Below are 44,713 nucleotides of genomic sequence, written 5' to 3' on the forward strand. Positions count from 1 at the left end.
AGGATGCCTCCATTGCTGGCTGACTTCTCTCATGCCAGGGCCTGCAAACCATTTTGCGAAAAATACTTGACACTACCTCATACGGCGAACTATGATGAATTGCGTGACCTCGCTGAGCGAGATCCACGCAAAGAGAAAGAGCACGGTCGTGAATAACCGTGCTCAATTAGCGTCGGAACGATGCGTAGCCACAGATGAAATCTGTGTTAAAGGGGTTCGGGGATGTTTCCCAGACAAGCGATTTATAGGCTCCTGCTTCGGCAGGAGCTTATAAATTTTGCACGAGTGGGTACCGCCGTGCCCTGCTTGCCAAGTATGTTTCCCACTATCGTCTATCTACAAGACATCTCGTAATACATTGCCTTAAACGCCAACTCAGATGATGAGTAAATGTCTCACTATCCTGCAGGAAATTGAAGCCATCTACACCTTTCTCTAAACTGCGAACACAGCTATATATCGTTTCCAATGTTTGAAGCTCTTTCGGAGAACGTCTGATATACGATGCAACCACAGGAAGATAACTATTCAATATAGCTTGACGAGCTTCCGCATCGCCATCTTTCATTTTCAAAGCGAGGTCCTTCTCGTCGGCTATGGATAATCGAGTTACGCTACGAACCTTTTGAAAAAAATCATCTACGCTTATGAATAGATTACTATGCTCCATTGCACATTAACAAGATATTACAGAAACAGAACCATTAGAGCTGATAGCTCGGCAACAATCTACATACACTTCAATAAAGTCGTAACCACCACGCATAGCAATAGAACGAGCTTTTTCAAGTCCGCCAGGAAGCATTTGCCCACCCTTATAATGTTCAATTATCTGACCAGTTATATCCAGAGTGTGAACCTCGTAGGGCTTACCCAAATAGCAGACAGAAACGATACCAAGCATAATTCCTGTAATTTCAACTTCGGGAAACTCATTTCTTATGGTATCTACGATTTCATTTACTTTATGCTGATTATGAACGTGACCACCGGCATCAAGCTTGTGCATTGCCTGCATATATTCTTTTGAACGTGTTTTGCGAAGCAGTCTGTCCAACTTCATTTTATCCATTTGCTGAGTCTGTTGTGTTTGCTGCTGTGTTTGAGTCGCACTCAAAATAGTATTCGTCTGTTGCTGCGTTTGGGGTTGTCTTAACATTGGTTTCGGCATTTAATTATTCCTCCTGTTTATCTAATTTCTATAATAGCACCAATACTCTCAAAGGTTCGCTTAATCTGTTGTGCTTCATCTTCGGTAACATTGTCTTTCAATGTTGAAGGAGTACGTTCAGACATAGTCTTTGCCTCTGCTAAACCTGCACCTGTCAACATTCTGATTTCTTTAATTACGTTCAGTTTGTTTCTTCCGCAGTCCATCAAAATAACTTTTTTATAAAGGCTACTTGCAATAGAATCATTTTTCAGCTGCGTTCCACAAGCTCTGCAAAAACGAGCAATGTCTTCGTTTTGAGTTCCGCACTTATGGCAAAACATTCTATCAACCTCCCTTAATCGCCTTACCGCACTTTCCGCAGAACTTGGCGTTTGTCTCTAATTCAGCACCACAGGAGGGACAAATACATTCACTTCCGTCTGTTTCACCCGTGAGTTCAAACAAGTGTAATTCACAGGTTTCTATTTCATACTGTAACTGAGCGACATCTTCTGGACTCAAAGAATATGTTGGAATCTGCTTTAATTTTTCGAGCTGCTCCCGTGTTTTTTCAGCAGAGAAGGTAGCAACCTTTTGTTGAATCATCTGTGCAAGCTCGTAATCTACAGTAACTATATCTTCGTCAACGTCTTGACTAATTTCGCAAGCATCATCTGTATCATCAAACATATCTGTGTCATCAAATATATTTGATGAATGACTCTCAATTTGGGAATTACCATTTCTACGACGATACGTTTGCTCAGTTTCAAGCAATTCTTTATAGACCCTTGCCCAGTCAAAAATGTCTTTTAGTTGACATTCTATTTCTTGGTCTGTCAGAGAGGAAACAAAGCGTTCCATCTTTTTTATCACAACAATCCCTCCATTCTTTAGGATTTTACACTTTTCAAAATAAACACAATGCCGATAATCATTACCACTACAGGACCGAACGCAATCAATATTGCAGACAACTGCGACAATCCGTTTGCGATGGAGCCGAAGTGTTTTTCAAGCATCCAGATACCACAAACATAGACGATTGCTTTTAAGAAAGCAGCTCTCAATATTCCAACTACCTTGCTTTGCGAGAAAAGCAAAAGTGTTCCAATAAGTCCGATGCCTGCAGAACTGTTTTTCTTAAGTAAAGAAACTATCAGCATTGGTATGCTTCCTACCGAAAGCAAAGCAATAGCACTACCAATCACTGAAACTATCCATTGATACACAGAGGAATCTTTTATGACATAGTTCAGTAGCAAAAGTGAAGCAATCGCTACGACAATTCCGGTAAAAAGATTAACCATAAACTTTCCAGTCGCACTTCCTTGTGTTAAGGGAAGGAGCATTATTATTTCTATTGTGGCAGAAAGAATAACGGTATCCAAAAATGCTACTGCAGCAGACAAAGGGCTTTCTGAAAGAACTTTCTGCAAAGAACCGTAGTCAGCTATTTCATTCAGAAATGGGATGCCGCCGCAAATACCTTCAAAGAAAGTAGCAAGTTCTGAAAAAGAACCTAAACTCAAAATCAAGAAAGCATAAGTAACAAGTAAACCAATTGCTGCGGCGACATTCTCACTTACATCTGATATACCGTCCGTTCCAACTCTACCGAGAAACCCTGCAACTACCAGGAATACTCCGATTACAAACAGGGTGGACAATACTGAGTACATAGTTAATACCTCGGCAGTCCTTTTCGCAAAGCTTCAAGTGCCTCACTGGGTGATTCTCGAAGAAAAATAAGATAGTTATATGCTCCGAGTAACGATAAGGGGTAACTTGAATTTAATTGCTCGGCGGTGAAGCCCTCTACAGAAATTGCTGTGTGTTTGCTCATCCATTTCCCGCATTTAATTACATCTGTAAATTCAGAGTAAATATCAGTATATTTTGATAGTTTCAGCAAAGCCTTTATTGCAGCTTTTACTTTTGGTTCAAACCTTTCCATTACGCATCTTACAATCTGTTTATCGAAAGTATGGTACTCATACGACTTTTCCTCAACGGAATAGAGCAGAGGTATGAGATTTGATTTACTTGTTGCAGAGTATGATATGCCCACAATAGTAGACCAAATTCGTCCCGTCGCAACGATTTCTTGATTTTGATAAAGAAATTTTAGTTCCCACTCGCTAATATTTGCGGAAGTCATATTGCGCATAAAAGATTCTATAGTTTGAAATTGTTTGAAAAAATCAGAACCTTCACCTGTGATAACTTGTCGTTGACCACCAATTTCCGTTTCCTCAGAAAAATAAAAACTAAGAAGTTTTACATTTCGAGCAGAAGATAGCAAATAAACAATGAGTGACCCTGGCATAAAATCAGAACGGGCAAGTAGCATATCGTTTAATTCGTATTGCTCTACAAAGGAATCATATACTTTTTGTGTTGTCTTTACTATTTTCATTATCTCACCTTCACTTCAATATTATATTTTTGCGCCATTTTTGCTGCAAAGTTCTTATATGACTTTAACGTAGTGTCGGACGCATTTGGTAAGTCAATAATAATTTGCGAGTCGATTTTGGCTGTTTGGTTAGCACAATCGGTTCTTAATTTCTTGTAATCCTCATCACTCATACCAGGAAGTCTTTCTGGCACATAGTCATCGTCAATCTTTGCCGTGTTAATTTCTCGGATTCGTTCTTCAATGCAAAATTGTGTAGACAGGGGATAAGCATCACAATTTTCTAATTGAACGATTTCGCTGGGTTTCCCTTCAACAACCGCAAAAGATAATTCCTTAAAGTTTCCCTCACCAAGAGAAAATGCTCTTGATATTCCCGATTCGTCATCTTTGTTTGTGAGTAGCTTATCACCAACATAAACATCTGAATGTTCTACTTCGGATAACAGCCCGCTTCTGTCGGCTTCCTCAATCTTTTTTATTGTTTCTGCCGAGTATTCGCAGTTTTGTACCTCACAATTTCTCAAATCAAACTTAATGTCTTTACCACTTTGCGAAACATCTGATTTAGAGTCGTGTCCATTAGCATCACCGATTCGTAAAGCGAGGCTTTCAGAACGTAATTGTGCTAACATCTCCGGCTTGAGTGAACCATCCTCATTCATAATGAAAGAAGTATCGAATGTGATTCGTTCCGACGGATTAGCTTTATTAAAGTCATCGACACCTTGTTTCAATCTTGAAATGGCAGTTTCCCATTGCTCAGCACTTGAAAGATTTGAAACCCCGGAATTAGATTTGCTGTGAAGCAAACACCCAAGAGCCACTTCATCGGCGTTTACCGATTTAGATTCGATAAAATCTCTATCTCTCAATGCGTGAATAGCTGATTGCAAGGAATGGGCATCACGTATCTGTTTCGCAGATAATTCACCGTTGAATTTCTCTGTATCAATATTTGCATCCATTCCGGTATCGTGATATATAGCCATCATCTCTACGGTTTTGTAATCTATATTGGAAGAGTACAGCCCATTGTAATTATTTTCGGTGAAGTGCTCTGACAATATATCTGCTGCTTCAATAGATTTCTCTCTGACCTTCTCAATATGACCGCTTTCTAAATCATTGTGTTCCTTATATGTGTCAAAACCTCCATCTTCGATTTTTTTAGCTACCTCAACTCCGTTCTCATAGGCGGGAGCAACCTGTTCCTTAATTTCAGCTATTTCTTGTGTCTCAAAAACTTCCTTAGAATTTCGTAATTCCTTAAAGTTTTTTACCTCACTATCTCTATTATCAATTTCTCTCGGTATTTCGTTAATAGCAACCTTATCAAAAACTGCTCCTTTTTTCGGATTGTTTTCACTAAAATCTGCACTTACGCTTTCATAATGCTCAGATAAAGCGATAGTTTCATTCGAGCCTTCACTGGAGCCAATTTTATCTCTTATTACTTGTCCATATGCTCGTGCATCAACCTCAACAAGCTGGTTACGATACGCCATATAACTGGCATAGTCGTTTCCAGGCGAAAGATAATTATCAAAGTTTTCTCTAAATGCCAAATCTCGTTCGTTTTCCAACTTATCTGCTCGCTGATGTTGATATTTATGACGATATTCGTGAGAAACCGTATCAGCAATATTTGCGGAATCATTCAGACAATATTCGTTTATAAAAATAGAATTATTGTTTTGGTCATAGTAGCCACGTTCAACCATTCCATCTTTCGGTGGTTTATTGAAGAACACTATCTGAGGTTTATCTTCAACGCCGAGGATTTCTGCATTATAGTCAGCCAGTTTTTCGATAGCTTGCTTTTTCTCTTGAACAGATAGCTGTTCCCACTTTTCTTGTCTGAAAGGAGACAGTACCTCAGAAGCTTTTGCCTCATCAACAAAGTAATTTGTCTCTCCAGGAATGTCTGTACCGGTATTCACTTCCGATATTCTTGAAGCAGGGGGCAACTCAACCATAGAAACGTATTCATCGCCAAGGTGTTCAGAAATCGCCTTATTATTCTCATCTAATTTTACAATAGAATAGCCAATTCTGTCATAGCTTTCTTTCATTGCATTATATTCTGCAGAAAGCTGCTGATAACGCAGGTCGTGAGCAGTATCATACCTGTCCATATTATTGGAAGTTACATATTCTGCAATCTCATCCATCTTGGCATCCATAGCTCGTCTGATGGAATCTTTCTCGTCTGTAAGCTCCTTAATAGTAGAACAACTTTCTTCTCTTATACTTGCAAGTTCTGCTTTATCGGGTTTCCTATCATAGTAAGTTTGGTCGTATCTCTCTTGAAGTACATCAACACCGGCAAGGGTAGCAGCAGATGCTGCCACAGCTTCAGCACCTTTCTGAATTTGGGCTTCACGAAGCTCAAGACTCTTTTTATCCAAACGGTCTTGTTGTTTTTCCATTGCTGAAATCTGTTCACTCAAATCTGCCTTTTGGTCTTGGAGAGCATTGTACTCTTGGAGAGCTTGTTTGTATTCTTCGCTTCCTTTTTCCTTAGAGAGAACTTCTTCAAACTTGCTTTTAAGTTCAGCGTCTGTGGCTTCCTTTTCTTCGATTTTAGATTGAAGCTCAGTAGCGTTTTCTTCTCTTAAATCGTTAATCTCATCAGCAGATACTTCGTCCTTGTCAAAGGCACCATCAATTCGTTCTTGTAAAGACTTTGCCTCTTTTTCGGAGCTTTGTTCAGCCTGGTCGTTCTCCAATTCTTCGGCGGTTTTCTCGACAGCCTCCACAGATTCTTTTTCGTCTTTCTTTTCCTCAACAGCCTCATCAATATCATCAGCTTTTTCTTCGGCTATCGCTTCGACTTCTTCATCCGAAAGATTTTCATTCGACGACTCCGTGATTTCATCAGAGATTTGCTCTTTTGCTTCCTCGTCGGTTAATTCCTCGTTTTCAACGATTTCATCGGCACGGTTGTCAATCTTTTCGTCAACAGCCGCTTTTTGCTCCTCAATATTATCGACATTTTCTTCTACATTGTCATCAATGATTTCTTTCGTTTCCTCAGCAGAAATCTTACCATCTTCCGCTTCATTGTCGATGGACTCGGAGATGTCATCCTGTATTTTTTCTTTGGTTTCATCGCTGAGTTCTGTATCAGTTTCTTCTTCTATTTTTTCAGAAATATCTTCTTCGACATTTTCCTCGTTGATATTAGAAGCCTCAATATCTGTGTCGTCATCCATCTGCTCCACATCATCGGCTTCAACATCCTCTACACCATCAGATGTTTCCTCTGCTTCTGAGGAAGTGCCGTTTTCATCCGCATCTTCGGAGCTTTCGTCCGATGGGTCTGCAGTTTCATCAACTTCTTCGCTATCGGCTTCCTCGGTGGTTTCTTCAACCTCGTCAGAGTCCTCGGCTTCCTCGGTGGTTTCTTCAATCTCATCGGAGTCCTCGGCTTCCTCGGTGGTTTCTTCAACCTCGTCGGAGTCCTCGGCTTCCTCGGTGGTTTCTTCAACCTCGTCAGAGTCCTCGGTTTCCTCGGTGGTTTCTTCAACCTCGTCGGAGTCCTCGATTTCCTCGGTGGTTTCTTCAACCTCGTCGGAGTCCTCGGTTTCTTCAGTAGTTTCTTCAACTTCGTCGGAGTCCTCGGTTTCCTCAGTATTCTCCGAAGTCTCGTTGTTTATATCTTCAGCTCCTTCGGGAGCTTTATCTTCTTGTTTATTGATTTGGTTCTCCAAATCTTCCTGGTATTCTTGAGCAGCATCCTGTTGGGCTTCAAGTGTTTCTTGAGCTTCTTCTAATTCCTCTTGAGCCTGCTCGTATTCTTCTTCGCTAACTTCGCCGTCAATGTCACCATTTTCCGGGCGTTCCACGACCTCTGCGTTATGTACCTCAATATGCTCATTCTCGTTTGCATTTTCTTTGAGCTGTTGCATATCTTCTGGGTCATCACATTCGTTATAAGCTTCTTGCAATTCTGCACTTGCTTCTTCTTGGCTAATTTCGCCATCGGTTGTATATGTTACTTCTGCTACATATTGACCATCAGTCTCTTTGCCACAATCATTAAAGTCATCATCTTCATCAGCCAATTCCGGATTTTCTTCTTCCATTTCCTCCATCTTGGCTTCACAGTCATCATAGTTTTCTTCGGCTTCTTCCAGAGACTCTGCGTTGACTTCGTTTCCTTTGCTATCTTGAACTTCATTCAGAGAGCAATCATCAAAATTTTCGGCAGTTTCTTCAGTTTCAGATAACTGTTCACTATCAACTTTTACTTCGGGTGGAGTTTCGTTGATTTCTCTATTTTTGCCGCTTTCTAAATTGAAGCTCATATTCTATCCTCCATATATAAAATAACGCATAACGCAGACACGGTATGGTTTGCACAAATCAAGCCACATCCGTGTCTGCGTAGAATTATCACACCAACACTTTGCGTGTCTTGGGACCGGATTTCTTTTGAGAGAGTTCCTCGCCGCCAATGGGCTTACCGGAAGCAGGAACAGCTCGCTCTTTACCCCAATCACGGATTGCTTCGATTTTTTCCGGGCTTGTCTGAGAAAGAGGCACAACATTGTTAAATGCTGTAATCATATTTTCTTCATTAAGCACGAAATTACTATTAGCAATAGAACGATACGCCAAATCTCTCACGGTAGATTCAAGGTCGGCACCTGTAAATCCGTCAGTAAGTTCTACGATTTTATCTGCAAACGGACCGATAAAATCAAGTTTCAAGTATTTACGCATATACAGCGAAAGAATGTCTCTACGCTCATCAGACGTCGGCAAATCGACGAAAAACAACTCGTCAAATCTACCTCTACGCAAAAGCTCAGAGGGGAGCATAGAAACATCATTTGCGGTTGCTACAACAAACACCTGCTTTTTGCACTCCTGGAGCCAGAACAAGAACTGTCCTACCATACGAGTAGATACTCCGCCATCGTTAGAACCACTTGCACCGGACAAGCCTTTTTCAATCTCGTCAATCCAAAGAATACAGGGTGAAACATTTTCTGCTGTAGTCAAAGCATCCTTTAACTGTTGCTCAGACTGACCAACATAACTGCCTTGAACCGTAGCAAAATCCAAGCGATATAACGGTAGCTTCCAGTTAGCGGAAATCGACTTTGCAGAAAGGGACTTACCACATCCAGGAACACCAACAAGCAAGATTCCTCTCGGCGGCTGCAAACCTTTTGCTCGTAGTTCATCACGCTTTTCGGGCGTGAGAAGCTCTTTCTTTTCGTTTAACCACTTTCTGAGACCAGCTAATCCACCAACATCTTTTACGCTTTCATCCACATCAATTTTTTCCAAACCGGAGATGTCAGAAAATAGTCTATCTTTTGCATATCTGATTTCATCCATATCGGATTTTTTGATGCTTTTATTTGCTATCAAAGCGGCAATTACGTTTTCGGCTTCGATGCGAGTCACGCCCGCCAAAGTAGAGGCAGCTTCACGAATATCGGTATTATCCCATTCAATGGGGATTTCAGACCGATAATCGTCTATGTATTCTTTGATGATGGAATACATTTCATCTTCGTTTGGCAGGTCAACTTTGATAACCATACCTAATCTTTGTAGTTGATTCCAAACGGCGTTGTTTGTCAAAACTATTACTACGCCACCGGACTCATTTGCCAATGTAACCAAGTCCAAAATCTGTCTTGCATCACTATTGTCGCTACTAATATCGGGAACTTCGGTCAGAATGAGCGTCATATACTGCTTGCGTTTCATCTGCTCACTCATAAAGTCGATAGCCCCATACACGGATTTGTCATCGTTAATTGACTTTTCCGTGCTCAAATCATAAATACCCTTTGATAGCGTATGCACATAGAAAGGTAGAGTCAGTTCCTCGGAAATCTCTTTCAAAATATCCAATGTTCTTGCTCTTTCGATTGTGTTTATTGCTATGAAAGGGATGCGAGCGATAGAGTATCTTTTCAAGAGTTCTTTGCTCTTTGCAACATCACTCATACATCAGCTCTCCTTTCAAAATGCGTTTACTTTATTATTTCTCACAATACTTGCGAGTTTACCGCTACGGTCTTTCTTCGCAGAATCCTCAAGAGAAGTCTGCATACTGTTCGCTTGACTAATTACCAACTGGTGATACTGCTGACGGTCCTTCTCCGGGATTGCGGGAAGATTGATTGCCTTCGACAAGAAGCACATCTCCTTGCGGAGGGCAAGGAGAGCCTGTACAATGGCTCTCTCTTGCCCATTGGAACGTGTCATTTCCTTTTGGAACTTATCTGAAGCAGCATTCATTCGATAGTTGATAGCATCAATCAGCTTTTTTGCAAACCGTTCGGCAACACCGGATTGCCATTCAATAGTGCCTTTCTGCATGGCAGACAAAACAGCTTCGTCATCAGACTTGGCTTTCAGCATATCCAAAACAGCAACCCAATCGGAATATGTCTTCGGAGGTGCAATAGCCGTTGTCAACATCGAATTAGCGCCTCCTTACCATTACCTGCGGAGGCTCAATACTCCAGTTAGGCAATCCCTGTGCGAATACGTTGTTAGGTTCCACATATTTTACTGCCTTAGCAGGAGCTTCCTGTGCAGGTGCAAATGCAGGAGCGCTGTTTTGTGCTTCCTGGGGGACAGTGATTTCCGCACCGCAAGAAATGCAGAATTTGCTATCAGACTTGTTGATTGCTCCGCATTTAGGGCAAGGAACATTAGCTCCGGAAGCTACAGAGTTTATAAAATTAGCTTTACTTTTAGCATCCATTTTCTTTTCCTCCTTTACTGAACCTTAATTCTACGGCTTGAATCAGAAAGCTTCTTTACATACTGCTCGGGAGTGATCTGGTCGAGGAAGTCAATAACCTTCTGGCTTTCAGCATCCTTTTCAGCGAACTCAGCTCTAAAATCAACAACTTCGGCGAGAGTAGCTCTGATAATCTGAGAACCATTTTTGCGTTTTTCCTCAAACTGAGTTTCGATGTTCTGCCGGTTCTGCTCAATTTTTTTCTTCTTAGAGAAGTGATTGATAACCATGCCGATACCTGCGATAATCGCAATCAAACCAAGGAAACCACTGCCTGCGATTAGCATAATCAAACCGATACCGCCAATAGCAGCACCACCCCAAAGGCAGAACTTTTCAAAGCCGGAGAGAACAACTTGGGCAAGAGCATTGGCTTTTTCCTGATCAACCAATGCGTTGAATTTGCCGATAAGTTCAGCCTCATTTTGACCATCGGTAGTCTTGTCGTTGAAGGTATCCACATTGATTTCGATTTCGTTCGGAATCTTCATACGATTCTGAGCAACAACATCGTTGTACGCATTGCTTACCCACTCTTTGGAAAGTGCAATAGCAAACTTCTGGGTAGAAACACTTGCATGGGAGCTTTCGGGTTTCATAGCCGCATCAGTAAGCAACTGAGTGAAATCCTTGTGTTCCTCAAAAGCAGTTTGTTCAACAGCCATATTCTGACGAGCACGGTCTTCATCGCCATCGAAATCAATGATGAACTGATTGTACTTTTCCTCTTTTTTAAGAGGAATTTCTTCATCATCGAACTCAGTAACAAGGCTGTTCAAGATTTCATCAAGTTGAGCTTTTAGAGAATCAGTAGAAGCTTCCTGCTCAAAAATAGCAGCGAAATATCCGAGAATTTCTGCGTGAAGCATCGCTCCTTCCATAATATCTTGAAGAACAGGCCATGTTTTACTGTATTTGCGAAGATATGTATATCCGTCAGATTCGAGAGGCTTTCTCTTGAGATTGATGGCATCAGACCACTGTTTTGTCTGTTGTTCCACAAAACCAGGCTTGTCTGCAAGATGTTCGAGCCATTCACCCATCTGCTTGGAAACAACACCTTCGGAGTCGGCACCCAACAGACCACTTGCAAAGGCATCAAGAATAATGACAGTTTTTCTGTCAAGGTTTTCTTCATCCTGGTTCGCAAGATAACGCTGTGTCCATTTAAGAGCAGCACTCTTGCGATCCGCACGACGGCAAATCAGAGCGAAGAACAAAGATGTCTTTTCATCATTCCTTTTGATGCCTTCTTTAAGGGCACGTTCAGCCAATTCAGGCTGGTCGTTAATCCAAGCTGCAAGTGCTACCAAGCAAGGTGCAAGCCAGTAACCAGGAGTGGAAATCATCAGTTCTTCCGTAGCGTTGCTGATGGTGTCTTTCTTGACAATACCAATGTCATCCGCCTGGAGAATACCGGTGGTAGTTCTTCTGACAATGTCATAATGACCGAACCGCTTCTCTATCTCCTGTCTAATTTGAATGACTCTCTGCTGTGCCTTGGACAGAGCGTTTGCTCTAACCTGGAGCTGCACAAAGTCGTGAAAATCACGTGCCAATGCACCAATTTCGTCGTAGACAACTTTAACGTTGTTGTTCACTGTGTCAACGTTGCGGTCGACTACTTCAATGTTGTTGTTCAACGTACCAAGATTGTTGTTGATAGCTCTTAAGCCATTCTCAATAGCACTTAGGTTTGCTGAACTAATTGCGTAATCTGCCATAATCTCTTTACCTCCGTTTTTTAGTTGGATTTTTTATATCTAAGATAGTCAGACAGGTATTTCTGTCTTTGACCATCATTTAAATCTTCTTTTTGAGCAAGGATATAACCCAACACACAAAGTCGCTCAAAATCACTTTGTACGTTTGCTTTCTTCATCAATTCAGAGTTTAGGAAAGTATCGAACGATTTTGGAGCGAATTTCTTTACTGCCCATTTCTCTAAAACCTTGTTGGTTGCAACATTGGCATTGATGTATTCGGAAATCTTTTTGTAATACTTACAGCGATGCTCGCAATACGAACAGCCTGCATGGTGGCATATAATCTCATCGTAACCACTTGCGATGTCATAAACCTTTTTCTTTACCTCAGTTATGACCTCGCTACGGTTCTTTTCGTAATATGATTTTACGAGTGGCAGTTTTACACATTTAGGTCTGTTATCTCCCTCAGCATAAACTGCTGCATAGCCACGTCTTAAAGAGCTTAAATATTCAATTTGTTCCGGACTCATGTTCATAGCTCTGCCTATAGTCTCTCTGTCTTCAAGAGCAACAGTGCGATGTACGATTTTCAAGTTCGTATTTTTTATCGTATCTGGAGCCAGTTTCGTAGGTATCTGGTCTGCAATCAAAATACCTTGTCCGAAAGTTCGGATTTCGGCAAGCAGATTGCAGAAGAACTCAACAGATTTAGCTCGTGTGTTGCCACCCTCGCCAGATTCAGAAACATTTTTCAGCAATCGGTGAGCTTCTTCGACCATGAGAATATGAGAGAGATGTTTACTACCTTTCGTCATTTGAGATTTTCGGTATTCATAGAGCTGAACAAGCAAAATACCGATAACAAAAGATTTTGTTTCATCGTCTCCCAAGTCCTCCAGTTCCATGACTACCGGACGTGAAAGTAATTCCTCAATAGGAACAGACTTGGGTGTGTTAAGCATCGCACCTTTTCCACCAATCATCAAAGAGTAAACTCGTGCCTGTAGCGCAGCCTTTACATTTGATTGAACTTCTTGGTGATACCCCATATTGTCAACGATGACATCAATCTTGTTATAGAGGTCGGATAGCGTTGGATACTCAGTTAGTCCGAAACGATTTATGTTTTCTACAATATCCCATCCTCGGTCGCTATAGATTTCATAGACAGCTTTTTCAAGGATATAAGGCATTGGAGGGTACAAATCGAACGCAGCCTTAAAAGTGGAAAGCAAGTAGTCTATGTGGGTTTGAAGCGAAATCTTTGGGTTGGTTTCAAACGGATTGATTCGATACCGTACTGATGTCTGAGCTGCCTCAGCACCTAAAGTAAACACAAGCAACTCCTCAAAACCCTTTAGATTTCGGAGTTCCCAATACTCACGTTTAGCCGACTCTATAACCATAAACGGAACTTTTTCTTGCCTGTCATTGGCGTTCCACAATGTGTTCAAAATCGACTTTGAGGTATTTGTTTTACCACCACCGGTTATTCCAATAATCAAAGCGTGACGAGTGAAATCGTCTTTCTCCATCGAATAAATATTATTTGCAGTAGAGTTATCCTTTCTTCCGGCAACACAAATATCACCGATGGGGATAGGTTTTTTTAACTGTTTTTTTGTTCTATTGGAAACATCGAACTCAACATATTGGTCGATGTAATACCCAGGGAACTCTTTTGTCGGCAACTGACACATTGTTGCTAATTGGTCACTATTGAGTACCGTTTGATATTTATAGATAAACAAAGTGATAGGTTGAGCTATTCCTGCTCGTTGCCATCTTCCCAAAGGATGAAGGTCTGGATTTTCAATCAAATCAGCCATCATATATGTATTGGAAATTACATCTTTAATCGAGTTGTAATCAATCACTCTGAATGGTTCGGGTTTTGATTCCTCACCCGAATAACTCGCCTTAATGATATTTCCAAGTCGCTTTGCATCCATTGCGTTATCAGATGCAAAGTAACCATTTACACGCCACATTCCTCGTGCTGTTCCGACCTTTAGCATCTGCTCAAGAACTTCAAGATTTTCAAAATAATTTTTGCTGTGGAAATCTTGTTTTTGTGCAGATAAATTGCCTTGTGCTCCGCCGGAAATGGTTTGGTTAATGAGTGTAAAAACACTTTCCATCTCCTCAAGGATTTTTTCGTGTCCGAGTGTAACAGCGATATTACTGATACCAGATGCAAGTATTACATAGGTAAAGTTTTTGCCTTGCATACCCCGGCAAATGTTTTCAATCTGAAAACTCTTTTTTTCAGCACCAAGCTTATCGGTTGGGATACCTGCGAACATTCCACCATATTCTCGTGGGCTTGTTCTCAACGGATTTTCAGAGACATATTCTATATCAATGCCTGGAAAAACAGATTCATACGAAGAACGTAAGCCGTCTCGCAATACTTTCATTGTTCCGATGTATATGTCAATTCCGTTCTCATTTCCGATAATTGCATACGCAAATGGCACTCCGTGTCGAACGCTACTATTGAGAATATCACCAACCAATGTGCTTACTGAAAAGTCTTGTTCTGTTTCCCAAAATCGAGTCAAACCATTCACTTTGAAAAACTGCATATTTTGACTTTCTTCATATCCGTTAGATATGAAGTTTCCATTAGGAATAAAATCAAGGTCTTTTCTGCAGAGAGCGTGGTTTTTTTCGGCAGAAGTATATCCGTTATAATTTGCCATTTGCCACCCTCCTTGTTAAAAAAGCCGTTTTATCAGTGAAAATATTGCGCCAATAATAACACCAAATATCTTTAATGCTTTGGGCAAGTTCGTGAGACAAAGAATAATCACAACAGCCCAAATAATGCCCTCTAATCCGAGTCCGGATACCATCATAAATATCAAGGCGAGAACAATCGCTGTAATAAACCAAACAGCGCCTTGCCCCATACTCCTCGTAGGAGTAATTGTGGTTCCGCTTGCTTTATTTTTGATTACTTTGGCAATAATGTTATTGTTGGAATCTCTACGTCCATATACTTCAACGTCATTATTTTCGCTCACAGCTCCGTTGTTTAATTTGCCATAAACAATAACTTGGTCGCAGGCATTACCGAGAGCATTGAGAGACGTGCCGGTGAAGTCTGGAAAAACTTGGAACATTGTAACATCATCATCAAGGGTAAAGGGTATTCCCGTAAACAATGCTCGGAACCACTTTGCCAGAATGGAACGCTTTTGGTTGTCCACCATAATATTTTTGGTTATACCGCTTGTAAGAGGTTGACTTCCGGAAACACGTTGGACGGGTTGCGAGTTTACTACAGTTGTATTTTGCTGTGCAACCTGTGGTGCTTGTCCAGCCGAATAAACTTGAACTTGTGGCTGTGAATCCGTTGGAGTCATATCATTTCCATACGGGTCTTGATTGGCGAGAGAAGTACCACCATTCAAGAGAACCTTTCTGTTAGCCCCCTTTTTCGGAGCGTATGAACTACTATTTTGGCTGCTATTACTATTGTTCAGAATACTATGTTTATGTTGCGGAGTAGGTGTGTACGTTGGATTAGTAGCGGTGTTTTGTGCATAAGGGTCTTGCCCAATCGCACAAAGTTCACATATATCTCCTTGATTATCCACTTCATTAACGCCGCAAACTCGACATTTATGTGACATTCTCAATCCTCCTTGCTCTGAGATTTTCGGCTTTAATTTTAGCTGCGCTGATTAGCTAATGATTTTATAACTTCATCATTTGAGACCGAAGCACACCGTGCATACTCCATCATTACCACAGCCCTAATTGCTCCTTTAGCTTGGTCATCAAGACGTTCTAACAATTCTTCCGATTTGTTACCTAAGAAGGAACTGATTTCAAAATCGGAATAGTCCACGCCGTCATTAAATCTAATCACTAATTTCTGCGGGAAAATAGATAATTGCCGAATCATCTTATGCGTTTTTTGATTGTGGTCATAGAAAAGAACCAACGACAGATATGTGCTCCACGCCATCCTTCTGACTTTTCTCTCGATGGCGCTGTAGGTTTGCCTTGACACACCAATCAAGTTTGCAAGTTCTTCTTGCGATATTTCAGCCTTAGTCCTTAATACGGTAAGGTTTGGGGTTAGCGTGGCTATAAAGCTATCTTTTTCTTCATCAGTCAGCAACCATTTTGATTCAATATCCATCTAATAGCTCCTCTCTGTAGCATTAAAAAATAAACTTTCGTAAAGTATATAACTTTAAGTTCAACATCTCACGATAGTTATCATGTAAAATTATACATGATGTTGCCGAAGTTGTCAATAGATGTGAGAAAAAAGTCGAAAAAGCATTCGCAAAATTGCCTTTTTGATAGTGGATTTTACATAAAAACATAGCTCCTTGCAATGTTAAAATCTCTATTCGCCGTCAAAATATTCGTCAACATCATATAAGAAAGGAGGTCATAATCGTGCCTAGAAAAGGTGAAAACATTTATAAGAGGAAGGACGGCAGATGGGAAGGAAGATACATTCGTTCCTACAGTGTAGAAAACAAAGCCAAGTATGCTTATGTTTATGGAAAAACTTACAGTGAAGTGAAACAGAAACTTGTCAGTGAACGTAGTAATACAAAAATATGTGCTTCTCCTCGAAGTTCATTAACTTATAATGAGCTATTGGATTCCTGGCTTCATACATCCCAACTAAACACAAAAGAATCTACCCATGCTCGGTATGTACATCTAGTAAACACCCACATTAGAAGCATCAGCGAATTAGAGTCGGGGTTACACACCAACGACGACCCTGCGGAAATCGCAAAGAAAGCACTCGTAACAGCGTGTGCATTTTACGATGCAGATTGGGCAGGCGTTATCGAAATCGACCTGGAACTCAACATTTGGGCTACAGGTTGGTGGCACAACATCGACCCTGCCGTGAAGAAATTGGAGAGGATGCAGGAGTTTGAAAACCTTATGGTGATGCCCAGCATCATTGAAGCAATCAAGAAGCAAAAGCCCATCATCTTTTCTGATGTTGAGGATATTGCAAAAACCTCTCCCAAAGAATACCAAGTCTATAAGCGACTTGAAGCACATTCCATTATGGCTGTGCCTTTCGGACCCAAGCCTACTTTATTACAAAGGCCTGTACCGGCTGTCGCATTTGCGAAGCAGTTTGCCCACAACGCTGTATTGATTTTGCGGTTATCCCTGCTGCGATTTGGCAAGAGCACTGCCTGCATTGCGGAAATTGCTTGTCGAGTTGTCCGCAAAAGGCGATTATCCGGAGATGAAATGGCGTAGCCCGAACAAAGCTGTATGTCATGAAGTTCCTTGCCTTAAGAGTAGGGGATGGATTCGGAACAAAGGATTCCCATAAGGAGGAATAAACAGCGATTGTTTTTCCCGTTTTTCATATCTGCACGGAAAATATGCCAACGCGGAAGTTTTAAAGGTGCAGGATACTTACTTGAAGAAAGCCTTCGAAAAAAGATCCTGGAGCTCGCTGGGGGAAGTCCATCCAGGGGGATTTTTGGGAAGTGTTACACCCTGTAATGTAATGCGATCTGCAACGGCAAGAACAGCCTGAGATACAGTGGTTTCTGTTCGGATTATGGCAAATGGCTGACTCGCCATGCTTCAAAGCATGGTAAGGGCCTAATACACTTTGTGCTTGCTTTTCCCAAAGCCCCCTTATGGCCCCCATTCCACAGGCAGTTTATGCGTTCTGGTAGGCAAAGGCTTTTTCCCAGCAAAATATACTGGGGTATTTGGTTTTATGCGAAGCATCGGAGTTATTTGGAAATTATAGAACATCATGTTGTTAGAAGGAAGTGCGCAACAATGACACATGAAGAACAGAGGGTCTATCTGATTCAAGAGTTATTGGCAGAAGAAAGATATAAAAATATATCTATCCCTGTGGACGAGAAAGAGCAGAAAGATTTGCTACGTAGTTTGATGAATGTGCGTATGCCAAAGCCCCTTAGTCAGGATTTTTTTAAAATACAAGATAAATACTTGCAAACAGAGCGGGACATGCGGGGGATCATTGAAAGCGAAGAGTTGCCTTCTATCCCTGGAGATCCCCGTATGGTTTTGTGGCAGGGGGATATTACAACGCTAAAGGTGGATGCAATTGTAAATGCTGCAAATAGTGCGTTACTTGGCTGTTTCCGCCCTCTCCACACCTGCATTGATAACATTGTGCATTCCAGAAGCGGTATCCAATTACGGCTCTTTTGCTATGACATGATGAGCAAACAGGGCCACGAGGAACCTGCGGGACAAGCAAAGATCACGCCGGCTTTCAATTTGCCCAGCAAATATATCCTGCATACCGTGGGGCCAGTTATCGGTGGCGCGGTTCGAAAGCAGGATTGCGAAGCCCTTGCGTCCTGCTACCGCTCCTGCTTAGAACTGGCTGTGAAGAACAACTGCCAGAGCATCGCCTTTTGTTGTATTTCCACTGGGGAATTTCATTTTCCCAATGAAAAGGCTGCGGAAATAGCAATTCAAACTGTGACATCCTTTTTGAATACACGGAAGGAAAATATTCGGGTTATCTTTAATGTTTTCAAGGATATAGACCTTCACATTTACCAAAATTTCCTGGGGGTATCCAGATGCTAAAAACGGAAAGAAAAGCCGAGCAAAAGGTTATTGAGTTTCAAGAAGTATTAGATCAGACGGATACGGTTTTAATTGGTGCTGGAGCTGGCCTTTCAACCGCTGCCGGCTTTGCTTATGGCGGAGAGCCGTTCCGCCGTTATTTTGCCGACTTTGATGAAAAATATGGGTTTCACGATATGTATTCCGGGGGATTTTATCCGTTTCCCACACTGGAGGAACATTGGGCCTACTGGAGCCGGTTTGTTTTTTTGAACCGCTACTGCGATCCACCCAAGCCGGTATACAAAAACCTGTTGGAGCTGGTGAAGGACAAAGACTATTTTGTCCTTACCACCAACGTGGATCACTGCTTTCAAAAAGCCGGATTTGACAAGCACCGCTTATTTTATACACAGGGGGATTATGGCTTGTGGCAGTGCTCCAAGCCGTGCCACAACAAGACATATGACAACGGAGATATTATTCGTCAAATGGTGGAGGCCCAAGGTTTTCAGGTGACAGGACAAGGGATGGAACTGCCCACCGGCACCGTGTCAAAGATGGCGGTCCCTACCGAGCTGGTTCCCCATTGCCCCAAATGCGGCGCACCGATGGCGATGAACCTGCGGGCAGATCATACCTTTGTCCAAGATGAGGGATGGTATACTGCAGCAGGCCGTTATGATGATTTTGTCCGGCGTCATAAGAATACGCCTGTTCTCTATTTGGAGCTGGGAGTGGGCATGAATACGCCGGGCATAATCAAGTACAATTTTTGGCGGCAGGTTTATCAAAATCCGAAAGCAAACTACATCTGTATCAACAAGGGGCAGTCTTATGCGCCAAGAGAAATTGCTAACCGTAGCATTTGCCTTGATATGGATGCAGCACAAGTACTGATTGGCTAGAAATTTGTACATTTGCAGGAATGGGTCCATTCTGCATATCATGAAAGCATAGGGGAAATCTCCCATGAGAAAATGGGGATTTAAGATACCCCAATCCCACCGAGGGAGGCGTTGCCGTCCGGAACTTCAATAGCCAACGCGGATCTATACGCAGGAAAACGGGAGTGCTGGGGGTATGGATGAATTTTTGTGAGGGGCCATATATTCCCGTTAGAAAAGTATAAAATATATATAACGCTCTTTGGAGTTGCCGCTTATTCTTTGTATAGAGTAAGCGGCTTTTTCATGCCTGTTTTTATAGGGGCATCGCAACAAAGGCCAATCGATTCACATACTGCTGGGTAGGGAAAGGCGCATGCAGGAAATAAGCGGCCTATAGAACTATATGGCGTTTTGTTTACCGCAGGGGATATAGAATATTTATTGGTCTGTTTCCAACATCTCCCGAAGGCACTGCAAAAATGTTCCTGCCGCTTTGGAGAACACCTGATATTTTTTCCAGACAATAAAACCATGCGCTTCTAACCGGGGAGAAAATGGCCGGAAGCAAAGATTGCTGCCATGCGTATTGATAAGCTTGTCGTAGCAGATAGCATATCCTAATCCTTCATCGACCAAAAGGGAAGCGTTGAATACCAGGTTATAGGTGGCTACAATGTTCAATTTGGAGGCCTCCCGTTTTAGCCAACCGCCTAAATAGGTATCATCGCCTTTTTGATGGGAAGTAATCAAAGGCTTGTCCCACAAATCCTCTGGGGAAATGCTTTCTTTTTGTGCCAAAGGAGAATCCTTGCGCATCAGTACGCCCCATGTATCCTTTACAGGGACCGGAATGGCCTCATATTTCTGTGAATCAACTTGGCTGAACAATAGCCCAAAGTCAATCAGCCCCTTATCCAGATATTCGAGCACATGTTCTGCATTGCCGCTGGTAATGTGATAATGAATATCCGGGTGCGTTTCTTGTAGCTTTTTTGCAGCTTGGGCGAGCAGGCGCATGACATCTGTTTCACCTGTGCCAATATATACATCCCCCACAATGGTTTCACCAGAGCGGATGATTTCTTCTTCTGTACGCCGCATCAGTGAAAGCATTTCTTCGGCCCGTTTGCGAAGGATCATTCCTTCTTCCGTCAATACGACTTTCCGGGAACCCTTTACGCCGCGGATAAGCAATTGCTTTCCCAATTCCATCTCCATCGCTTTGAGCTGAGTGGATAAAGCTGGTTGTGAGATGTGCAGGGATTCTGCTGCTGCGGTAATATTCTGTTCCCTTGCTACAGCTAAAAAGTATTCCAATAAACGAAATTCCATGTAAATCGCCTCCTATACAAAAGTATAACGTTAAATAATATAAAAATTAATTATGAAAAATAATAAAGAATAAATATTTGATATATAATTAAAAGCTCCGTATACTTGAGTTGTAGAAATGAATTTGAAAAGGAGGCATTTCAGATGAATAGCAGTTATACCCCAAAAAGCTGGATTTTCTGCGTTTCCTTCTTCCTCAGCATAGCAATCCTTTTGACAGGATGTTCAGGGAGGTCAGAAGATCCCATGAAAGATTCGGAAAACAGCAGCACAGCACAAATCATATCGGATACAGAAGAATTAAATCTGGTCTCTCCTACTTCGGAGATTGTTGAGTTGGAGGATGGCTTTTCGACTGTCCGATACGATGGGGATTATGGTTTTGATGGCTTCCTTGCCCAAGGCGGAGCTTCTTCCGATGGAGAAGTAATAGAATATCTTGCCAGCAACCTGCTTTCTGATTTGAATTTGGGGGACTTGCTAGGAGGGCTTTTTGGATGCAGTACCATTGCCGTGCAAAGCCCAGAAGGCAACGCCTTGTTTGGCCGCAATTTTGATTGGGAAAACTGTGCAGCTATGGTTGTGGAATCCCATCCTGAAAATGGGTATGCATCCCTTTCTACCGTGAACATGGATTTTATCACCCAAAATGTAGGAGGTGGCATGGTAGGTATGGCCCTAAATATGGATGCGGTCAAAACACTTGCCGCCTTGTATGCTCCGCTGGACGGGATGAATGAAGCTGGCTTGGCAGTTTCGGTGAATATGATTCAAGATCGTTCCACCATTGAGCAGGATACGGACAAGCCGGACATTACCACCACAACGGCGATCCGCTTGTTATTAGACCATGCCGGGAGTGTGGATGAAGCATTGGAACTACTAGAGCAATATGACCTGCATGGTTCTATGGGGATGATGATCCATTTCGCGATAGCAGATTCTGCGGGCCGAAGCGTGGCGGTAGAGTATGTGAATCAAGAAATGGCCGTTACAGAGACGCCGGTGCTGACAAATTTTTATCTAGCGGAAGGGGAGAAACAAGGCATTGGAACCCAACAATCCCATGAAAGGTATGATATCCTGCTGGATCAGTTGGAAGAAACCCCTCGGATGGGGATGGAAGACGTTCGGGATGCCTTAGACAGCGTGAGCAAGGATAATTTCGGTGAATTTGAATCCACCGAATGGAGCATCGTCATGAACTTGTCTGACGGGGAAGCCCGGTATTATCATCGGGAAAACTACAGCCAAAACTACACGTTCCGGTTGGAAGCTTGATAAAAAGGAGCAATGAATATGGACTATCTGAAAACACTGAGGGATTTGTTTGCCTTTATGAAAAATACCCGTTTGTCAGAAACACAAATGAGGGAGCTGCAAAATCAAAAACTCCGGGCATTGCTCCATTTTGTTTGGGAACGTTCCGCTTTTTACCGGCACACCTTTGAAGAGGCAGGCATCACAGAAAAACAGCTGGACAGGCTGCCCCTATCCGCGTTCCCCACTATAGACAAAACCATTTTGATGGAGCATTTTGAGGAGCTCATCACGATACCGGGGCTGAACCAAGAGCAACTGCGGAAATTTGATGCAGAAAACACGGCGGACCGCCGCCCCTATTTAGGGAAATACCATGTAGTTCATTCTTCGGGCAGTACAGGAAAACCCGGATATTTTATTTATGATGAAGCTGCTTGGCATACGATGTTGCTTGGTATTATCCGAGGCGCCTTGTGGAATATGACCATCCTACAGATCCTAAAATTGTTGGCGGGAAGGCCCCGGATTATTTACATAGCTGCCACAGATGGACGTTATGGAGGGGCTATGGCGGTAGGGGATGGCATTGACGGCGTGGGGCAAAACAGATGTATCTGGATAACCTTACGATCCGGGATTCAGAGATGACGGAACATTGCAGGGCAGCGCTGTGGTATTCCGACCATATTTCCATTGGGAACACCAAACTTCATGGCATCAAAGCCCTGCGGGAGTGCGCCGATGTAATAATGACAGGATGCGATGTAAATTCCCCGGAATTTGGCTGGTCCGTCCACAATATGGAAATGAAAGACTGCACCGCCGAGAGCGAATATTTTATGATGCGTTCTACAGGCCTACACTTTACAAATGTACGAATGAAGGGCAAATACTCCTTCCAATATATCGAAAATTCTATTTTTGAAAATTGCATCTTCGATACCAAGGACGCTTTCTGGCATGCAAAAAATGTCACCGTCCGCAACAGTATTGTGAAAGGAGAGTATTTGGCTTGGTATTGCGAGAATGTTACCTTTGAAAATTGCAAAATCATCGGTACACAGCCTCTGTGTTATTGCAAAGGATTGAAGCTCATTCATTGCGAAATGATCGGCTGTGATCTGGCCTTTGAACGCAGCGAGGTGGAAGCTACGATTACAACGCCAGTTCTCAGCATAAAAAATCCTTTGTCCGGTCATATCACTGTGCCAGAGGTAGGCGAAATTATCCGGGATCTTGAAGAAGCAAAAGGGACAGTTCAGGTGCAAAAGCCGGGGGCTGGCGGCATCTGTGCCTGTGCGTAATGGAAAGGAAAGGGAGGCCTCATAGTCTCCCTTTTCTGCATAGAGGAGGTATGGTATGGAATATTTGCTGCGGGGAATTTTGATTGGCCTTTTATTTGGACTTCCATTTGGAGCAGTTGGCGCCCTAACCGTCCAAAGGACCTGGAGCTCAGGAGTGAAAGCCGGCCTTTTGACAGGCTTCGGTTCCTCTGTGGCAGATTGTGCCTATGCCTGTATTGGGGCCTTTGGGCTGACTCTTATCTCAGACTTTCTGCTCCGTTTCCAGGGGATTATTACCGCTTTGGGCGGAGTGCTGATCTTGGCCATGGGGCTAAAAACGATGCTCTGTCCACAGAAAGAACTCCCCCAGGAGGAACCTTTGGAAGGGGGCAAATTGTTCCTCACTTCCTTCGCGATTGGTATTACCAATCCGGCGGCTATTTTGACTTTTCTATTTGCGTTTTCTTACTTCGGAATTTCGGAAATAGCTGGCTGGATAAACGGCATCCTACTGGTGGCGGGTGTGTTCCTAGGGACCTATTTTTGGTGGGGAGCTCTTTCAACTTTCACACAATTTGTCAAAAGAAGAGCAGCCAAATTCCAACTGCATACGATGAACCGTATTTTTGGAGGTATCCTTTGTGCCTTTGGAATCAGTGTTTTTATTAAGCTATTTCTATAAATTTTCTGTATAAGAGAGTGGTGAATATGATGAGGAAAGCGATATCCTTACTGTTTATTACCGTTTTTTCCTTGGCACTGTTGCTTGCAGGTTGTGGGAATAATGAACAAGCAGCAAGCGGTCTGGAAGACCTCCCTTCCACTCCAGTGGAAACATCCTCGGAAACCGCAGTGTCTGCGGTGCTGGGAGTATCCGGATCGGAGCAAGAATCTGCCGGGCCCGAGTTGGACAGGGCTTCTCCTTCCAGTTTAGCGCAGGAATCCGAAGCAGTAGGAAATGAAACCAACGAGGAGGAAAACAGCGGCATGCAGATGTATGTACAGATCGGGGAGAGCACCTTTACCGCCACTTTGGAGGAAAATACAGCAGTTGATGCTCTGATAGAAATGATGGAGCAGGGGCCTGTTACCATCGCAATGAGCGACTATTCGGGTTTTGAAAAAGTGGGGCCGCTAGGAACGAGCCTCCCTACCAGCAATCAGCAGACTACTACGCAAGCTGGGGACATTGTGCTGTATCAGGGAAATCAAATAGTGTTGTTTTCCTTGAGAGCTTCGGAAGCCTTCTGATAGGTTTCATAGGTTGTAAAAGAGGTGGTGTCCGCCTCTACATAGGGGGAGATCAGGGCCAATGTGTTTGTATACATCTCCTCAAAGGCGCCGCTTTCAAAATAAGTGGTGATAAATTCGTCGAATAACTGATGGTAGCGCTCAAGATACGTATCCTCTGCAAAAATCCAGGAAAGCATGGGGCGGTCCTCCATCTGTCCGCTCAGAAGCGGGTCGTCGATGGGATAGTTGACCAGGGAGGTTGCGCCGCCACCGGAAGAGAATCCTCCAAACGCCAAATTGTAGTCCCAAGGGATCATGGAGAGGACGCTGTCATCCTCGTAGAGATAGTAGTTGTGGATCATATTCCCGGTGTAGCTATCCCCATTGAGCACAAAATTGTGGACGACAAAGTATCGGATCACGGCGTCGATGTCCAGGACTTCCTCCAGATTTGCTCCTTCGTTTAGTTGTTTTATGGAGGCGATGAGCCGGTCCTTATCGGCATCGGTGATGGAAAAAGTAGCATTGTCAAAAATATGGGAATAGCTGTCATAGTCGTCACCCAGATAAAGAAGCTTGGTATCGTCGGAATTGCTCATACCGCCACCCTGCCCGTTCATGCTGTCGGGCTTGTAAAGCAGGCCATAATCGGAGCCGAAATTGCGTTCCGCAAAGGCCTCTTCAATCCCTTCGACGGCCATATAGAAGCCGAAGTATGTCCCGTTTACGGTCAGCGTTGTGTAGCTGCACAGCGGCGCGGCGACGCCTATGGAGCGGAACATATCATAACAGATATAGTCTTTTAGGTAGGTGTTGTCCTGGATGAGGTTGTTTAGGCAGAGTTTGTCCAGGCCATAGTAGTTTTGGGCGTCGTCGTAGTGGTCAAATTCGACCTTAAAGCTATACCGGTCCGTAGTGACCTGGCTGAGAGAGGAATTTCCCTTGGTGCGAATCCCGACATTATTGAGCGCGGTTCCATCGATTACAATGCTGCATGTGATGTATTCCTTTTCCTGGGCATTGTCCAGAAGGTTTTGCCAGTCATCCTCGTCTACGACAATATCGATGCTATGCACCATATTGGTGTCGAACAGCTTCTCCACATAGGGCATCTCTGTCCGGCTGATCGTGATTCCCAATTGATCCGCATTTACAAAGACAACGGCCGCCAGCAACGTGAGCGCAACGAGGACCCAGCACACCACATCGGTATATGGATGCTTTGTCATAGTTTCACCCCTATCCCATATAGTCTCCGTTGTAACTGACCAGCACGGCGCTTTGGACTCCTTCCATTTCAGAAAGGACATTGATAAAATCGGTGTTGTCGTCCTTGAGACGCACCTCAAAATTGACCTCTATGGCGTTTTTCTGAGCCGTCTTTCCCTTGATAACCATGCGCTGCGTCTGCGTTTTGAGATATGCGGCGGCCCGCTGTTCGGCTGCATGGTCGGAACAGTTTACAACAGCAATGTATGGATTGGTGTGCGGCTTACGGTTGACAAAGATCAGTAGCACCAGGCCGATCCATACGCTTCCGATCACGGCCAGGGGAATCATACCGGCGGCCAATACGATGCCGACCGCGATGGCCCAGAACAGGAAGGCGATGTCCAACGGCTCCTTGATGGCAGTGCGGAAGCGGACGATGGACAGCGCGCCGACCATGCCCAGGGAAAGCACCACATTGCTCGTGACCGCCAAGATCACCAAAGTGGTAATCATGGTCAATGCAATCAAAGTCACCCCGAAGCCTGCGGAGTACATGACGCCGTTGTAGGTCTTCTTATAAACCAGGAAGATGAAGATGCCAAGCCCAAATGCAAGGAGCAAGGCAATTGCCATATCAAAAAGAGAGACACTGGTCACGTTTTCAAGAAAACTGGATTTAAAAATATCGGAAAATGTCATTGCAATATCCTCCTTTAAAATAAAATCAATCTTAACCATAAAGACGGCAGGCGGCGTATTTTGAAAAGGCTGTCACGCGCCGGTTTGGAATTTGGACGAGATCCTGCACCAGTGTGGGGAGGAATTCGTCCCATTTCACCTCCAGAATGACAGAGGGATCTCCTGTGGAAACCAGAGGACACTCGGGATTCAGAAAATCAACGCAGCGGATTCCTGTGCGCAGGTGATGGTCCAACGTGATGCGCACATTTCCGGCCGGATAGAGGAAGGGTTCGCGGAGGTATTCCACGATAGTCCTAGGGCGCAGTCCTTGATAGAGCATCTTTTGGTATAATTCCGTCAAGAGAGGCCGGCCGGCCGCATCCTTCATCCATGCCCACTTCCCTTCCACAATGGACTGCGCCTCTGCTTGGGTGAGTGGCGCGGTCAGCTTGCTGCATAGGCCGCCGGTTTTCTGCTTTTTTTCCAAGCGCAGAAACGATGGATCGTCCTTGTAATAGCGAATGCGAAATTTTTCCCGGTTGTTTACCCCGTTCAACTTTTCCCGCAGCACCTTATCACAGACGTTGTCAAAATACAAGCTGCGGACAGAATATGTTCCGTTGGGCTCTGCGTGGGGGTCGGGGGAGAGGACCGCACACAGGCGTTGTTTCAGTTCGATATAGTCTCCATAGTTGATGAGATGCTTCCATTCGTGCCGGAATTGCATTTGGCAACGCTCCTTTCTGGAACCCTTTCGCATCTGTGGCGGGGTTCCCTTTCTTTTTACCCAATGGGGAGATTTAACCTGCTTTTTACAATAGAATACAGGATCAGACTGAAATAAACCTGAAATGACAAAAATTTGCGAGCATTCCCCGCTTGATTTTGCCAACATACTTTGACATTTTGTGGGTATGCGGCGGATTTTACGTTTCTATCTATGGAAAACCATTCGTTGGTTTGCGAGGAAAAACGAAAGGCGCAGATTGCTCCTCCTTTTTGATCAAGATCATTGTGGGACGCTTGCCGTACAGCAGATATGATTCAAACAATCATGGTGCTTTTTCCAGGAAAGCAAGCGACGCTCCTTGTTAGTTCAAGCTAATTAAAAGGGAGATTCTATCCGTCCCATGGGGTGTCGATAATCAATCCATGAGGATAAAAGCTGCGTCTAGCAAGGAGAAATTGTCGGTGATATTGCGGCTGGTTTCTGCCATCATAGGTTGGCTCCCTGGCGTTCGCCACGGGGCTACCAGCAACAAGGGCCGGGGAGAAATTATTCGCCTTGCTTCATCTTTTATCAATTACTTGTTGAAAAAACAAATGGGATATAGATTTTTTTTGTGGAATATGATATATTAGGGACACAATAGATTGAAACTTGCAAAGGGGAATTTGCGAATCCCCTGAGAGAGGAGAAGAGCGGATGGATATCAACAGGATTGACGCATATTTGCAGGGGGCGTCCCTGGACGGCTATCAGGAATTTGGCGCGCATTTTAGCCATGAATACGACCAGGATGGCGCACGGTTTACGGTCTATGCGCCGAATGCCTCGCGGGTCATGTTGATCGGGTCGTTTAACGGGTGGACAGGCTACGATATGGAGCGATTGCCCTCCGGCGTTTGGACGATCTTTGTGCAGGGGATCCAGGAGATGGACATGTATAAATACCGGATCTTTACTGCTTCAGGGGAAGCCTATGACCGGGCGGACCCGTTTGCCTTTTACAGCGAGCTGCGGCCAAACACAGCCTCCTATGTCTACAACCTGAACGATTTTCCCTGGACGGATGGAAATTGGATGCGCACCCGCAACAAGAATTATAACCGGCCGCTGAGTATCTACGAAGCACATGCGGGTTCCTGGAAGATTAAGGACCGGCCGGAGGACGAACGCTTCTATCAGTACGATGAGCTGGCGGAATTGCTGATCCCCTATGTAAAAGAGATGGGATACACCCACATCGAATTGTTGCCTTTGACGGAGCATCCGTTTGACGGTTCCTGGGGATACCAGGTGACCGGCTATTTCAGCGCGACAAGCCGGTATGGGAACCCGAAACAGCTGATGCATTTTGTGAACCGCTGCCACGAGCAGGGGATTGGCGTGATTATGGATTTTGTCCCGACCCATTTTGTCTCCGATTTTTATGCGCTGCACCAATTTGACGGCGGATTTGTCTATGAGAGCGAGTATGAGGATCAGCGCTACAGCGAGTGGGGAACGGTGCTGTTTGACTTCTCAAAGCCACATGTCATCAGTTTTTTGCGGTCGGCGGTGGACTTTTGGCTGACATATTATCATTTTGACGGCGTGCGGTATGACGCTGTTGCAAATTTGATTTACCGCAACGGCAATACCAATGACGCGGTAAACGAAAGCGGCATATGGTTCTTGAAGACGTGCAATTATGCCATTCAAAAGCGCCATCCAAATGTTATGCTCATTGCAGAGGACTCTTCGAATTATTTGAAGGTGACGGCGCCGGTAGAATATGGAGGCTTGGGCTTTGACTACAAATGGGATCTCGGCTGGATGAACGATACACTCGATTATCTATCGGTGCCCCCCGCGCAGCGTCCGGGCGTGCATACAAAAATCAGCTTCTCTATGAGCTATTTTTACAACGACATCTATCTATTGCCGTTCTCCCACGATGAAGTGGTACATGGGAAAAAGACCATCATCGATAAAATTGCAGGAAATTACGAGGAGAAATTCCATCAGCTCCGCACCCTCTATCTCTATATGTTTACCCATCCGGGGAAAAAGCTCAATTTTATGGGCAATGAGCTGGCGGAGTTTAAAGAATGGGATGAGAAGAAGGAACTCGGCTGGAATCTTCTGACCTATCCCGCGCACGACGCATTTTGGAACTATTTCCGGGTGTTGCAGCATCTCTATTTGGAGGAGAGCGCCCTCTATCAGGAGGATTACAATGCACAGAGCTTCCAGTGGCTGGATGTCAACGATGCGAGCCGGTGCGTGTTTGCCTATAAACGTAGCGACCTGGCGAAAGAAGAACTGTACATTGCCATCAATTTTTCGAACCGCATGCACATGCATTACCCGCTGATGGTCGATCATTATGGCGTCTATGCGGAGATGCTGAATACCGATGCACTGCCGTTTGGCGGGAAGGGCAAGACGAATGAAGGCGAGCTTCGTGCCCAGATGCGGGGCGGCAAATACTGCTTGGACATCACGTTGGCACCGTTTGCTTCCTGCATCTTCAAACGGATTGCAACCACCGTGCCGCCGACCCGTGCAGCGAGGCCAGGTGAGCGGCCCGCCAAGAAAGTCCCCAAGAAAAGTCCTGCAGAGGAATTGGAGAAAACGGAATAGAACGCAAAAAAGGAGCGGTACAACCGCTCCTTTTTTATAAGGTTCTTTTTTGATTGGCTTTTAAAGAAGATGGATTCCATAACCTTCACAGGCGTTGCGCATGCTGTCCGGCCAGACGGACGCCTGGACTTCGCCGATATGCGCTTTTTCCAGCAACGCCATGCAAATGCGGGATTGCCCAATGCCGCCGCCCATGGTGAGCGGCAAGCGGCCCTCCAACAGCATGCTGTGGAACGGCAGCTGTGCGCGTTCTTCGCAGCCTGCCGCAGCAAGCTGTTTGCGCAGCGCCTCCGCATCGACGCGGATTCCCATGGAGGAGAGTTCCAGCGCACGGTTCAGGATGGGATACCAGATGATGATGTCCCCGTTCAGGGACCAATCGTCGTAGTCCGGAGCGCGGCCGTCGTGCGGCTTTCCGGATTTCAATGCGCCGCCGATCTGGGAGATAAAGACCGCGCCGTATTCCTTGGCGGCGGCGTCCTCCCGCTGCTTCGGCGTCAGATCCGGGTAACGGTCTTCCAGTTCCTGGCTGGAGACAAAGGTGATTTCCTCGGGAATATAGGAATCGAGAACCGGGAACCGCTCCGTCAGGACCGCTTGAGTTTTATGCAGGACCCCCATAATGGCATGGACAGCGCTTTGAAGCGTCTCCATGGTGCGCTCTTCCGCAGTGATGACGCGCTCCCAGTCCCATTGGTCCACATAGACGGAGTGGAGATTGTCGAGCTCTTCATCCCGGCGGATGGCATTCATATCCGTATAGAGGCCGGTATCGGCGCGGAACCCGTAGCGGGCGAGCGCCATGCGCTTCCATTTGGCAAGGGAATGGACAATTTGAACGTCGGCATGGATGTCTGCCACATCGAATTGCACTGGCCGCTCCACTCCGTTGAGGTCGTCGTTGAGGCCGGTCTCCGGCTGTACGAACAAGGGGGCGGATACACGTGTGAGGGAGAGGGCGGAGGCTAGCTCGCGCTCGAAGGTATCCTTCGCGAGCTTGATTGCGATTTCGGTCTCTATAATATCGAGCTTCGATGTGTAATCTTTCGGTAAAATCAGGTTGCTCAAAGCCATGCTTGGTTCATCCTTTCTCAAATGACAGCGCGGAAGTTGGAATAAAGAGAGATACCGCGGCTGAACGTGCAAAATTTACGCCTTATTATAAACCAAAATGGGATTTTTTGCAATCCTAAAGGGAAGAAGTTTCATTTTCAGGTTCTAATAATAAGTTCATATAGGACACATAGGGCTTTGTATACGGTGTGGCCGGAATACTGCCGGACATGGCGTTTTGCAGCGGTTCGGGGAGGGACATGAAAAAGCGTTGTACTTCTCGGTTTTCCTTCAAAAAATCATACAAGGCGTCTTCCAAAAGTAAAGCCTCCTTTCTGAAAGGGATTCAGGGCAAAGCATGGGCGTCTTTTATCTTTTACAAAATCGTTACACACATGCAGAAAATGCTTCACAATGCGGTTTGTAGCGGTAGTTTCGGCAATTTGAACGAAGCTGGGCGGAAGAAATACAGAAAGTGGCGAATTTGTAACAAGAATGATTTTTTTCTTCGAAATCGCAATAGAATCCCTTGCATATTCGGATTGATTGTGATATATTTAACATGCAATGATTCATTAGAAGATTGACCCGTGAAACATTTGGTTGGAGCGGGTTAGTGAATTATGAAATGGAGGAACAAAATCATGTCTAAGAAAATCGTGTTAGCAGGTGCTGTACGTACTGCAATCGGCAAGATGGGCGGCGCTTTGGCAAACGTTCCGGCTGCCACGCTTGGCTCCATCGTGATCAAAGAAGCTCTCAAGAGAGCAAATGTTGCGCCTGACCAGGTGGATGAAGTTCTGATGGGTTGCGTTCTGCAGGCTGCCCAGGGCCAGAACGTTGCGCGCCAGGCTGCTGTTAATGCAGGTATCCCGATCGAAGTTCCGGCTTTGACGCTGAACAACGTCTGCGGTTCCGGTCTGAAATGCGTGAACATGGCTGCTGCGATGATCGAGGCTGGCGAAGCGGATATCGTGGTCGCTGGTGGTATGGAGAACATGTCCTCCGCTCCGTATGCGCTGACCAAAGCTCGCTTTGGCTATCGCATGAACAATGCTACCATGATCGATACTATGGTCAACGATGCACTTTGGGATGCATTCAACGGCTACCACATGGGCATCACCGCTGAGAATGTTGCTGAGAAGTATGGCCTGACCCGTGAGATGCAGGACGAGTTCGCTGCTTGCAGCCAGCAGAAGTGCGAAAAGGCACAGGCAGAAGGCCGTTTTGATGATGAGATTGTTCCCGTTCCGGTAAAGATGAAGAAGGAGACTGTTATGTTCGCAAAGGACGAGGGCCCGCGTGCTGGTGTTACCGCTGAGAGCATCGCAAAGCTCCGCCCGGCATTCAAGCCCGATGGCGGCACGGTCACCGCTGCAAATGCTTCCGGTATCAACGACGGCGCAGCTGCAATCGTTGTTATGAGCGAAGAGAAGGCCAAAGAGCTGGGCGTTACCCCGATGGCTGAGTGGGTCACGGGCGCTTCCGCAGGCGTTGAGCCGTCCATCATGGGCATTGGCCCGGTTGCTGCTACCAAGAAGGCAATGGCTAGAGCGAACCTCACGGTTGAGGATATGGACCTGATCGAGGCAAACGAAGCGTTTGCGGCGCAGTCCCTGGCGGTTGCGAAGGACCTCAACTTTGATATGTCCAAGGTCAACGTCAACGGCGGTGCAATTGCTCTGGGCCATCCGGTCGGCGCTTCCGGCTGCCGTATCCTGGTTACCCTGCTGCATGAGATGAAGAAGAGAGGTTCCAACTACGGCCTCGCGACGCTGTGCGTCGGCGGCGGCATGGGCGTTGCCTCCATCGTAAAGAACTACAAATAAGAGCAGGGAGCGTTTAAACGATGAGCTATATTAAATATGAGCAGAACGGCTTCGTCGGCGTGCTGACGATCGACCGTGAAAAAGCTTTGAACGCGTTGAATTCCGAGGTTTTGGCGGATCTCGACGCAGCATTGGATGCAATTGATCTGGATTCCACCCGTTGCCTGATCATCACAGGCGCAGGCCAGAAGTCCTTCGTTGCCGGCGCGGACATCGGCGAGATGAGCACGCTGACAAAGGCGGAAGGCGAGGCCTTCGGCAAGAAGGGCAACGATGTATTCCGCAAGATCGAGACGCTGCCGATCCCGGTGATCGCAGCGGTCAATGGATTCGCCCTCGGCGGCGGCTGCGAGCTCTCTTTGAGCTGCGACATCCGTCTTGCCGCGGAGAACGCCGTATTCGGCCAGCCGGAGACCGGCTTGGGTATTACCCCCGGCTTCGGTGGCACGCAGCGTCTTGCCCGTACAATCAATGTGGGCAAGGCAAAGGAAATGATCTATGCCGGCACGAAGGTCAAGGCGCCGGAGGCGCTCAGCCTGGGCCTGGTTTCTGCCGTGTATCCGGCAGAGGAGCTCATGCCCGCTGCGATGAAGCTGGCAGAGCGGATTTCCGCCAATGCACCGATCGCGGTGCGCGCTTGCAAGAAGGCCATCAACGACGGCCTGCAGGTCAACATGGACGAAGCGATTGTCATCGAGGAGAAGCTCTTCGGCAGCTGCTTCGAGACGGAAGACCAGAAAAACGGCATGACGGCTTTTGTTGAGAAGCGGAAGCCCGAACCCTTTGTCAATAAATAAGTTTTATTCATCATCCGCACCGGTATTGCGTTCGAAAGAGGGCGATACCGGTGCGGGCCAACATAAAGATTACTATAGGAGGTTTCTATTATGAAAATTGGTGTTATCGGCGCAGGAACCATGGGCTCCGGCATCGCACAGGCATTTGCTCAGACAGAAGGTTATGAAGTAAAGCTCTGCGACGTGAAGGCAGAGTGGGCAGAAAACGGTAAGGCAAAGATCGCAAAGGGACTCAACAAGAGAGTTGCGAAGGGCAAGATGGAGCAGGCCGCTGCGGATGCAATCCTGGCGAAGATCACCACTGGTACGAATGAAATCGTTGCAGATTGCGACCTCGTTGTAGAGGCTGCGCTGGAAAAGATGGAGCTGAAGAAGGAAATCTTCAAGCAGTTGGAAGGCATCTGCAAGAAGGATTGCATCTTTGCAACCAACACTTCCTCCCTCTCCATTACAGAAATCTCCAATGGCCTTGACAGAGCAGTTGTCGGCATGCACTTCTTCAATCCGGCTCCGGTTATGAAGCTGGTGGAAGTCATCGCAGGCGAGACCACTAGCCCGGAGACCGTTCAGAAGGTGATCGAGGTTTCCGAGTCCATCGGCAAGACCCCGGTTCAGGTCAACGAGGCAGCTGGCTTTGTTGTAAACCGCATCCTGATCCCGATGATCAACGAGGCAGTTGGCATCTATGCAGACGGTGTTGCTTCTGTTGAGGGCATCGACACCGCGATGAAGCTCGGTGCAAACCATCCGATGGGCCCGCTCGCTTTGGGCGATCTGATCGGCCTGGACGTTTGCTTGGCGATCATGGAAGTTCTGCAGGCTGAGACGGGCGATCCGAAGTACCGTCCGCATCCGCTGCTCAGAAAGATGGTCCGCGCTGGCAAGCTCGGCCAGAAGACTGGCAAGGGATTCTACGATTACACCAAATAAGAAACGATTTGGCGTAAATTTTGATTTGGAGGAACAGGTATGGATTTCGTACTGAGCAAAGAACAGGAAATGGCCCGCACGCTCTTTAAAGAGTTTGCGGAGAATGAAGTAAAACCTCTTGCACAGGAAGTCGACGAGACGGAGCACTTCCCGAGAGAGACCGTTGAAAAGATGCAGAAGCTCGGTTTCATGGGAATTCCGCAGCCGAAGGAGTACGGCGGCCAGGGCTGTGACACGCTCACCTATGTGCTGTGCGTGGAAGAGCTCTCCAAGGTCTGCGCGACCACGGGCGTTATTGTTTCCGCGCATACTTCCCTGGGCACGGACCCGATTAAGAAGTTCGGTACCCCGGAGCAGAAAGAAAAGTATCTGCGTCCGCTGGCTTCCGGAAAGATGCTGGGTGCGTTTGGCCTGACCGAGCCCGGCGCAGGCACGGATGCTTCCGGCCAGCAGACCAAGGCTGTTTTGGAGGGCGATCATTATGTCCTCAACGGCAGCAAGATTTTCATCACGAACGGCGGCGAGGCGGATGTCTACATCATCTTCGCGATGACCGATAAGAGCAAGGGCACGAAGGGCATCTCCGCGTTCATCGTAGAGAAGGACTTCCCGGGCTTCCGCATCGGCACCAAGGAGAAGAAGATGGGTATCCGCGGTTCTTCCACCACAGAGCTGATCTTCGAGAACTGCATCGTTCCGAAGGAGAACCTCTTGGGACAGGAAGGCAAGGGCTTCAGCATCGCTATGGCGACGTTGGACGGCGGCAGAATCGGCATCGCAGCGCAGGCTTTGGGCATTGCTGAGGGCGCGCTGGAAGAGACCATTGCTTACGTAAAGGAAAGAAAGCAGTTTGGCCGTCCGATCGCGAAGTTCCAGAATACGCAGTTCCAGATCGCAGATATGGCGACGAAGGTAGAGGCTGCCCGTTATCTGGTGTACCGTGCGGCAATTGCAAAGGATACCAAGAAGCGTTTCTCCGTCGAGGCAGCAATGGCGAAGTTGTACGCTGCTGAAGTTGCGATGGAAGTAACCACCAAGGCGGTACAGCTCTTTGGCGGCTATGGTTACACGAGAGAGTACCCGGTTGAGCGCATGATGCGCGACGCAAAGATCACGGAAATTTACGAAGGCACCAGCGAAGTACAGCGCATGGTTATCTCCTCGAATGTAATTAAATAGTCGATAAAGGCCAAAAGGAGTGAAAATCTTTGAATATCGTAGTTTGCATTAAGCAAGTTCCGAATACCAATGAAGTAAAGCTGGATCCGGTGACCGGTACCCTGATTCGTGAAGGCGTGCCGAGCATCATCAATCCGGACGATAAAGCAGGTCTCGAAGCGGCTCTCCGCTTGAAGGACTCCATGGGCGCGCATGTGACGGTCCTCTCCATGGGCCCGCCGCAGGCGGACGCAGCGCTGCGCGAAGCGCTGGCAATGGGCGCAGACGAAGCCATCTTGGTTTCCGACAGAGCGTTTGGCGGCGCAGATACGTGGGCAACCTCCACGACGATTGCTGCTGCTATTAAGAACCTGGATTATGACCTCATCATCACCGGCCGTCAGGCGATCGACGGTGATACGGCGCAGGTTGGCCCGCAGATTTCCGAGCATCTCGGCATTCCGAACATCAGCTATGCGGAAGAGATCAAGGTCGAGGGCGATTCTGTGATTGTAAAGCGTCAGTATGAGGATCGTTATCATATCGTCAAGGCAAAGATGCCCTGCCTGATCACCGCGTTGACCGAGCTGAATAAGCCCCGCTATATGACGCCCGGCGGCATCTTTGATGCTTACAGAGAAAAAGAAGTTAAGGTTTGGGGCCTGAAAGATATTACCGTTGACCAGGCGAATATCGGTCTGAAGGGCTCACCCACCAGAGTGTTCCAGACGTTCACGAAGAGCTTGAAGGCAGCTGGCACAGTTGTCCAGCTCGATCCGGAAGAGTCCGCCAACTACATGATCGAGAAGCTCAAGGAAAAGTTCATTATTTAATTTGTAGTTTGTGATGACAACTGAGAATATTGAAAGTGGTGAGCAAAAAATGAATTTACAGGATTATCAGGGCGTATTTGTATTCGTCCAGCAGGTGGATCATAAAATCACTGGCGTTTCTTATGAGTTGCTCGGCAAAGGCAAGGAGCTCGCTGCGGATCTGGGAACAGAAGTGACCGCAGTTTTGCTCGGTTATCAGGTAGAAGACCTCTGCCCGAAGCTTGCCCGCTATGGCGCGGACAAGATCATCCTGGTCGACAACGAGGCTTTGGAGCCGTATACCACGGAGCCGTATGCACACGCGATGTACAGCGTGATTGAGAAGTACAAGCCCGCAGTCGTCCTCTATGGCGCAACGGCAATCGGCCGCGATCTGGCGCCGCGCGTGTCTGCTCGCGTGCATACCGGCCTGACCGCCGACTGCACGAAGCTGGAGATCGATCCGGATACGAAGAATCTGAAGATGACCCGTCCGGCATTCGGCGGCAACATCATGGCGACCATCCTCTGCCCGGAGCATCGTCCGCAGATGGCGACGGTTCGTCCTGGCGTTATGCAGAAGATTAAGCCGATCGACGGCGCAGAAGCTCCGGTTGAGAAGTACGATCCTGGATTTGAGAAGAACAACAAGTATGTAGAAGTGCTTGACGTTGTAAAGAAGGTCAGCGACAAGATCGACATCCAGGATGCCAAGATTCTGGTTTCCGGCGGCCGTGGCATGGGCTGCCCGGAGAACTTCAAGCTCCTGCGTGATCTGGCGGACGTCCTCGGCGGCGAGGTGAGTGCGTCCAGAGCGTGTGTCGATGCAGGCTGGGCTGAGAAAGATGTACAGGTTGGCCAGACCGGTAAGACCGTTCGCCCGAACCTCTACATTGCCTGCGGCATCTCCGGCGCTATCCAGCACTTGGCCGGCATGGAGGATTCCGACGTGATCATTGCGATCAATAAGGATGAGAACGCGCCGATCTTCGAAGTAGCGGATTACGGCATTGTTGGCGACGTGACCAAGATTCTGCCGCTCTTCACAGAGAAGCTCAAGGAAGAACTGGCTCTGCGCAACGCGTAAGGGTTTCTTTCTGGATAAAATTGGCCCCTGGGAAATCCCAGGGGCTTTTTTGTTGGGTTATGTCATTTCAGGATTAAAGTGGGGGGAACGATACAGATGAAACAATTGGAACAGGCCGTCCGTTTTTTGGAAAAGGACCCGCTCCTTCACATCGATATGCTGGAATGCATCCGGCGTGGGAATGCAGAGTGCCTTTATGTGTCAGAGACGGGGGTTCTCTTGCGCGATCAACCGTCCGGGACGTGTCAATTGAGTGTGGAAACAGAAGGCGCCCTTCGGGAATGTCTGCCGCTTCTACAGGGGACAGATCTGTTGGTTTGCCATCAGGATTTTTATCGAGAGTTCCTATCGACGGCTTTGAACCTTTCCTTCGGGGAACGGTGTTACCAAGCCGCTTATTTAAAATCGGAAGCGCCGCATCCCAACCGCGAAGCAGGGTGGGACATTCATTCTTTGGATGAATCGGCCCTTCCGTTTGTGCATCAGCACTATAAGATGGTGACGGACGAGGACTACCTGCTCCAACGCCTGCATTCCGGAGAAATGTATGGCATCTTTGTGGAAGGAAAGCCGGCGGGGTTTATCGGCATGCACGCAGAGGGATCGCTCGGCATGTTGGAGATTTTGCCGGAGTACCAGCGGAGAGGGTTAGCCTTCGTACTGGAATCGTACGCCATTTATCGGATCAAGGAGAAGGGATGGACCCCTTACGGGCAGGTCATTGTGGGCAATCTCGCCTCTATGCATTTGCAACAAAAGATTGGGATGACCTTCTCTGAAAAGACCTGCTACTGGTTGAGTTGAGATTCAAAATTTTTTCTGCGCGCAGGGATTGTCAGGGTGGCGCGTGTTCCAACCGATAATTTGCTCTCCAGAGTAAGGCCAAACTCTTTGCCGTAATAGAGTTGAATACGCTCATGGACATTTTTGATCCCATACCCGCCGGAATCCTGTGTCAACAGGTTCGGAAGGGCCTGTGGATCGATTCCGACACCATTGTCTTCTACCATGAAGACAATGGTGTCCTTTTTATGTGCGGCAGTGATCCGGAGGATTCCCCCGCCGTCCGGACGCTGGTCCAAGCCATGGACAATGGCGTTTTCCACCAAAGGTTGTAGGAGAAGATTCAGCATCAGATATTCGCCAAGCCCTTTTTCGATTTGATAGATTGCTTCGAATTGGCCGCTATGCATGATCCGCTGGATATCGATATAGGAGCGCGTATTTTTCAGCTCGTCTGCTACAGATGTAAGCTGTTTTCCCTTATTCAACGTGGTTCGGTAGAATGTAGACAGGAGCTGCGCCATTTCGCTGATATCAGGGGCGTCTGCACGGATGGCCCTCCAATTGATGAGGGACAGGCTATTGTATAAAAAATGGGGATTGATCTGCGCTTGAAGAGCACGCATTTCCGCTTCTTTTTGTGCAAGCTTCCCCGTATAGACCTCATTGATCAGGGCGTTGATCTTATCCAGCATCTTCTGAAAGCTCCGAATTAGATCCCCAACTTCGTCGTGGGATTCGCTGGTGATCGTTACCCCCATGTCGCCTCCCTCAACTTGCTGCATGGTCTTTTGAAGTTTTTCAATCCGGCTGACCACCGCATGGGAAAGCAGCCATCCGATCAAGACCACCAGGATTAAGCAAAGCATAATAATGAAAGCAACGGTCAAAACGATGGGGGTGGCTGCATCTGTAATAAGATGGATTGGCTTATACAGGTAAACATCCCAGCCACAGGAAGGAATGTTTGCTTGAATTACGGTGTAATCAGAAGAGTTCCAGGTAATGGAAGAAGAATCGGAATCTAAAAGAGTCTCCAACGGTGGAACTTCACTCACATCGAGGCCGGCAAAGATTTCAGAATATACAGCGCTTCCATTGGAATCGACCAGATAGATTCCACAGGAATTTTTGGATAGCTCCAAAAAGGAGGAAAAGAGTTTTTGAGAGTCGATTTCGATATACAAAAGATTTTTTGCAGTTCCGCCGCTGTCTGGTTCAGGCATACGCCGGACAGCGCAGACAATGTCCTCCGCCGGCACAAACCAATTGATTTTAGAAGATTGGATACTGGGTTCATACCAGATCTCCCCTTCGGCATCTTGTAGGGGGATCACCATATTGCCGTGTTTTTCCATATTGGTGCCAGAATATAAGGTGATTCGCTCCACATCGTCATGAAGGTTTTTCATAGATAAAAATAGAGGGCTGATTGTTTTGCTATAGACATCATAGAGTTCCATGTAATTGGTATAGATACGATTGGCTGATTCGTTTAGATCAGAGTCAAAGGCCAAATAGTCCGAGAGGTTGTTATAGATCTGGATCTGGTTGTCCAGGGAGTCGGCAGCCTGCTGCAAGGAGGATTGCAGGTTAGCCTCTTCTTGTGAAACCAACAAAGCCTTTGTTTGTTGATAGCAAAATAGCCCGAGGATTGCCACGGGGATAATACTAACCAGCAAAAAGCACAGCATGATTTTTTTTCGGAACGTGAGGTCCTTCAATAAGTGGATAGGAGACTTCATATCAATCTTCCTTTTGCCGGAATTTTTCAGGGCTGCTTCCAAAATATTCACGGAAGCTCTGGATGAAATAGGATACATTGGAATATCCAACGGCATTGCAGATAGTTACAACTTTCATGTGGGTGGTTTCCAAAAGCTCTTTTGCTTTTTCCATGCGGAATGCCTTTATATATTTATTAAGCCCATATCCCGTCTCTTTTTTAAAAATGGAGCTCAGATAACGGGGAGACAAATAGACGATTTCTGAGAGGTTTTCCAGATTGAGCTCTTGGTCATAATGTTTGCTGATATATCGCTTGACGGTTTCAACGTAGTTGGATGGGGCATGGGATTCCATGTTAGGATGTTCTAAATTCTGTTCTAGAATATTGGCTATTTCTTGGTAACTGTTGCTTTGGTAGATGGATTCTACTTTCCGAAACAGTTCTTCTTCGGAGAAATGGGCCCAATGGATAGAAACATCCCGTAGCAAATTGGAAAACACAAATTTTACATATAAGTGAGAAAGATTGGTTTGACCAGCATATGCGTCGCAAAGCAGTTGTATGTTTCTATGAACGGCATCCAAATTGTGCTCTTGCAGGGCCGCTTCCAAAGAAGTAAACAGGGAAGAGACATCTTGATAACCGCTGTTTAATTTTTGAGAGGAGGCACAAGCAGAGAACACATAGGTGTCTGGGAGAAAAAAGCGGTTTTCCAACGCCTGTTCCAGGGATTCAAAGGCCGTCGGGATCTCAGAAGCTCCTGAAAAATCTTCGCTGAAGGCCAGATAACCATCCACACGATAGCGCTGTTGGATAAACCGCCGGATGTCAGCGGACAAAGAAGCCCAATCGGTCCGATTGGCAGCATTGGAAAAGAACAACAGGCTTTCACAGGGGTTTAAGTTGAGATAGTCAAAGGGAAGGGGAAGCAGTTGCGAAAGTTCCTCAGAGAATTCTTGCCCAGCGTGATCGAAAAAATTCCGGTTGAACTCTAGCAAGACCATGTTGGTATATTGATTCAAAAAGCCTAGATCGAACAGGGCCCCGGCTTCCGCAGTCAATGTTTCCAAGGGAGTACCGTTGACTAAGGAATAGAGAAGATGTTCCCGCGCGTAAGCAATCCGGCGGTTGTTCCGTTCTTCTTCCGACCGGCGGGAAAGGATTTCTGCGGAAACCCGTTGCATAACTGTGCAGAATTCCTCGACGTTTACTGGCTTAAGGATGTATTCCCGGACCCCCAGCGAAATAGCGGTCTTGGCATATTCGAATTCGCTAAACCCACTAAATAGGATCACCCGGATGTTGGGTTGTAGCAACAGCGCTTCTTTAGCGAGAGTGAGCCCATCCATAAAGGGCATCCGCACGTCTGTAAACAGGATGTCGACGGCGCGGTTCTTTAGGTAGTCGAGTGCCGCTTTCCCATTGGGGGCTTGGCCGGTTTCCATATTGAAGCCATATTTGTGAAGCAGAAAGAGAATCCCTTCCCGTTCCTCCGCTTCATCATCCACAACCAACATATGTATCATAGAAGGAACTCCTCTCTTATTAAAATAATCCATCTATTTTAATTTTATCCCATTAAATCCAAAGGAATCTTGAAAGTTTTTTATTAAATTCCATGAGAAAATTTTGAAGGCAAGGGACTCTTTATATAATAAAAACATTGAAACCCAAGAAAGAGGTGTCCGGAGTGAAACAGACCAAAAAGATACACCAAATATGCGCCTGGTTCCTAATCCTAATGGTGGGGATTCTACAAGGATGTGACCGGACAACGAAAGAGACAGAAAAAGTTGCAGAAGCTTCGCTGTATCAAGAGCAGGAGGAAGAAGGCCTTTCCTGGGAGACTGCCGCGCATACCCCGTTTGGCAAATATCCGGAGCCGGTAGCCTGTACCGTAGGGAGAAAGAGCAACGGGTATACATTGGAACAGGCGTTACAGGATGACGTCTGGACGTATCAACGCTTTTTAGCAGACTTCCTAAATATTGAATTTACCAACGCCTTTGATGTCCAAAGTGAAGAGGATTTCCAGCAGAAAGTTTCAATGGCCATTGTCAGCGGGGATATTCCAGATATTATAACGGTCAATGGGCAACAGCTTCTGCGGTTGTATGAATCTGGGCAGATCGCAGATTTAACAGAGGCCTATGAGAATTGCGCCAGTGACCACATCAAAGAAATCTATGACTCCTATGGCGGCGCATGCCTGGATGCGGCGACATTTGATGAGCGGTTAATGGCCTTGCCCACGACCGAAATGTCGCATGGGCCGGGGGTATTGTGGTTGCGCAAGGATTGGATGGAAAAGCTGAACCTTCCAGCCCCGGAGACGATGGAGGACATTGAACAGATTCTCCGCCGCTTTATACAAGAGGACCCGGGAGGGAATGGTCCAGGCAAGACCATTGGCCTTGTGTGCAGCCCGGAAATTGCGGGGGATTCCGGCGGATTATATATGCTCAACAGTGTGTTTACCCTTTATGGGGCGTTTCCGAAACAGTGGATGGAGCAGGAGGACGGCTCGGTTGCCTATGGTTCCATTCAGCCGGAGATGAAGAATGCGTTGGCGGAAGTCGCTAAATTGTATCAAGAAGGGCTTCTCGACCAGCAATTCCTTTTGCGGACGGAAGAGGATTGCCAAGAATTATTGGCCGAAGGCATCAGTGGGGCCTTCTTTGGAAACTATTGGAGCAGTGAAGTCCTTCCGGAATGTTTATTGAAAAATCCAGAAGCCGATTGGACGCCGTATATCGTGCCAAAAGATGAAAATGGATATATAACGATGTTCGAGGGCAACCCCAATAGCAGCTACATTGTTGTCCGCAAGGGCTATTCGCATCCAGAAGTTGCCATCAAGATGGCAAGCGTGCAGTTCGATTACGTGCAGGACGTGGAACCAGAATTTAAAAACCAGTTAAACCGGGATGGAATGCTGCTCAATATGCATATTGGATATGATGATTCGTTTGCCCGCTCTGGTGCCACCTTGGATCAAGCGCTCCGGGGAGAAATACAGGTGGATGAATTGAATGCAACCCACAAGTCAAACTTTCAGAAAATAACCGCATATTTGCAGGCCTTGGAAGAAGGAGAAACGCCTTCTCCGTGGGATTGGCAGCAATATAAATCTTACATAGAAGCTTACCATCTCTATATGGAGACACCTATCAAGAGGGTGACGCCTGTATTTGTGCGAGAGACGGATATTATGCGGAAATATTGGCCAGCCCTTGAAGAAATGGAGCAAGAAATGATGCTTCGCATTGTTACGGGCGAAGCCCCTTTGGAAGCATTTGATGCCTTTGTAGAAGAATGGCTGGATGCAGGAGGAGACCTCGTGACAGGAGAGGTCAACCGGCTTCATACACAAGATAATCGACCTGACAGCAGGCGAATGGTTTTGGCCGTTTGCCTGCTTTCTGATTCTTATCATAGCATGAATTCGAAGCATAAAAAAGGACGGTATATAAAATGCATGAAATTTCAATGTGTATTGTACTTTTTTTATATTTACTGGCGAACCTTCCCGGTTTACAATAAAATTACCGAAAAACAAATGAATTCGTTGAACGAAGATGATGACGAATTCAAAGGGCAAGTCCAACTATATCTTTAGAAAAAAGAAGAAAGGAGTGACAAGAATATGGACTTGCAAAAGGGACGATTGAGACAAGGAGGGTTAAACATGTCAAAAATGGGCAGAAAAATTACCGCCCTAATGCTTGCGTTACTAATGGCAACTTCTACCTGTAGCGTCGGACTCGCTGCGCAGGAACAGGTTGGCAGTATAGGAACGGCCGTTTCAGCCTCGGCTGGAGATACTGTCACAGTAACATTTGATTCACAAGGGGGGTCCGAGCTGGCCCCAATCGAGACCACCGCGGGAAGCACAGTCCTGCTGCCGGAGAATCCATCGAAGCCCGGTTATGCGTTTAAGGGCTGGTATACGGAGCCGAACGGAGAAGGCAGCCTGTTCTATATCGATACCCCGGTGACAGAGAGCATCACCGTGTATGCCTACTGGGAGGAAATCCCGACCGGCCTCATCGATGAACAGCCTTCGGACAATTTCTATGAGATCTTTGTCCGCGCATTCTGCGATTCCGACGGGGATGGCATCGGTGACTTTAACGGCCTGGCCAGCAAGATGGATTATTTGCAGGATCTGGGTATCACGGGAATTTGGCTGATGCCAATTACCGAGTCTGGCAGCTACCACGGTTACGATACGGTAGACTACTACAGCGTGGAGCAGGACTATGGCACGATGGAAGACTTTGAGAATATGCTGGATGAAGCGCATGCGCATGGGATCAAAGTCATTATGGATCTGGTGGTAAACCATTGCGGCAGCGGCAACCCGTGGTTCCAGGATGCAATTACCAATCCGGAGACGAGCCCGTACCGCGACTATTTCAAGATTGAGAAGAGCACGGACTACGACGAAGATAAAGACAACAACGCGACGGACGACGCACATTCCGGCAATAAACGCGTATGGCAGCAGTGGAGAGCAACCCCGGGTTACCGCTATCTGGGCTTGTTCGGCGGCGGAATGCCGGACCTGAACTATGACAACCCGGCGGTACATGAGGAAATGATCAATGCCGGCCAGTTCTGGCTGGAAAAAGGCGTGGACGGCTTCCGTCTTGACGCA

Annotated in this window: 39 protein-coding genes; 18 read left to right on the forward strand and 21 right to left on the reverse strand. The window is 46.2% G+C overall.

The features are described 5' to 3' along the window. Positions 1–676 precede the first annotated feature (676 nt). The 13 genes from I2E77_RS05475 to I2E77_RS05535 form a co-directional block, all read right to left on the reverse strand. Complete coding sequence (locus I2E77_RS05475; protein WP_195450771.1) at positions 677–1,171, reverse strand: hypothetical protein; 495 nt, start codon at positions 1,169–1,171, stop codon at positions 677–679. A gap of 17 nt (positions 1,172–1,188) precedes the next feature. Then, a complete protein-coding gene (locus I2E77_RS05480) occupies positions 1,189–1,494 on the reverse strand; it encodes a ribosomal protein L7/L12 (RefSeq protein WP_195450822.1) in 306 nt (101 codons plus the stop codon). 4 nt (positions 1,495–1,498) lie between these two features. Next, the gene (locus I2E77_RS05485; RefSeq protein ID WP_195450772.1) at positions 1,499–2,029 is read right to left on the reverse strand and encodes a zinc ribbon domain-containing protein; all 531 of its coding nucleotides are present in this window, start codon (positions 2,027–2,029) and stop codon (positions 1,499–1,501) included. Between the two features lie 17 nt (positions 2,030–2,046). Further along, a complete protein-coding gene (locus I2E77_RS05490; protein ID WP_195450773.1) occupies positions 2,047–2,835 on the reverse strand; it encodes a hypothetical protein in 789 nt (262 codons plus the stop codon). A 2-nt stretch (positions 2,836–2,837) separates the two neighbouring features. After that, complete coding sequence (locus I2E77_RS05495) at positions 2,838–3,572, reverse strand: hypothetical protein (RefSeq protein ID WP_195450774.1); 735 nt, start codon at positions 3,570–3,572, stop codon at positions 2,838–2,840. Continuing rightward, positions 3,572–7,885 (reverse strand): hypothetical protein, encoded by a 4,314-nt coding sequence (locus I2E77_RS05500; RefSeq protein WP_195450775.1) that lies wholly within the window; start codon positions 7,883–7,885, stop codon positions 3,572–3,574. The genes I2E77_RS05495 and I2E77_RS05500 overlap by 1 nt, the downstream gene beginning before the upstream one ends. Positions 7,886–7,973: 88 nt before the next feature. After that, the gene (locus I2E77_RS05505) at positions 7,974–9,548 is read right to left on the reverse strand and encodes an AAA family ATPase (RefSeq protein WP_195450776.1); all 1,575 of its coding nucleotides are present in this window, start codon (positions 9,546–9,548) and stop codon (positions 7,974–7,976) included. Positions 9,549–9,563: 15 nt separating this feature from the next. Beyond that, positions 9,564–10,025, reverse strand: a complete 462-nt coding sequence (locus tag I2E77_RS05510) for a hypothetical protein (protein ID WP_195450777.1) — start codon at positions 10,023–10,025, stop codon at positions 9,564–9,566. A 4-nt stretch (positions 10,026–10,029) separates the two neighbouring features. Continuing rightward, the gene (locus I2E77_RS05515; protein WP_195450778.1) at positions 10,030–10,314 is read right to left on the reverse strand and encodes a zinc-ribbon domain-containing protein; all 285 of its coding nucleotides are present in this window, start codon (positions 10,312–10,314) and stop codon (positions 10,030–10,032) included. 14 nt (positions 10,315–10,328) lie between these two features. Then, entirely contained in the window at positions 10,329–12,077 is a 1,749-nt protein-coding gene (locus tag I2E77_RS05520; protein WP_195450779.1) for a hypothetical protein, read from the reverse strand. A 20-nt stretch (positions 12,078–12,097) separates the two neighbouring features. Next, complete coding sequence (locus I2E77_RS05525) at positions 12,098–14,767, reverse strand: ATP-binding protein (RefSeq protein WP_195450780.1); 2,670 nt, start codon at positions 14,765–14,767, stop codon at positions 12,098–12,100. Between the two features lie 15 nt (positions 14,768–14,782). Then, entirely contained in the window at positions 14,783–15,703 is a 921-nt protein-coding gene (locus I2E77_RS05530; protein ID WP_195450781.1) for a hypothetical protein, read from the reverse strand. 38 nt (positions 15,704–15,741) lie between these two features. Further along, positions 15,742–16,218 carry a helix-turn-helix transcriptional regulator gene (locus I2E77_RS05535; protein WP_195450782.1) on the reverse strand — a complete coding sequence of 159 codons (477 nt, stop codon included), beginning with the start codon at positions 16,216–16,218 and terminating at the stop codon, positions 15,742–15,744. A 266-nt stretch (positions 16,219–16,484) separates the two neighbouring features. Here I2E77_RS05535 and I2E77_RS14255 point away from each other — a divergent pair, with 266 nt between their 5' ends. The 3 genes from I2E77_RS14255 (at position 16,485) to I2E77_RS05550 (ending at position 19,537) form a co-directional block, all read left to right on the forward strand. Next, positions 16,485–17,321 (forward strand): GAF domain-containing protein, encoded by an 837-nt coding sequence (locus I2E77_RS14255; RefSeq protein WP_442858920.1) that lies wholly within the window; start codon positions 16,485–16,487, stop codon positions 17,319–17,321. Between the two features lie 540 nt (positions 17,322–17,861). After that, positions 17,862–18,650: a protein-ADP-ribose hydrolase gene (locus I2E77_RS05545; protein WP_191395503.1), complete on the forward strand. Its 789-nt coding sequence runs from the start codon at positions 17,862–17,864 to the stop codon at positions 18,648–18,650. Next, entirely contained in the window at positions 18,644–19,537 is an 894-nt protein-coding gene (locus tag I2E77_RS05550; protein WP_195450783.1) for an SIR2 family NAD-dependent protein deacylase, read from the forward strand. The genes I2E77_RS05545 and I2E77_RS05550 overlap by 7 nt, the downstream gene beginning before the upstream one ends. A gap of 420 nt (positions 19,538–19,957) precedes the next feature. Here the strand turns inward: I2E77_RS05550 and I2E77_RS05555 are convergent, their stop codons facing one another. After that, positions 19,958–20,851, reverse strand: coding sequence for a LysR family transcriptional regulator (locus I2E77_RS05555; protein ID WP_087233099.1), 894 nt, complete (start codon positions 20,849–20,851; stop codon positions 19,958–19,960). 144 nt (positions 20,852–20,995) lie between these two features. Between I2E77_RS05555 and I2E77_RS05560 the strand changes: the two genes are divergently transcribed. Genes I2E77_RS05560 through I2E77_RS05580 form a run of 5 tightly spaced genes read left to right on the forward strand, consistent with a single transcriptional unit; the run spans position 20,996 to position 24,648 of the window. After that, the gene (locus I2E77_RS05560; RefSeq protein ID WP_191395501.1) at positions 20,996–22,132 is read left to right on the forward strand and encodes a linear amide C-N hydrolase; all 1,137 of its coding nucleotides are present in this window, start codon (positions 20,996–20,998) and stop codon (positions 22,130–22,132) included. A gap of 18 nt (positions 22,133–22,150) precedes the next feature. Continuing rightward, on the forward strand, positions 22,151–22,762 hold the full coding sequence (locus I2E77_RS05565; RefSeq protein ID WP_195450784.1) for a hypothetical protein: 612 nt from the start codon (positions 22,151–22,153) through the stop codon (positions 22,760–22,762). Continuing rightward, a complete protein-coding gene (locus tag I2E77_RS05570; RefSeq protein WP_195450785.1) occupies positions 22,723–23,418 on the forward strand; it encodes a DUF3737 family protein in 696 nt (231 codons plus the stop codon). Before I2E77_RS05565 ends, I2E77_RS05570 begins: the two co-directional genes overlap by 40 nt. A gap of 55 nt (positions 23,419–23,473) precedes the next feature. Continuing rightward, positions 23,474–24,079, forward strand: a complete 606-nt coding sequence (locus I2E77_RS05575; RefSeq protein ID WP_087233121.1) for a LysE family translocator — start codon at positions 23,474–23,476, stop codon at positions 24,077–24,079. A gap of 26 nt (positions 24,080–24,105) precedes the next feature. After that, entirely contained in the window at positions 24,106–24,648 is a 543-nt protein-coding gene (locus tag I2E77_RS05580) for a cyclophilin-like fold protein (RefSeq protein WP_243252539.1), read from the forward strand. Here I2E77_RS05580 and I2E77_RS05585 read toward each other — a convergent pair. From I2E77_RS05585 to I2E77_RS05595, 3 genes are read right to left on the reverse strand one after another with little or no spacing between them, the layout of a single operon-like run. Then, positions 24,606–25,859, reverse strand: coding sequence for a CotH kinase family protein (locus tag I2E77_RS05585; protein WP_195450786.1), 1,254 nt, complete (start codon positions 25,857–25,859; stop codon positions 24,606–24,608). The two genes, I2E77_RS05580 and I2E77_RS05585, sit on opposite strands and share 43 nt — an antisense overlap. 10 nt (positions 25,860–25,869) lie before the next feature. After that, positions 25,870–26,541, reverse strand: a complete 672-nt coding sequence (locus I2E77_RS05590; RefSeq protein ID WP_087233127.1) for a DUF4956 domain-containing protein — start codon at positions 26,539–26,541, stop codon at positions 25,870–25,872. 31 nt (positions 26,542–26,572) lie between these two features. Further along, entirely contained in the window at positions 26,573–27,250 is a 678-nt protein-coding gene (locus I2E77_RS05595; RefSeq protein ID WP_195450787.1) for a polyphosphate polymerase domain-containing protein, read from the reverse strand. A gap of 699 nt (positions 27,251–27,949) precedes the next feature. Here I2E77_RS05595 and glgB point away from each other — a divergent pair. Further along, a complete protein-coding gene (gene glgB, locus I2E77_RS05600) occupies positions 27,950–29,872 on the forward strand; it encodes a 1,4-alpha-glucan branching protein GlgB (protein ID WP_087233133.1) in 1,923 nt (640 codons plus the stop codon). Positions 29,873–29,932: 60 nt separating this feature from the next. Here the strand turns inward: glgB and asnA are convergent, their stop codons facing one another. Both asnA and I2E77_RS05610 read right to left on the reverse strand, forming a co-directional pair. Further along, complete coding sequence (gene asnA, locus I2E77_RS05605; RefSeq protein ID WP_087233136.1) at positions 29,933–30,946, reverse strand: aspartate--ammonia ligase; 1,014 nt, start codon at positions 30,944–30,946, stop codon at positions 29,933–29,935. 115 nt (positions 30,947–31,061) lie between these two features. Further along, entirely contained in the window at positions 31,062–31,244 is a 183-nt protein-coding gene (locus I2E77_RS05610; protein WP_087233139.1) for a hypothetical protein, read from the reverse strand. 325 nt (positions 31,245–31,569) lie between these two features. Here I2E77_RS05610 and I2E77_RS05615 point away from each other — a divergent pair, with 325 nt between their 5' ends. The 7 genes from I2E77_RS05615 to I2E77_RS05645 all read left to right on the forward strand — a co-directional run bounded on the left by I2E77_RS05615 (position 31,570) and on the right by I2E77_RS05645 (position 38,345). Further along, positions 31,570–32,757: an acetyl-CoA C-acetyltransferase gene (locus tag I2E77_RS05615; protein ID WP_087233142.1), complete on the forward strand. Its 1,188-nt coding sequence runs from the start codon at positions 31,570–31,572 to the stop codon at positions 32,755–32,757. 20 nt (positions 32,758–32,777) lie between these two features. Continuing rightward, positions 32,778–33,554 (forward strand): enoyl-CoA hydratase-related protein, encoded by a 777-nt coding sequence (locus tag I2E77_RS05620; RefSeq protein WP_087233145.1) that lies wholly within the window; start codon positions 32,778–32,780, stop codon positions 33,552–33,554. A 90-nt stretch (positions 33,555–33,644) separates the two neighbouring features. Next, the gene (locus tag I2E77_RS05625) at positions 33,645–34,484 is read left to right on the forward strand and encodes a 3-hydroxyacyl-CoA dehydrogenase family protein (RefSeq protein ID WP_087233148.1); all 840 of its coding nucleotides are present in this window, start codon (positions 33,645–33,647) and stop codon (positions 34,482–34,484) included. 39 nt (positions 34,485–34,523) lie between these two features. After that, complete coding sequence (locus tag I2E77_RS05630) at positions 34,524–35,663, forward strand: acyl-CoA dehydrogenase (protein ID WP_087233151.1); 1,140 nt, start codon at positions 34,524–34,526, stop codon at positions 35,661–35,663. A 29-nt stretch (positions 35,664–35,692) separates the two neighbouring features. Continuing rightward, on the forward strand, positions 35,693–36,475 hold the full coding sequence (locus tag I2E77_RS05635; RefSeq protein WP_087233154.1) for an electron transfer flavoprotein subunit beta/FixA family protein: 783 nt from the start codon (positions 35,693–35,695) through the stop codon (positions 36,473–36,475). 49 nt (positions 36,476–36,524) lie between these two features. Then, positions 36,525–37,541, forward strand: a complete 1,017-nt coding sequence (locus I2E77_RS05640; RefSeq protein ID WP_087233467.1) for an electron transfer flavoprotein subunit alpha/FixB family protein — start codon at positions 36,525–36,527, stop codon at positions 37,539–37,541. Positions 37,542–37,637: 96 nt separating this feature from the next. Further along, positions 37,638–38,345 carry a GNAT family N-acetyltransferase gene (locus I2E77_RS05645; protein ID WP_087233157.1) on the forward strand — a complete coding sequence of 236 codons (708 nt, stop codon included), beginning with the start codon at positions 37,638–37,640 and terminating at the stop codon, positions 38,343–38,345. Here the strand turns inward: I2E77_RS05645 and I2E77_RS05650 are convergent. Continuing rightward, positions 38,330–40,069, reverse strand: a complete 1,740-nt coding sequence (locus I2E77_RS05650) for a sensor histidine kinase (RefSeq protein WP_195450788.1) — start codon at positions 40,067–40,069, stop codon at positions 38,330–38,332. The genes I2E77_RS05645 and I2E77_RS05650 overlap by 16 nt on opposite strands. A gap of 1 nt (position 40,070) precedes the next feature. Beyond that, complete coding sequence (locus I2E77_RS05655; RefSeq protein WP_191395495.1) at positions 40,071–41,579, reverse strand: response regulator; 1,509 nt, start codon at positions 41,577–41,579, stop codon at positions 40,071–40,073. Positions 41,580–41,743: 164 nt separating this feature from the next. Here I2E77_RS05655 and I2E77_RS05660 point away from each other — a divergent pair, with 164 nt between their 5' ends. Beyond that, positions 41,744–43,672 carry an extracellular solute-binding protein gene (locus I2E77_RS05660; protein ID WP_195450789.1) on the forward strand — a complete coding sequence of 643 codons (1,929 nt, stop codon included), beginning with the start codon at positions 41,744–41,746 and terminating at the stop codon, positions 43,670–43,672. A 69-nt stretch (positions 43,673–43,741) separates the two neighbouring features. Next, a partial coding sequence (locus I2E77_RS05665; RefSeq protein ID WP_207738199.1) for an alpha-amylase family glycosyl hydrolase occupies positions 43,742–44,713 on the forward strand: 972 nt, incomplete at its 3' end.

The organism is Anaeromassilibacillus sp. 1001302B_160321_C8, from assembly GCF_015554745.1.
Lineage (GTDB): Bacteria > Bacillota > Clostridia > Oscillospirales > Acutalibacteraceae > Anaeromassilibacillus > Anaeromassilibacillus stercoravium.

Excerpts from the sequence above, each read along its gene's own strand:
- I2E77_RS05475 (WP_195450771.1), bottom strand. The coding sequence starts at position 1,171 with ATGCCGAAACCAATGTTAAGACAACCCCAAACGCAGCAACAGACGAAT.
- I2E77_RS05480 (WP_195450822.1), bottom strand. The coding sequence starts at position 1,494 with ATGTTTTGCCATAAGTGCGGAACTCAAAACGAAGACATTGCTCGTTTT.
- I2E77_RS05490 (WP_195450773.1), bottom strand. The coding sequence starts at position 2,835 with ATGTACTCAGTATTGTCCACCCTGTTTGTAATCGGAGTATTCCTGGTA.
- I2E77_RS05495 (WP_195450774.1), bottom strand. The coding sequence starts at position 3,572 with ATGAAAATAGTAAAGACAACACAAAAAGTATATGATTCCTTTGTAGAG.
- I2E77_RS05500 (WP_195450775.1), bottom strand. The coding sequence starts at position 7,885 with ATGAGCTTCAATTTAGAAAGCGGCAAAAATAGAGAAATCAACGAAACT.
- I2E77_RS05505 (WP_195450776.1), bottom strand. The coding sequence starts at position 9,548 with ATGAGTGATGTTGCAAAGAGCAAAGAACTCTTGAAAAGATACTCTATC.
- I2E77_RS05510 (WP_195450777.1), bottom strand. The coding sequence starts at position 10,025 with ATGTTGACAACGGCTATTGCACCTCCGAAGACATATTCCGATTGGGTT.
- I2E77_RS05515 (WP_195450778.1), bottom strand. The coding sequence starts at position 10,314 with ATGGATGCTAAAAGTAAAGCTAATTTTATAAACTCTGTAGCTTCCGGA.
- I2E77_RS05520 (WP_195450779.1), bottom strand. The coding sequence starts at position 12,077 with ATGGCAGATTACGCAATTAGTTCAGCAAACCTAAGTGCTATTGAGAAT.
- I2E77_RS05525 (WP_195450780.1), bottom strand. The coding sequence starts at position 14,767 with ATGGCAAATTATAACGGATATACTTCTGCCGAAAAAAACCACGCTCTC.
- I2E77_RS05530 (WP_195450781.1), bottom strand. The coding sequence starts at position 15,703 with ATGTCACATAAATGTCGAGTTTGCGGCGTTAATGAAGTGGATAATCAA.
- I2E77_RS05535 (WP_195450782.1), bottom strand. The coding sequence starts at position 16,218 with ATGGATATTGAATCAAAATGGTTGCTGACTGATGAAGAAAAAGATAGC.
- I2E77_RS05545 (WP_191395503.1), top strand. The coding sequence starts at position 17,862 with ATGACACATGAAGAACAGAGGGTCTATCTGATTCAAGAGTTATTGGCA.
- I2E77_RS05550 (WP_195450783.1), top strand. The coding sequence starts at position 18,644 with ATGCTAAAAACGGAAAGAAAAGCCGAGCAAAAGGTTATTGAGTTTCAA.
- I2E77_RS05555 (WP_087233099.1), bottom strand. The coding sequence starts at position 20,851 with ATGGAATTTCGTTTATTGGAATACTTTTTAGCTGTAGCAAGGGAACAG.
- I2E77_RS05560 (WP_191395501.1), top strand. The coding sequence starts at position 20,996 with ATGAATAGCAGTTATACCCCAAAAAGCTGGATTTTCTGCGTTTCCTTC.
- I2E77_RS05565 (WP_195450784.1), top strand. The coding sequence starts at position 22,151 with ATGGACTATCTGAAAACACTGAGGGATTTGTTTGCCTTTATGAAAAAT.
- I2E77_RS05570 (WP_195450785.1), top strand. The coding sequence starts at position 22,723 with ATGTATCTGGATAACCTTACGATCCGGGATTCAGAGATGACGGAACAT.
- I2E77_RS05575 (WP_087233121.1), top strand. The coding sequence starts at position 23,474 with ATGGAATATTTGCTGCGGGGAATTTTGATTGGCCTTTTATTTGGACTT.
- I2E77_RS05580 (WP_243252539.1), top strand. The coding sequence starts at position 24,106 with ATGATGAGGAAAGCGATATCCTTACTGTTTATTACCGTTTTTTCCTTG.
- I2E77_RS05585 (WP_195450786.1), bottom strand. The coding sequence starts at position 25,859 with ATGACAAAGCATCCATATACCGATGTGGTGTGCTGGGTCCTCGTTGCG.
- I2E77_RS05590 (WP_087233127.1), bottom strand. The coding sequence starts at position 26,541 with ATGACATTTTCCGATATTTTTAAATCCAGTTTTCTTGAAAACGTGACC.
- I2E77_RS05595 (WP_195450787.1), bottom strand. The coding sequence starts at position 27,250 with ATGCAATTCCGGCACGAATGGAAGCATCTCATCAACTATGGAGACTAT.
- glgB (WP_087233133.1), top strand. The coding sequence starts at position 27,950 with ATGGATATCAACAGGATTGACGCATATTTGCAGGGGGCGTCCCTGGAC.
- asnA (WP_087233136.1), bottom strand. The coding sequence starts at position 30,946 with ATGGCTTTGAGCAACCTGATTTTACCGAAAGATTACACATCGAAGCTC.
- I2E77_RS05615 (WP_087233142.1), top strand. The coding sequence starts at position 31,570 with ATGTCTAAGAAAATCGTGTTAGCAGGTGCTGTACGTACTGCAATCGGC.
- I2E77_RS05620 (WP_087233145.1), top strand. The coding sequence starts at position 32,778 with ATGAGCTATATTAAATATGAGCAGAACGGCTTCGTCGGCGTGCTGACG.
- I2E77_RS05625 (WP_087233148.1), top strand. The coding sequence starts at position 33,645 with ATGAAAATTGGTGTTATCGGCGCAGGAACCATGGGCTCCGGCATCGCA.
- I2E77_RS05630 (WP_087233151.1), top strand. The coding sequence starts at position 34,524 with ATGGATTTCGTACTGAGCAAAGAACAGGAAATGGCCCGCACGCTCTTT.
- I2E77_RS05640 (WP_087233467.1), top strand. The coding sequence starts at position 36,525 with ATGAATTTACAGGATTATCAGGGCGTATTTGTATTCGTCCAGCAGGTG.
- I2E77_RS05645 (WP_087233157.1), top strand. The coding sequence starts at position 37,638 with ATGAAACAATTGGAACAGGCCGTCCGTTTTTTGGAAAAGGACCCGCTC.
- I2E77_RS05650 (WP_195450788.1), bottom strand. The coding sequence starts at position 40,069 with ATGAAGTCTCCTATCCACTTATTGAAGGACCTCACGTTCCGAAAAAAA.
- I2E77_RS05655 (WP_191395495.1), bottom strand. The coding sequence starts at position 41,579 with ATGATACATATGTTGGTTGTGGATGATGAAGCGGAGGAACGGGAAGGG.